Below are 48,602 nucleotides of genomic sequence, written 5' to 3'. Positions count from 1 at the left end.
TGAAAGCCCAACAAGCGCATAGCCCAGGGCAAGCGAAGCGACACCCTGGGTATTAATCGTATTTTCATTGGTGCGCCCTGGAAGGGCAAAAGCATTCATCCTTATGTGGATTTTGCTCAGTGACTGTGCCATATTTATTACGCTTTTGCTCTTTCAGAGCGTTAATGGGTATGTTGTTTGTATTCATACCCAGGGTGTCGCTTCGCTTGCCCTGGGCTATGCGCTCATTGGGCTTTCAGCCCGTTCAAACCGAATGCAATCAAGCATGCTTGAATTGCTGAGGTGAAGCCAATAATGCATAGCAAAGCCCACCCTGCCTAAATCAGAAACTCCAATTGATATAATCGTTTTACGATTAACAATTTGAACGAATTTAGCTAACGCAATTAGAAAAAATTCGAAAATTTGGGAAATTCGTTGTTCTTTCTCCGCTGGCGCTACGAAAGCGGCAGAGCCGAGCGACGCCGTCTGAGGCTAAATAAGCTATTCGTTGTGAAAGCAGTATATGGCCAAAACTCTTAGAAGTGGCACGATCCTCAAATCACTCCAAATGCCGGACGAACCTAATATTTTGCCTGAAACATTTGGGTGGACGAAAAGGAATTTGTAATTTTGCCGTTATCCTTTCGTAGGACCCCATACTTTTATGGTTTAGTGCCCAGGCCCGTCGACCGCATGTTGCGGCACGGCGCGGCATTACTAAAACGATCCATTCAATGACACAGGAAGAAGACATCCGCAACGCCGTCCGCGTGCTCCGCGAGGGCGGCATCATTCTTTACCCCACCGACACCGTGTGGGGCATCGGCTGCGACGCCACCAACCCAGAGGCCGTAGCCAAGGTGTACAAAATGAAGCAGCGCGACGACTCGAAGGCGCTCATCTGCCTCGTCGACAGCGACGCGCGCCTGCAACGCTACGTGCGACAGGTGCCGCCCGTGGCATGGGACCTGCTCGACGCCGCCGTCGACCCCATGACCATCATTCTCGACGGTGCCGTGAACCTCGCGCCCAACCTCATCGCCAACGATGGGTCGATCGCCATGCGCATCACACGCGAGCCGTTCTCGCACGAACTGTGCTACAGGTTCCAGAAGGCGCTCGTGTCGACCAGCGTGAACATCAGCGGCGAGCCCGCAGCGCAAAACTACTGCGACATTGCGCCCGAACTGCTGGAGCAGGCCGACTATGTGTGCTTCGCGCGCCGACAGGAGCACAAGCCCCACAAGCCAAGCTCGATCGTGAAGCTCGGACAGGACGGACAGGTCACCATCATCAGGAAATAACATCAACCAACCCCCAGCGCCCCCGAGGGCGCACAACATTACTCTCATCATAGGCAAGCCCATGTTGGAAAAACTGATAGCCTGGAGGCAACGCAACCTCACAGACAAGCAAACCACACAGGTGCTGGCGTTCTTCGTCGGCATCCTGGCAGCCGTGGCAGCCTTCCTGCTCCATTGGATCATCCACCTCATACAGCAGCTGCTCACGAAAGGCTTCGCAACCGACGCCGCCAACGTGCTCTTCCTGCTCTTCCCGGTGGTGGGCATCTGGCTCACGTCGCTCTTTATAAAATATGTGGTGCGCGACAACATATCGCATGGCATAACACGCGTGCTATACGCCATATCCACCAACCGCTCGCGACTGCGGCGCCACAACTGCTGGACGTCGGTCGTGGCGTCGGCCATCACCATCGGCTTCGGCGGATCGGTGGGAGCCGAGGCACCCATCGTGCTCACGGGATCGGCCATAGGCAGCAACCTCGGACAAATCTTCAAGCTCGACAAGCGACAGCTCATGCTGCTCGTGGGATGCGGAGCCGCCGCCGCCGTGGCCGGCATCTACAAGGCGCCCATCGCCGGCATGGTGTTCACGCTCGAGGTGCTCATGATCGACATGACGATGTCGTCGATCGTGCCCATCCTCATAGCAACCATCACCGCCAACGTAACGAGCTACCTGCTCGTGGGCGACAAGTCGATGTTCTCCTTCACGCTCGACTCGGCGTGGAGCGTGGAACGCATACCCGCCACCGTGATGCTCGGCGTGTTCGGAGGCTTCGTGAGCCTCTACTTCATGCGAGGCATGACCTGGTGCGAGGGACAGTTCGCACGCATGCGCCGACACCCCTACCGCAAGCTCATCGTGGGCGGACTGGTGCTCAGCACGCTCATCTTCTTCTTCCCGTCGCTCTATGGTGAGGGATGGGACAGCCTCGTCATCCTGCTCAACGGAAAGACCGAGAGCGACTGGGACCATGTGCTCGACGGGTCGCTCTTCTACGGCCACACCGACCTGCTGGTGCTCTACGTGGCCATGGTGCTGCTCACGAAGATCGTGGCCACCTCGTCGACCAACGGCGCCGGCGGATGCGGCGGAACGTTCGCACCCTCGCTCTTCGTGGGCGGCTTCGCCGGCTTCCTCTTCGCCCGCCTGTGGAACATGGAGCAGATCGGCGTTTACATCCCTGAGAAAAACTTCACCCTGCTGGGAATGGCGGCCGTCATGGCCGGCGTGATGCACGCACCGCTCACCGGCATCTTCCTCATAGCCGAGATAACGGGCGGCTACCAGCTCTTCGTGCCCCTGCTCATCGTGAGCGTGGTGAGCGTCATGGTGATCAGCATCTTCGAGCCCCACAGCATCTACGCCATGCGACTGGCGCGCGAGGGAAAGCTCGTCACCCACCACACCGACCACAGCGTGCTCACGCTGATGAGCATGGACGCCATCGTGGAGAAAGACGTGGTGAGCGTGAAGCCCGACATGCCCTTGGGGCGCGTGGTGAGCGTGCTGAGCAACAGCGACAGCGCCTTCCTGCCCGTGCTCGACCAGGGCGGACGACTGCTGGGCGAGATCGACCTGACGAAGATTCGCAACATCGTGTTCCGGCCCGAGCTCTACCAGAAGATGCGGGCCAGCCAGGTGATGACACCCCTGCCAGCCATACTCTACCGCAACGAGCCCATGACCGAGGTGATGCGCAAGTTCGACACCACCAACGCCAGCGTGCTGCCCGTGGTCGACATCAACAACGTGCTGCAGGGCTACATTACCCGAACACGCCTCTACAGAACCTATCGAAAGGTGGTGGCCGATTTCTCAACCGAATAAGGCCACCCGCCAACGCGGCTAACTATCTATTACCCAACGGAAATCTACCAACCAAAGATTTGCGCGTTCCAAGAAAAAGACGTAACTTTGCAGGCTGAATGATGCCACTACAATTACACATCGACCTCCTTGAACTCATCCTCAAGGGCATGCTCATCGGAATCATCGCCTCCGCGCCCATGGGCCCGGTAGGCATTTTATGCATACAGCGCACCTTGAAAAAGGGGCGCTGGTTTGGCTTTATCACAGGTGTGGGAGCCTCGGTGAGCGACTTTATCTACGCCCTCTTCACGGGCTTCGGCATGAGCTTCGTCATGGATCTCATCACCAACCCCACCAACAAGTTCTGGCTGCAGATATCGGGAAGCGTCATGCTCATGGTGTTTGGCGTTTACTGCTGGCGATCGAACCCCATGAAGTCCATGGGGCGCGACGGGCAGAAGAAGAGGGGATCGCTCACCCACAACGGCATAACGGCGTTCCTCGTTACGTTCTCAAACCCACTCATCATCTTCCTCTTCATGGCAACCTTCGCCCAGTTTGCGTTCGTCATCCCCAACCACCCGGTGGAGATGGCCGCCGGCTACCTCAGCATCGTGGCCGGAGCGCTGCTCTGGTGGTACGGACTGACGTGGGTGGTCTCGAAGATCGGCACACGCTTCAACGAGATGGGCATCCTCATCATCAACAAGGTCATAGGATCGCTCGTCATCATCTTCTCCATCGTGGTGCTCATCGGCACCGTCTTCAACCTCTACACTTTCCAGTATTGACCGTGGGGAATGGGGCGGGACAACACACCGAAAGCCCACATTCCGCACAAGCCACACCCAACATTTAGCTACACAGAAATGTTTATCGCACAAGAATTAAGAAAGAAATCGATCGCCGAATATCTGCTCTACATGTGGCAGATGGAAGATCTCATACGAGCATACGGCTGCTCACTGGCAAGAATCAGGCGAGAGTACATCGACCGGTTCGACTACACCGATGAGCAGAAAGACGAGGAGACCGACTGGTTCGGAAACCTCATACGCATGATGAACGAGGAGGGACGACGCCAGGAGGGACACCTGCAGATCAACAAGATCATCGTGAAAGACCTGGCCGACCTGCACAACCAACTCATGCTCTCGGGCAAGTTCCCATTCTACAACGCCGAATACTACAAGGTGCTGCCCTTCATCGTGGAACTGCGCAACAAGGGCGACAAGGACGTCAACGAGATAGAGAACTGCCTCGACGCGCTCTACGGCGTGATGCTGCTGCGCCTGCAGCAGAAACCCGTGTCGGACGAAACCGAGAGCGCCATCAAGGAGATTACCACCTTCATAGGCATGCTCAGCGATTATTACATCAAGGATCGGACCGAGGGGCTCGACTTTGGCGACGAATAAGCCGCCAAGCACCACCCCAACGACACACAAAAACACTCAATAGACATGAACATTCTTGTAACAGGAGCCAACGGGCAGCTCGGAAACGAGATGCAGCTGGTCAGCAAGCTGTCGAAAACCGACAGCTACACCTTCACCGACGTGTGTGAGGGCTACCAGAAACTCGACATCACCAACCTCGACGAGATACGCCGAGTGGTGGCCGAAGGGAACATACAGTGTATCATCAACTGTGCCGCGTGGACCAATGTCGACAAGGCGGAGACGGCCGGACCCATCGTGGAGACGCTCAACGCCACGGCGCCGGGCTACCTCGCACAGGCCATGAAAGAGGTGGGCGGACTGCTCGTCCACATCAGCACCGACTATGTGTTTGGAGGCGATCCCTACAACACGCCCTGCCGAGAGGAGCAGAAGGGCACACCGACGGGCGTCTACGGACTGACCAAGCTCCACGGCGAGCAGCTCATCGAGGCATCGGGCGCCAACCACATCATCATACGCACGGCGTGGCTCTACTCGGAGTTTGGACACAACTTCGTGAAGACCATGATGCAGCTCACAGCCACCAAGCCGCAGCTCAAGGTGGTGTTCGACCAAACCGGCACGCCCACCTACGCCGGCGACCTCGCACAGGCCATCTTCGACATCGTGGAGGGCCGCAAGTTTGAGAACCACTCGGGCGTGTACCATTTCTCCAACGAGGGCGTCACCTCATGGTACGACTTCACCAAGAAGATTGCCGAGCTGGCCGGAAACACCGCCTGCGACATACAGCCCTGCCACAGCGACGAGTTCCCCTCGCCCGTGAAGCGACCCGCCTACAGCGTGCTCGACAAAACCAAGATCAAGCAGACCTTCGGCACCAACGTGCCCTACTGGGAGGACAGCCTCAAGAAATGCGTGGCAGCCCTGCTCAAGCAACAATAAACACACACTACCATCACACACATGGCAAGCATAGCTAACGAAATCAAAAGGCGACGCACATTCGCCATCATCTCACACCCCGACGCCGGTAAGACCACACTCACCGAGAAGTTCCTGCTCTTTGGAGGACAGATACAGGTGGCCGGAGCCGTGAAGAACAACAAGATACGCAAGACCGCCACATCCGACTGGATGGACATTGAGAAGCAGCGCGGCATCTCGGTGTCGACGTCGGTCATGGAGTTCGACTACCTGCCCGAGGGACAGGAGGGCGAACCCTACAAGGTGAACATCCTCGACACACCGGGTCACCAAGACTTCGCCGAGGACACCTATCGCACGCTCACAGCCGTCGACTCGGCCATCATCGTGGTCGACTCGGCCAAGGGTGTGGAGGCGCAGACACGTAAGCTCATGGAGGTGTGCCGCATGCGCAACACACCCGTCATCATCTTCCTCAACAAGATGGACCGCGAGGGACGCGACCCCTTCGACCTGCTCGACGAGCTCGAGGAGGAGCTGCAGATCCATGTGCGCCCACTGTCGTGGCCCATCGGCCAAGGTGCCAAGTTCAAGGGTGTGTACAACATCTTCGAGCAGCAGCTCAACCTCTTCACCCCCAACAAGCAACGCGTAACCGAGAAGGTGGCGGTCGACATCAACAGCAATGAGCTCGACACACATGTGGGCGAGAAAGAGGCCGAGCGCCTGCGCGACGACCTGGAGCTGGTGGACGGCGTATACCCCGAGTTTAGCGTCGACAGCTACCGCAACGCCGAGGTGGCGCCCGTGTTCTTCGGATCGGCCCTCAACAACTTCGGTGTGCAGGAGCTGCTCAACTGCTTCGTGGAGATAGCGCCCAGCCCACGCCCCACCAAGGCCGAGGAGCACATGGTGGAGCCCACCGACCCCAAGTTCACGGGATTCATCTTCAAGATCACAGCCAACATCGATCCCAACCACCGCTCGTGCATCGCCTTCTGCAAGGTGTGCTCAGGCAAGTTTGTGCGCAACGCACCCTACAAGCACGTGCGACTCGACAAGACCGTGCGCTTCTCATCGCCCACACAGTTCATGGCGCAGCGAAAGAGCACAGTCGACGAGGCTTATCCCGGCGACATCGTGGGACTGCCCGACAACGGCATCTTCAAGATCGGCGACACGCTCACCGAGGGCGAGGACCTGCATTTCCGCGGACTGCCTTCGTTCTCGCCCGAGCTCTTCAAGTATATCGAGAACGACGACCCCATGAAGTCGAAGCAGTTCCAGAAGGGCATCGAGCAACTCATGAACGAGGGTGTGGCGCAGATGTTCGTCAACCAGTTCAACAACCGCCGCATCATCGGTACCGTCGGACAGTTGCAGTTTGAGGTCATCCAGTATCGCCTGGAGCACGAGTACAACGCCAAGTGCCGCTGGGAGCCCGTGCATCTCTACAAGGCTTGCTGGATTGAGAGCGACGACGCTGCCGAGCTCGACAACTTCAAGAAGCGCAAGTACCAATACATGGCCAAGGACATCGAGGGACGCGACGTGTTCCTCGCCGACTCGAGCTACGTGCTCTCCATGGCGCAGCAAGACTTCACCCACATCAAGTTCCACTTCACCAGCGAGTTCTAACCACACGGCATAACGAGGGTGCGCCAAACGGCAAGCCCACATCCTAAAAGACCCAAACCGCTCACACCACCGAGCCGTTTGGGTCTTTTGGCTTGTTGGGAAATGCCAACCGACCTGCTCTTTCAACCCTCAACGGTCATTAGACCGAAACAGGTGGGTTTTTAGGATCTATTGGATTCTTTTCAGTTTGTTTCAAGCAGATTGCAGCAGGCGCGGCGAAGCCATCCCACCCCACTGCGCAGGTATCGGGTGCCGAGAAGACGGGCATCGAAACTGTCAACGCCGACCGCCTGCAGGATGAGCCCAAGGCCTACTATGACCTGCAGGGCCGCCGCCTCAACAGTCCCCGTCAGGGCCTCAACATCATCCGTCTCGCCTCCGGCAAGTCGGTGGTCGTTGCGGTGAAGTAACATCTGGGCGCTATCCTCCATTTGTCGGCAACAAGGTGGGGGATAGCGCCCTGACGTTTAAGCACGGGTATCGACAAATAAACTCGATTTCAAGGCAAGAGAAGAAACTAACCGTCGAAACATTTGCCAACATGAAAACTAAACTATAAATTTGCGCTACACAAACACATGCCTCGTCGCACTGCACGGGGGGATAAGTGGATGCACATTTTTGCATGCGACAGCGAGAGGCGGTTTGTCGGCCTTCGCTCTCATCCTCGCGATGAGGCGATTGCCGTTTTTAGGTTTCAATAGAACAACAAGCAAGCGCCCCCACGGCCATCTGGTCGTGGGGGCGCAATGTTTTTGGCTCTTGGCGGAGGGCCTATTCGCACGCCCTGCACCTGTTTATTACATGGCCCCTCACCTATATTATATAGGCAAGGGGCGCAAACGTATCGGTTAGAATCTCACGGTCTTCTTCTCGCCCGTGACCAGGGTCACCACTACGGTTCGCTGATCCCTGCTCACCTTCACGGCCTTCACGGGTTGCAACTCGCGGTCGGTGAACGAAGCGCCCTTCTTCCACAGTTGCAGCGTCACGAAGATGCGGGTGCCCTCCACGTGCTGGCGCAACGTAGGTAGGGCACAGACGTTGCTCACCGGATGGAGGCCCTTGGGATAGATCACCTCGGCGGGCTGGTCCCATCCCATCAGCGGCACCATGGCCAGCGTGTAGTCGGTGCCTGTAACGGTTGTAGCCTGGTGCTTGCCCACGGTGCGCACGGCGGCAGGCAACTTGGCGTGGCCGGGTTGCGGCAGGGTGTAATGGCCCAGCGTGATGTCGGTGGGGGCGCCTACCGACACGCGGTCCACACGCAGGATGCCGTCGGGAAGGGGTATGTCGGCCAACTGGTAGCGCACGGCGGTGTCGGTCTCGAGCACCGCGTCGCGGCGGTACACGCCCTGCTCAAAGCTTTTGAACGTGTAGAGGCGCAACACCTCCCACTCGCCCTTCTTGTTTTTCGTGCCGTAGTTCATCGAGATCTCGCCGTTCTTGCCATCGGCCATCCAGGGAAACTCGGTGTTGTAGGCCAACTTGTTGTAGTTCTCCGAGCTGCGGAACTTCTGCCAGTCGCCAGCCACCGTCTCGTGGCACCACGAGCGCATCTCCGAGCCACCGCAGTTGGGGTAGTTGGTGATGAGGAGGGTCGATCCGGGCTGGAACTTGTTATACACATGGCCGGGCTTCAATGCGTTCTTCCATGGGCCTTCGCTCTCTGTGGCCGTCCAATACTTCGAGTTGGCGGGCAACAGCAGGCCGAGGAACGCCTTGCCGATCCAATAGACGCTGCCACGGCAGCTATAGATCTGCACGGCCGGGGCAAACGGGCCATAGAAGCCCATCGTGGGAATGCCGTTCTCCAGGAAGTCGGGGTTGGTGAGGAATTGCAGCAGTGAGGCGGAGGCAATGTGGCGCATCCATCCGTAGTCCACATCGTCGAAGCCCGCATACTCGAGCAGCGGCAGCGGCGTGACGGCGGCGAAGCGGTAGCAGATGCTGCGGCCCCACATGTTCATGCGACCGTCGCGGGCGAACATATAGGGATAGTTGGCCACGAGGTCGTGCTCGTTGTCGATGAAACGACGGGCGATGTCGGGATACTGGTGCTTGCCAAACAGCTCAGCCCACAGCGGACCGTAGCTCTGGTACGCCCACATGCTATAATAGTCGTAGGCGGGGGCGTCGTTGTACCAGCCCTCGCCCTTGTAGCGGTCGAGCAGTTTGTTGAGCCAGCCCACCAGTTTGCCCTCATCGACCTTATAGCCCTGGTCCTTGAAGAAACTGAGGATATAAACGTTGAAGAACATCCAGTTGCTGCCAATGGTGGGGCCCTCGCCATAGCTCAGCATGAGCGAGGCCAGCGCGTCCTTCTGCTCCTTGGTGAGCGGATCCCACAGCACGCTCTGCGCTCCCTTCATCGAGATGCAGAGCGATCCCAGCTCGAGCAACGTCTGACTGGGACCACCCGTGCGGTGGGCGATGTAGCTGCGACTGTCGGGGTTGGTGAGGTTCACCAACTGATGGCGGTAGTAATCGGCCACGCCAATGCCGTTGAGGGTCAGCGAGGGGTTGTCCTTCAGCAGCGGAGCGGCGATGAAGAGCGTGCGCGCCAAGCCCTCGAGCTTCGCCACGTGAATCTGCCCCTCGTCGCGCGGATAGGTCTTCTCCAACTCCTTGGGGAAATACATCTGGTCGTCGAGGCAGTGGATGTAACTGAAGGCGCCCTTCAACAGGTATTCGCCTGCGGCAATCCAGTGGCGGCGCGTCATGCCCGTGTAGGGACTGAGCGTCATATCGGGGTTGTCCACCTTAAACACCTCGCGGGCAGCCTTCGACGCAGGGGCGGCAGAGACTGGCGAGAAAGCCGAGGCGGCCTGAATGTCCCCACTCATAGCCACGGCTTCGCCCGTGGCACTTAGGCCAGCGGCAGGATTGCCGGCATTTGCACTACTAATCTCTTGTTGGAAACGAGCCTTCGATTGTTGCGTGTGGGCCAAGCAGCCAAGGGCGGGCGACACGCAAAGAAGAGCAAAAATAGCGGTTCTGATTGTTTGCATGATAGCGTCGTTTTGTAGTTGTTGTTTTTTCGACAACAAAAGTACAAAGAATATCCGAGTAACCACCCGTTCCCACCCATTATTTTGCAAAAGCAAGGGAAGCGATGGGCAAAACAAGCAAAAGGCAAAGCAAGGGAAGCAAAAGGCAAAGCAAGGCAAGCGATGGGCAAAAGCAAGGGAAGCAAAAGGCAAAGCAAGGCAAGCAAAAGGCAAAGCAAGGGAAGCAAAAGGCTAAAGCAAGGCAAGCAAAAGGCAGCTGCCGCCCTGCGGTTGCCCTCTTGCAGTTGCTGCAAATATATGGCAAAAATTTCTGGGGCATATTTGCCCCAGCCTCTCGCCACCCAGCCATCACCACCCAGCCATCACCACCGCATGCCCCAGCCTCTCGCCACCCAGCCATCACAGCCCCCACGTGCCCTTTGCGTTGGCAATAACCCATGCTATGCGGTTGAGCGCCAAGAACTGGTAGCGCAAGCTCTCGGGTGGTGCCTGGGGCGAGCGCCGATACACGGCGGCGCTGATATCCTTATCTGCGAAGGTGGGCTTGTTGGGCTCCAGCAGCAAGAGGCGACCGGCGGCGCATGCGTCGAAATACACACCTCCGGGCTTGTAGAACCGCTCGTGGGGCGAGTGCTCCGCAGGAAACCCGTCTTTCAGCAGGATGACCAAGGGGTGGTGGGCCTCGCGCAACCGCCGGCACACCACCTTCTCGCCTTGGCTGATGGCCGCCGACACGCTGACGGCGCCCTGACACGCCTGCTCCTCCTTGCTGGTCAGGTAATCTCTCAGTTGCGCCTCATCAAGGCTTCGCGAGCATTGTATCTCCTGCTTCAGCGGCGCATCGAGCAGAAACAGGTTACCCAAGGCACGAAACCGCCAGTCCACCATCTGTCCCTCCTCGTTGGTGAAGCGCAGCGACAACTGGTGGCGCATGCAGAAGAGGTTGGGGTGGCGCGTCTTCAACCAGAGTCGCCGAGGGTTATCGAGTGCGTAGGCCACCATGTTCTTATACTGTCCCGTGCGGTGCATGATGCGCTCATGATAGCCAGCGTGCATAAACTCCCAGATGCTCTGATGGCGCATGAAGAACGGTCGAAAGGCCGTGTCGCCCTCGGCAAACTCCCGTTTATAGAGCGACGTACACGCACTCTTGAAGCCCCGTATCACCTCCCCAACGCTCTTAGGCATCGGTTCCACCACACGCAACACCCCATGCAGGTGATCGGGCATGACACACAGGGCGAGCACCCGAATGGTGCATCCCCGCTGCGCCTGATGCATCGGGATGCCACGAAACAACCGCGCCACCCCCTCGCCAAACGCGCTGAGCACGATGTGCGCCTCCTCGGCACTGTCGCCCTCCAAGCGCCCGAACAGCGGATAGCGCCCCTCCACATTGAGCGTAAAATGGTAAAAGCCCCGTCCCTTATAGTTCCATAGGTTCTCGCGATGGTGGCGCGTGGTGTCGGTGGCGCGCCAAAGCGTACGGTCAGGGCTTTCAGATGGATGGTTCATAGCTTATTAGGGTTGATGGCAATAGCGGTTGATGGCAATAGCGGTTGCCGCAAATATGCGGCAAAACATTTCTTTGGCAAAGATAGCGCTTTTGGCCGCTTATTCCTATGGCTATCATGGGAAAAGCGAGAAAAATAAGAGAAAAAGAGAAGAAAAGCTGCGAAAAAGGAAAGAAAGCGAGGAAAAGCAATAGAAAAGGAGAAGAAAGCGAGAGAAAGGAGAAGAAAGCGAGAGAAAAAGGGAAGAAAGGCGCTCCGCCCTGTCTTCCTTGCAGAAGACAAAGCGGAGCGCCTATGGTTTGGGGCACAAGGGCTCAACCCCTTGCAGCCTGCTTACTTCGACATTTTGGCCTTGGCCTTCTCCACGTCCTCGTCCTTGGGGCGCGGCTCCTTCTTGGCCAGCATCACCACCTGGAAAACGAAGTCGGTAACCCACTTCTGCGAGAAGCCCAGGCGCTGGTTGTACTGACGGATGCCCAGCACGGTCTTCATCACGCCAGCGTCGCTGAAGTCGTTGCGGTTGAAGATATCGGAAACGGTCTTCTCGGTCATCGTGTAGATCGACTTCTTGAAGATCGACGGCACGCGGAGCTTAAACTTCATCAGGTTGCCGATGAGCATCATCAGGTCTTGCGTGAAGTTTTGGAACTGCACCAGGTACACCTGCACATCGGGAAGACGGTGACAGTTGCGACGGATGCTCTGATCCACCTCCTTGAAGAAGGAATCGTCGGTTCCGTAAATTTCTTTCATCATCTTCTTGCAGTGGCTCTTCTCGCCCACACCCAACTTATTGTTCTGTGTGGGGATATGCAGAGTCGACTTGAAGAGGCGCAGATCGGGCAGCATACCGATGTTGGTAATGCCTAATTGGGCTGCCAGCGACGCCTGAAAGTAAACGCGCACAAGCGTCATGAAATCTTCCATGCCGCCCGTCTTGGCTTCCGACTGCTTAGAGCCGAAAATCTTAGATAATAATCCCATAATATTTTTTTCAAACTATTTTGCTTGGTGGTACATGATTGGTTGGGTGCAAAAATACAACATAATGATGAGAAAACAAAACATTTATTATCTTTTTATCTGTCAAATGGGTTCACAATCCAATTAAATATTGTATCTTTGCCGAAGAAATATAGGTACCCATATTTAGCTCATTTACAAGCAATGAAAGGAATTGTATTAGCGGGGGGAAGTGGAACCCGTCTTTATCCCATTACGAAGGGCGTGAGCAAGCAGCTCATCCCCATTTTCGACAAGCCCATGATCTACTATCCGGTGTCGGCCCTGATGTTGGCAGGCATCCGCGACATTCTCATCATCTCAACGCCTTACGACCTGCCGGGCTTCCGCCGCCTGCTGGGCGACGGCCATGAGCTGGGCGTGCATTTCGAGTATGCCGAGCAGCCCAGTCCCGATGGTTTGGCCCAGGCCTTCATCATCGGCAAGGAGTTTATCGGCGACGACAGCGTGTGTCTCGTGCTGGGCGACAACATTTTCTACGGATCAGGCTTCACAGGCATGCTGCGCCAGTGCGTGGCCGAGGCTGAGCAGAACGGCAAGGCCACCGTGTTTGGCTATTGGGTGAACGACCCCGAGCGCTACGGCGTGGCCGAGTTCGACAGCGAGGGCAACTGCCTGAGCATCGAGGAGAAGCCCGAGCATCCCAAGAGCAACTACGCCGTGGTGGGACTCTACTTCTACCCCAACAGCGTGGTTGACATCGCCAGCCACATCAAGCCCAGCCCACGCGGTGAGCTTGAGATCACCACAGTCAACCAGGAATACCTGCAGCAGGGCGCCCTGAAGGTGAAGACCCTGCCGCGCGGATTCGCATGGCTCGACACCGGCACCCACGACAGCCTGTCGGAGGCCAGCACCTTCATCGAGGTCATCGAGAAGCGCCAGGGCCTGAAGGTGGCCTGCCTGGAGGAGATCGCCTTCAAGCAGGGATGGATCAGTCGCGAGGAGCTGCGCCAAACGGCGAAGCCCATGGCGAAGAACAATTACGGACAATACCTGCTGCGGTTGGCCGACGAGGGCTAACCCCACATTCCCACACCGCTCGCCGACGGCCCCACACCAGTCATTGGCGGGCGACGGGTGGTTTCTCTTAGTAAGCACAACCCTGTCGCCCCGACGACAAGCGGCGACAAGGAGGATAACAACGACAAATAATTGGATAAAACAAATAATATGGAAGAAAACAAAACCGTGGAAGTGGCACAGGTTGCCACGCCAGAGGAAGAATCATCTGCCATCAACTTTGGGTTGATCTACCGCACGCTGGTACTCAACTGGAAATGGTTCGTCCTTTCGGTCATCATCTGCCTCGGCTTGGCTTTCGTTTACCTGCGCTATGCCACACCGGTGTATCAGGCCTACGCCAAGTTGCTCATCAAGGACAACGACCAGCAGTCGGGCAGCAACCGCACGTCGGCCCTGCTCAACTCGCAGACGCTCGGTCTGATCTCCAACTCTACCGGTATCGACAACGAGATGGAGATCCTCACGTCGCACTCGCTCGCCGAGCAGGCCGTGAGAGACCTCAAGCTTTACACCACCTACTATTCGGTGGGTAAGGTGAAGGCCAACCTAATGTACAAAGACCAATACATCAGCGTCGACATGGACCCCGCTCACCTGGAGCACCTCAACGCGCCCGTGAGCCTCGAGATCCAGCGCATGGGCAACAAGTATCACGTCAAGGGCTCCTACTATGTTCCCGTCAACGAGAACTCCGCCGACGGCCCCTACGAGATCGACAAGACCATCAGCCAGCTGCCCGCCACCATCGGCACGAAGGCCGGCATACTGAGCTTCACCAACAACAGCGTGGTGCCCATGGTCGACGGCTCGAAGATGAAGGTGGTGATGCTCTCACCCAAGCAGGCCTCATATAAATATGTAGGCGCGCTCTCCGTGTCGCAGACCAGCAAGACCACAACCATCGCCCAGCTCACCCTGAAGGACGAGGACCCGCAGCGCGCCGTCGACTACCTGCAGCAGTTGGCCATCTGCTATAACCGCCAGGCCAACGAGGACAAGAACGAGATCGCCATGCGCACCGAGGAGTTTATCAACGGCCGTCTGGAGAAGATCAACGCCGAGCTCGGCAACACCGAGGGCGCCCTGGAGAACTACAAGCGCCGCAACAACATGGTGGAGCTGAAGATGAACGCCGGACAGGCCGTGACCAACGCCGACCAGTATGCCCAGCGCCTCTCCGAGGCCAACACACAGGTGGCCTTGCTCGACGAGATGCGCTCATACATCAACAACCCCTCCAACAAATACCAGCCGCTGCCCTCTAACGTAGGACTGTCCGACCAGAGCTCTACCACGCTCATCAACAGCTACAACGAACTGGTGCAGCGCCGCAACTTGTTGCTGCAGAGCGCCAGCGAGACATCGCCCTCCGTTCTGCCGCTCACACAGCAGCTCGACGACCTCGACCGCGCCATCAAGCGCGCCCTCAACCAGGCTCGCCGCAGCATGGACATCCAGCGCAACTCCGTGGCCTCACAGTACGGCAAGTACCAGGGCCAGGTGGGCGAGACGCCCGAGCAGGAGCGCATGCTGACACAGATTGGTCGCCAGCAGGAGGTGAAGTCGGGCCTGTACCTCATGTTGCTGCAGAAGCGCGAGGAGAACTCCATCTCGCTCGCCGCCACGGCCGACAAGGGTAAGCTCATCGACCAGCCCGCCTCGGGCGGCCGCGTAAGCCCCAAGAAGCCGGTCATCATGGTCATGGCGCTCGTCATAGCGCTGGCCATCCCTGCCGTCGTTCTGATGCTCATCCAGTTCTTCCGCTATAAGATCGAAGGTCACGACGATGTGGCTCGCCTCACCACCCTGCCCATCCTCGCCGATGTGGCCGTGGCATCCGAGACCGCCAAGACCAAGGCCGACATCGTGGTGCACGAGAACAAGAACAACCAGATGGAGGAGATCTTCCGCTCCATGCGCACCAACCTGCAGTTTATGATGACCGAGAACGAGAAGGTCATCATGTTCACGTCGTCAACCTCGGGTGAGGGTAAGACGTTCAACGCCGCCAACCTCGCCGTGTCGTTCGCCCTGCTGGGCAAGAAGGTGCTGCTCGTGGGTCTCGACATCCGTAAGCCGCGCTTGGCCGAACTGCTTGAGATCGACGACAAGCAGCATGGCATCACCAGCCTCCTGGTGAAGGACCATCCCACGTGGGAGGACATTGAGGCACAGACGCTCTCATCGGGCATCAACAACAACCTCAATGTGCTCATGGCCGGCGTCATTCCGCCGAACCCCGCTGAGCTCGTGGCACGCAAGAGCCTCGACGACATCTTCGTGGAGCTGCGCAAGCACTACGACTACATCATCGTCGACACCGCCCCTGTGGGTCTGGTGACCGATACGCTGCAGATTGGCCGCATCGCCGACGCCACCGTCTACGTTTGCCGCGCCGACTACACGCCGAAGGAGAGCTTCGACATGATCAACGGCCTGAGCAACGAGCGCAAGTTGCCTAAGATGAGCATCGTCATCAACGGCATCGACATGTCGAAGAAGAAGTATGGCTACTATTACGGCTACGGCAAGTATGGCCACTACGGACGCTACGGCCGCTATGGCGCTTACGGCAAGTATGGCAAGTATGGTTCTTACGGCTCGTATGGCCACTATGGCACCTACGGCAATTACGCCAACAGCCACTACGGCGACAAGAACGACACATCCGTGAAGCGCTAAGGCGCAGGTCATGAGTGGGAAACCAGAAATCAACCAAAACGACAACACATGACCATCGCCATCGACTTTGACGGAACCATTGTGGAGGACCGCTACCCCGCCATCGGGCCGGAGCGGCCCTTCGCCACCGAGACCCTGCGCATGCTCATCAAGGATCGCCACCAGCTCATCCTCTGGACGGTGCGCGAGGGCGACAAGCTGCAGGAGGCCATCGACTGGTGCCGCGAGCGCGGCGTGGAGTTTTGGGCCGTGAACCGCGACTACCCCGAGGAGGAGATCGACAAGAACAACCACTTCAGCCGTAAGATCAAAGCCGACTATTTCATCGACGACCGAGGCATAGCCGGCCTGCCCGACTGGGGACAGATTTACCAGATCCTGCACGACCACAAAACCTACACCCAGCTGCTGCGCGAAAGCATGGGGCAATCGTCCGCCGACGAGCGCCCACGCAAGCGCCACTGGTGGCAGATAGGCTAACACCAACAGGCAACCCGGCCAGCAACCCTATAAGGCACACGGCATGGGACTTTACCACATAACCGAAGGGAGGCAAACCGCATTCATCGCGATTTGCCTCCCTTTGTTGTATCGTTCATGCAAAAGATTTACTATTGCATGAACGATTATTGCAGAGTTTTTTGGTACCAACATCTATAATAGACTCGCCATAAACAGAGGAAGATACACAACTCCATCTTTAACTTCAACATCTGCAGGATGAAGTACATACGATTCGGCAAGCATCGGAGCAAACTTAGTTCTCAACTTGTTTAATGATGTTATCGTATAACTATTAGAAGATTTAACTTCTATAGGGGATATGTTATGGCGATTTGTTATAACAGGTTTAGAAACCAAGAAGTCTATCTCCATTCTATCTTCTGCACTATATTTAGAATTATTAGAATAGAAAAACAATTCATGCCCTGATGCTTTTAACATCTGCGCCACAACATTCTCTACCAACATACCTTCATTAACCTCAAGTTTACCTAAAGCTAATTTCAGATAAAGCTCATTTCCCATAATAGTCTTAAGATTAAAAGCATGACTTATCAAAAGACCTGTATCAGCCATATAGCACTTCAACGTTGTTCGTTCCTCATTCATTCTCAAACCAATATCTGGAGCTGTAGAGTTGTAACAGATATTCACCACTCTTGACTCAGCTAACCAAAAGAATGAAGATTCATATTCACGATAACGCGCCTTATCGCTAATTGATGCCAAGCGGAATTTCTTTTCATGCCTACTCAAAGCAGATGGTATCTCATCAAAAATAGCCTTTACCTTAATTTCGTTGCCGACAGCATATTTCTCAATATCAGCCTTATAGAGTGAAAGGATATTACGCTTCACCATATCGACCTTCATAAAATCATTGGTTTCTACATATTCCGCTACAGCTTGTGGCATTCCTCCAACTATCATATAATGCCTAAAATGGCTCATAGCCTTACGATGTAGAGGACCAAGCTTTTGCTTCTTTTCAAAGCACATACGCATAAATGGCATTAGCTGCTCATCTCCTACAGCCCAAAGAAATTCTTCAAAATCCATAGGAAACATATTAATACGATGTTCTTCCGACGGAATAACAATATCTTTCACATTCCTATTGATGCTTACCAGAGAACCTGTCTCTATATAATCATAACGCCCATCTTTTACCAAATATTTAATAGCTGCACGCGCCTTAGGATAAAGCTGAACCTCATCAAATACAATAAGCGTATCTCGATGATATAACGTGACATTATAATACAAAGCAAGATAGCTGAAGAATACATCTAAATTCCCCAGATACTTATTAAAGATTTCTATCAAGTTATCATCTGCATTATTGAAATCTACCAAAATATATGACTTATATTCATTCTTGGCAAATTCTTCAACAATATAGCTTTTACCTATTCGACGAGCTCCATCTATCATTAAAGCAGACTTTCCTTGAGCATTCTGCTTCCACAGAAGCATCTCGTTATAGATTTTCCTCTTCATGATTATTCCTTACATTAATAATGAACAACAATAGTTCTTATCACGTTTTCGAACACGCAAAACACTCTAATTATCACGTTTTCGAGTATGCGAAGCATCCCCATTATCACGTTTTCGAGCATGCGAAGCATCCCCATTATCACGTTTTCGAGTTCTAATACAATACAAAGGTACAAGGAAAAGGGGTATGTTGCATGATGTAAGCGCATATTTTAGGCAAGATTAACAAGTATGAATACCAAGTAAGTAGTTATAAAATCAAGTAGGAGGAAAACGAAATAGTTTTCTTCCTACTTTCGTTTTCCGACCTCTTACACCACCGTGCATGTGGCTCAGCATACGGCAGAAACGATTGGAATGAAGATGCCATGCGGCAAAACAACATATCGGCGGCAGAGCCCTCGAAAGGAGGGCATCTGCCGCCGATGGCGTTACAGTGACAAACGGCTTAAGTGTGGGCCTTGGGCTGTTTACCGTGGACCTCAGCGCCAATTAGCATGAGCGCCGGAGGCCGTTTGTCGCGTTATGTCGCTATTACTTCTTAGCAACCTTCTTGTTCTTGGCGTTCTTCTTGTCGTACTTCTTCCAAGCCTTCTCAGCGGTAGCCTTGAGCTTCACGGTAAACTCGTGGTTGGCGGCCTCCTGAGCAGCCTCCTCCTCAGGTGAGGCGAAAGCATGGCGGTAGCCCTTCTGGTCGTTCCAGTGGCCACGGGTGAAATCGGGAACCTCAACGCCAATGCAGTTGTTGTCCATAGAGATAGAACCGAGCTCGGCCAGCGAGCACCACTCAGCGAGGTCGTAAACATCCATGTCGAGGGGCAGACCGTGCTGGAGGCAGTAGATCAAGCGCGAGTCCATGATGAAGTCCATACCACCATGACCGCCGACCTTCTTGGCCATCTCGGTGTACTTGGTGACGATGGGGCTCTGATACTTGGCGTAGAGCTTCTTCATGTCGGCGTCGTTGAGGAAAGCCTCACCGTTGTAGTAGTTGGTCTTGGTGTCGATGCCCGCCTTCTTAAGGCTCTCGTTGTCGAGTGCGATGCCCTCCACGGGATACTTGTTCGACACACCGTGTGTGCCCACGAGGTGGAACATACGGCTGTAGGGCTGGGGAGTCATCACGTCGTGCACGATCTGGATGACCTTACCCTGCTCCGTGCGAATCATGGTGTTGGTGAGGTCGCCCTGGCGGAAGTTGTCCACCTTATGTCCGAGGCGCTTCTCAGCCTTCTTCACACCGGCGAAGCTCTTGGTGTCCATGGCAGTGAGGATGGTGAAACGGTCGCCACGGTGAATGTTCATGCACTGAGCCACAGGGCCGAGGCCGTGAGTGGCATAAACATCGCCACGATACTTCATGTTATAGTCGAGACGCCATCCGAGCTTGTCGTTCGCGTCGCGCTTCCAGTAAGCATCCCAGAAAGGATCGAGGTCGTGGCGATAAGCGCCCTGACCGAAGATCACCTCACCGAAGAGGCCCTTCTGAGCCAGGTTCAATGAGTTGAGCTCGAAGAAGTCGTAGCAGCAGTTCTCGAGCATCATGCAGTGCACGCGCTTCTGCTCGCTGAGGTTGATGAGCTGCCAGATCTCGTCGAGGTTCATGGCCGACGGCACCTCTATGGCCACGTGCTTGCCATGCTCCATGGCATACTTAGCCACGGGGAAGTGGTGCTCCCAGTCTACGGCGATGTAGATGAGGTCCACATCGGGGCGCTCGCAGAGAGCCTTGTAGCCGTCCTCGCCGCTATAGAGCGTTGCGGGGGGCAGACCAGCCTGGCGCAGCTGCTCGTTGGAAGCCTCGGCGCGAGCCTGCTCGTGGTCGCACAGACCCATGATCTGCACACCCTCCTGATAAACCCAACGGCGAACGGCCTCATGACCACGCATGCCCAAACCCACGAAGCCCACGCGGAGCACATTGATCTTGGGAGTGGTGAGATTGAGCGCATCTTTCTGACCAGCGGGGCGCTCAGGCACCTTCGTCACAATGACGCCATTCTTCACCTCGTAAGGCCAGTTGAACTGAGCCACTGCCGTTGCAGGCAGCAGCATGACGGCGCAGAGAGCCGCCATGAATGTTTTTTTAATATTCATATTGGTATTATAAATAGGTAATAATAAAATGCTTTTTAACTGGTTATTTCTCGGCCTGCTCGTGGTTGTGCTCACACACCCCAACGCGCTCGGCGGCCACCAGTTGGTCTACGAAGGGGCGGAGCAGCTTGGCGGCGGGCTCAGCCACACGCTTCGAGAGCTTGATGTCGTTGCCCATGCCGTTGAGCACCGAGAACTGATACTTCGGGCTCTTGTCGAGCTGTGCGGCCTGCTGGCGCGCCTGCTGGCGCTGAGCGTCGGTGGCGTCGGGACTCACGAGCGTCTTCACGATGGCGCACATGTCGCCCACCTTCTCCACGTAGGGTTGCAGCTCATGCCAGAGCAGACGGTCCGACTCGTTCTCCGACTGTCCCATCTCGGCCAGCGTCTTGGCATCGGCCTGGAGGCTCTCGAGCTCGTCGATGAGGGCCTTCACACCCTTGCGGCAGTGGGGTTTGCCCTTCCACTGGCGGATGCAGTCGGCCAGACGGGTGTTGGTGTCGTAGTGGCGGGTGAGGGGCAACAGGCGGAAAGCGGCCTTGGCGCGCTCGCCGAAGATGGCCTTGAGCGATGCCATCCATGAGGCGTCGTTGTCGAAGGCGGCACGGTGCCAAGCGTAGTCGGCAATGCTGTAGAGTGCTATCTTACTGATCTCGCCCTGCTGCATGGGGTTGCTGATGAGCGTGTTGACCCCCTTGAGGTCGGGCACGAGCGTAGCGTGGCGGTCGATGTGTGCCTCATCGTCGAAGTTGCGATAGGTGTCGAGCGGGAAGATCTTGTTCATGTCGTTGTCGTTGCAGGGGTAGTTCCACCACCATGCCACGTCGCGACCGAGCCATGAGCTCACCAGCTTGGGATCCTCCGAGTTGGGCACGGTCCACACGGCACGGCCCGTGATGTAGATGCACACCTTCTTCGGCGTGCTGCTGAGCGAGTTGAAGAAGCGCTCGCCCTGCTGGCGGTTGACCCACGAGAAGGCGTAGAGCTGGGGCACGAAGTGGAGGGGCTTCACCGTGTCGGCGGCGAGGGCCTTTCGACCGTTCCACTCCTTGTCGATCATCTGCTGCAACTGTGTGAGACGGTTGGCGTTGAGGGCCAGCACGGCTGAGTCGGAAGGCACGCCTACATCATCCACGAACACACCAAACTGGCGCACGCCGAGCTTGTGCATGAGGCGCAGCTTGCCCATGATGCGGTCGAGCACATTCTCCTGGCTCTTGTCGGTGAACGCCTGTCCCGGGTGAATGGCCCAGATGAAGTTTACCTTGGTGCGGTGTGCCACGTCGGTAAGCTGGCGCATCATGCCCTCGGTGAGCATACCCACCTCCTGCTGCTCCGGAGTGATGGTCTCGGGATAAGGCTTGTCCCAGTATTGTGAGTGGTAGGGGTCGCTCTTGGCGCCATACATGTATGTGTTCATCTTGTAGCGTGCCATGAAGCGGAAGAGGTCTGCCGTCACCTCTTTAGAATAGGGCACACCATAATAGCCCTCGATGACGCCACGATACTGCGTGTCGGCATAGTCGTAGATGTCAACGCAGCTGAGCTTTCCGCCCTGTGCCTGGTCGAGCATCTGCTCGAGCGACGCCAGTCCGCAGAACACGGCGTCGGTCGACTCGCCGAGGATCAGCACCTCAGCGGCATTGCCCTCCTGGCGCACGGTGAGCGCGTGGCGGTCATACTTAGGCTGCTTGAACACGTCGCGCTTCAGGCCCAGGCGCTGTGCCTCGCGGTCGGCGAGGTCCTTGCTGCCGTTCACGCCGAGGTAGAGCACGTTGGCGCCCTTCTTGGCCTTACGTGTCACCACAGGCGTCAGTCCGTGCTCGGTGAGCACCTCCTTGGCACGGTCGATGGTGTAGCCGTCGATGCCTGCACCTGCAACCACGTTCACATGTCCGGCAAGCGTAGCCACGCCCTGCAGACGTTCTTGCTGCTGCGGCACGGGACGGATGTCATAAACATTGTCTGCCACAGCCACAGCCGACAACAGACAGAAAACGATTCCCAGAATTGTTTTGCGGAATGTCATGTTATTTAGGTTAGATTGAAAATGTTCAGTTACGAGGTAGCCGATGGGTTGGCGACTTTGGCGCTATTGGCCTTGTTGCGCGCCGCCAAAACCTGATGCAAAGTTACGAATTATTTGCCGAACGGAATAGGGTTCTCGCTGTTTTTTTCAAAGAATTAAGAATTAAACGCCCATTCTGCCGCTTTTCGCAATAGGGCGTTTTTACACGCAACGAGCAGCAGGGCGACCGAGTTTTGGCTGGCCCTGTAGGGCAAGGAAGAGACAAGCGTGTCCTTACGGCTCGCATTTGCTATTTTTTATGACAAAAACACATCAGATTATCCTCCACAACTAATTTTCTCGGAAGACAATCTGATATTTGGCTGTCTTTAGGAAATATAAAGTGGGAATAAGCTGAATATCCCTATGTAAGATGATTATTCAAAATCTTTTCCAGTATAAATTTTATAATCAAATCCCACGTAGTTATTTTGGTCGTTTCCTGTAAGTCTTATACTAACCACTTTTATTGCTGCGAAATGATGGTAATGGTTTTCCAAGACAAACACTTGTCCAATGTTAACTGCACGTGCTCTCGAACTAAAGTCAAATTCAGGAATCTCCGGAATTGTCGGAAATCGATTATATTTGGAATTGAAGCCAAGTCGCTTTACGTGGTCTCTGTAGCAATGTATTGACCTATAATTTGCTGTAGTCCACATTGTGCCAAATGCGTATTCTCCAGCACCAATAGTAAATTTCCCGTCATTTGATGAATAGTCAAACTCAACGTGACCATTTAATGCATGATTTACATAATTTATTTTGTCAAGTTCGATGGTCATCGCTATCGAATTCGATAAAGATGTTGTATCAAACGGATTTTTACCTAAAGCTGGTTTTGCTTTTAAGTCCTCATCGTATATACGCTCCAATAATTGTCTATATTTCGCAAAGTATTCATCATCAGAGGTAAAGTCAAGGTACATTATGCCTTTTAAGAAATGTGGGACTTCTTTGTCCTTATTATTTCTAATTACAGGAATTATTAAGTCACGATTTCCTCCGTAGATCATATCGGACGAAAGAATACGCTTCTCGTATCCAGCTCCTGATATTCCTGAATTTGCTTTCTCAACGTAATTTAATGAACAAATGATAAGAACCATATTAGACTTGCTTAAGCCATTCTCCATGAAAAAAGGCAAGTCGTCCCCTAAACGCAAGTCCCACTGGTCAAAAATAACATCTACACCATGAGAGCGAAGGTGCCCAGCGAGCTTTGCTACCCAAGCGGAATGCTCTTCAGTATCATGTGAGTATGAAATAAATAGTTTCATGTCTATATTCGATTATTTTTTTAATAAATCAACAATGATGTATTCTTGCAAGCTCATCCTTGAAATCAGGAATAAGAGCAGCAGTTATCTTATTGCGATGTATCACACGATGACAGTTTGGACATACCGGCAAAAGATTGGTAAGCGCATCATCTATTGTTTGGGTAATGCTAACACCTGCATATTGGAAGATAGGCTTCATATGATGGATTTCTATGCAGGGTGTACCATAGGTTTCGCCATAATACGACTTAAACTCAAATCCACAACAATCACAAGAGATAGTTCCATTATGAGAAAAGTGCTCTATGGCCACTTGACGAAGTCTCTGAGAACGTTGTGCTGTTTTGGAGACTGATATTGTTACTTCTCCTTCAGACACTATTTCATTGTATGGTAGAATGGTGCTTTTCTTTGTCTTTACAATTCTGCCAAGAGAATACTTTACATCGTCATAATCAAATCCAGATGCCAACAAGTATTTGATGTTTTCATCGTTATCTTCCACGAATTTGGCGCCTGTATTTGTTATTGTATAACCGCTTCCATTGTATGTTGCGTAACCATATCTTTCGAATGTGTCATGGCTCTTTAAGTTTCTGACTTTCTGAGAAAAATATGTATCGTTTCTTCCATCCAATATCTCTGCGTCACGACCTTCCGGTTTCATTAGATTGGTAAGTAAATCAATTAACGAAGAAGTGTCGATACTCCCTCCATTTCTTTTCATGAGATAGAGAGCTGGCAGTATTAGTTCTGTCTCTGATATACGTTGGTTGCCCATTAGTAATTGGTTATTAGAAGATGAGTTACTTTCTTGTCATTTCTGTTCATGAAACTAACAAGATACTCCTTATCGAAAGTCCTGATATTGATACCTTCCTTGTTGTAGAGACCATAAATAAAGTCCGTATTCTTTATTATCATCATCCACTTTGCACGGCACTCATTAATCATATAGTTAGCAAGTCGTTCTTGATCAGCCTTCGTAAATGCATTTTGGGCATAGGTGCTGAACTCACTATCATATGGAGGATCCAAGAACACAAAATCTTCCTCTGTCGGATTTGTCGTTCTTAAGAACTCTTCGAAATCGAGGTTGTAAATCTTTGTATCTGCAAAATGCTTTAGCAGGGGCTTGGAACGATAATAACTCAATTTCTTCGCCATGAGTTTACTATTGTAGGCAATTCCTCCGTAGGGAACATTAAATTCACCCTTGCTGCTATATCTAAACATGCCACTATAAGCATAATTACGCATGAAGAAGAATAGGGCACAGTGCAATGTGGGGGCACTGTCAGCTATACTTTTATCATTGTATAGGTAGCGGTAGTTCATATAGACTGCGCTCTTAATCGCAGTTTCTATATTGTCATCCAAGTCTTTTTCTGGAAGTAGATGCTTCTCTATTTCCAATTCTCGCATGCGTGTCATCTTCCGGAAAAGGTTGGTTTCCATCTCCTTCATGATAATCGAAGGCAAAGAACCGATCTCTTTACCTAAAATGTCTAAAATTTCGTCTTTCTTACTTGCACAGAATTCATGGACGAACTTTTTGAGTTCCTCTTTCGTAATTCTCTCTTCTCGATATTCAAGATATTTGTCAACAAGAATATGATTATCACGGAAGAACTTGACGCAATTCTCCCATGATTTATCCATTAGTTCTGCATACCAGAAGAAATTTTCATTCGATGATGCAATGTAATTATATAAAGAAATCAATTCAGACGAGAAGTCATTAACAAAATACTCTTTAGCAGTCATCGCCATAAACACGGAACCACCACCAACAAAAGGTTCTAAGTATCTTTTGAATGCAGGGATGTTCGGAAGGATATATTTTAGCTCTTTCTCCTTTCCTCCAGGCCATTTCAATAACGGTTGAAGTCCTGTCGCTGTATTCTGACATACAATTGCCATTTTTTCTCCTGGATGGAAAAATTCATCCAGTTCAAAAAGAGTGGTTTGGTATGCGACATTCGAGTCACATACCTTCATTGAATTATCATCTTCAGGTAAATTATATGTTTGTGGCATATTAGTTTGATTATCGTTTACCGCTAACGTGTCCTCAATTCGTTTTTTTGCTGCAACGAAATAAGCTTCGTCAAGTTCAACACCGATAAAACGTCTTTCCAATTCCAACGCAGCCACACCCGTAGAGCCGACTCCCATGAATGGGTCAAAGATAATATCATCTTTGTTAGATGCTATCTCTATCATCTTCTTCAATATAGATACCGGCTTCTGAGCAGGGTGCTTTGGATCTTTTAATCGTTCTGGAGGCATGCATATTGGGCTTTGAATAAAATTGTGCATTTCTGCCTGTGAAATAAAATTCCATGCATGTTTCTTATTCCAACATGTAAATATCATTTCACAACTATTCAAAAAGCCAGCCTTAAAAATCTTTGGCGCAGGATTCGTCTTGTGCCATATCATGAAGTTTGATGTATCAAACCTATGGTCAAGGCAATTATACCACCTACCGAGTTGATTATAAGAAGTAAAAATGAAAAGGTTTCCTGTAGGCTTCAAAATACGGATGAACTCATCAGCCCATTCTTCTGGGTTGAAGTCAATCTTATCCCATTCCGCCACATCATTATTCATAGCAGACCTACCCGGCAATGGTATGTTGCCAGTTGAGTGCTGCCCCAAATTATATGGTGGGTCTGTCAGAATGAAGTCAATAGAATTATCCGGGATACGTTTGATTATATCTCGACTATCGGCTCGCAGAACACATTTACGCCAATTTGGATCTTTCATTTACTCGTTGGGAAGGTATGCATCCTTTATTTCATCAAGTGCTTCATTGATATAGTGGGCATTCTTCTTGTATTCGTCAATAACGATGTCATATCCACGTTCTGACTTACATACAAGGTTCCAAAAATCCTTACTGATGCAAAGTTCGTCATCAGAGAAGAATTGACGAACACGTCCCTGCGTCCAAGGTTTGCCCTCACCATAGCGGTTATAAGCTGTTGCAAACAGAATCTTCACCTTGTCTTCTGATCCGAGTTGATTGGTAAGAATACAATACTGTTCCAAAAGAGCCTCCTTCTCAGAACGAGCCTTCTTGTTGTCGAGGTCTCCACCAATTTTAAGCTCAATAAGATAGTGCATGCCAGTCTCTGTGTCAACAAGATAGTAGTCGCTCTCGTGACGCTTTGTATGTGCAGCACCTCTCTTTAATGAAATACCTTGATAGTCTGCAGCTTTCGGAGTATGTCTTCCTTCTTTTCTCTTATATTGTTCAAGAAGTTCAGCAATAAAATCGGTTTGCTCGTTGTACAAAGTTCCTTCCACATGTTGGCTCACTTCATAGTTCAATACAGCTATGCTTATAGCCATACTTTCAAGCATATTGCCCAAAGAGCTATCAAGCGAACGTGCCAAGGCAGAGTAATACTGAATCTCTGGTCCGAGGGCTGCAATGAAGACGTTGTGTATCTTCATGTTAATCACTCCATTTTCGTCATCTACTTCTGCAAGATGACGAGTTGAAAAACCATTTGCGTAAGATTTTACGGCACTGCTGACAATGCTACGGATGGCTCTTTCCTTGTCGATAATATCAGGCATGGGATTATATTTTGTTTTGTTTGTTATCAGATGCTGTTAGAAGTTCTCTCTTGTCTACACCAAGGAGATTAGCAATTTTCTCCAAAGTATATAAGTCTGGTTGTGTAGAATTGCTACACCATTTGCTAACTGTGCAGGTAGATTTGCCCAATTCATGAGCTAACCACTTGCCAGTCTTTTCCTGCTCAACAAGCACTACTTTGAGTCTATTTAGGTTCGCCATGATCTACAACAGATTTAATTTGGGTGCAAATTTATAAAATATAAATGAAAATCATGCATTTTAATCCGGGGAACTTCTTTATGCAGCTCAAATTTAAGTGTGGGCTTTGCAATCACCCCAAACGTAAAACATCCCATATTCCCAAAAAGAAAATGCGGCTTTTGCTTGCCCATTCGTTAGGAAAAGTGTACCTTTGGCATGTTATTCGTCAGAAAAAGTGTGTCAAGTAGGCGATTATTCGTCAGGAAAAGTGTGAGCCATGGATAGAAGCATCTACAATCAACTGTTAGCTTGGAAGAATCGCAAAGGGCGTAAGCCGCTGATCCTCAACGGTGCGCGACAGGTAGGAAAGACCTATGTTCTTCAGCAATTTGGTAAAAACGAATATCAGAAGCTGGCCTTCTTCAGTCTCGACCGCAACGCCAAGGCCGTCGAGGTGTTTGAGAAAGGCGGCAGCACCGCTGATATGCTGATGGCGCTCTCGGCCATTAGCCAGACCGACATCACCCCCAACGACACCCTCGTGGTGCTCGACGAGATTCAGGATTGCCCGAAGGCACTCGAAGCCCTGAAGTTTTTTTGTGAGGATGCGCCCCACATCCACATCATCGTGGCGGGCTCGCTGCTGGGGTTGTCACTCCACAGCGGCGTGTCGTATCCGGTGGGCAAGGTGGAGGAACTGCGCCTCTACCCGATGAATTTCATCGAGTTTCTGCAGGCCATGGACAAACCACAGTTGGTTGGTCTCCTCGAAAAGGGCAACTGGAACGTCATCCGCCTGCTCGAAACCGAACTGATCGGTTTGTTGCGACAATATTATTATGTGGGCGGAATGCCCGCCGCCGTGCTCGCCCATGTGCAACAAAAGGGCTTGCAAGAGGTGCGCACCATCCAAAAGCAGATCATCCAAGACTATCGGCGCGACTTCTCCAAGCACGCCCCTGAGCGCGAGGTGCCTCGCATCAACATGGTGTGGGACAGCATACCCGCCCAACTGGCCAAGGAGAACAAGAAGTTTGTTTATAGGGCGGTGAAGAAAAGTGGCAGGGCGGCCGAGTTTGAACAGGCCATCCAGTGGCTCATCGACGCAGGTCTGGCCTATAAGGTGCAGCGCGTCAACACCCCTCGCCTACCGTTCAAGTTTTATGAGGAACTCAACGCCTTCAAACTCTTCATGCTCGATGTGGGTCTGATGGGCGCCATGGCCGACACGTCGGCCGAGGCGATGCTTGTGGGCGACGGTGTGTTCGCGGAATACAAGGGCGCCTTCACGGAGCTCTATGTGTTTACCCAACTGAAGAGCATGGGCCAATCGCTCTATTATCATGCGACAGACAACTCCACGATCGAGATCGACTTCCTCACACAGTGGCGCAACCGCGTGGTGCCCATCGAGGTAAAGGCCGAGGTGAACGTCAAGTCAAAATCGCTACGGACGTTCATCGGCAACCATCCGGAGCTGAAGGGGCTCCGCTACTCCATGATGCCCTACGAAGCCCACGACTGGATGGTCAACGTGCCGCTCTACGCCTGTCTGGCGCCCTTCGAAACGATTGACCTATAGGCCGACGAGCCAAGGGGGGCACGGAAATATTGCGACAAAAAGGTGAAATCTATAGCAGAATCTACATTGTTTTATTTCACTGCCCCCCTACTCGCGTCCAAATACGCCATTCTCAGCGCATTTTCGCAATCGCTTCTCATTCAGCCACTTACAAACAGGAAGGCTCCTTCCACGCTCCACCGTTCAAATGCCACGCCACGAAACATGCCTTTTCGCCTCCCGATACCTAAGCTATCGAGCCTCCGAAGGTAAGCTATCGGGCCTCGACAAGCCACGTTTCGCACCTCGAAAGAGGACCTATCGCAAAGCCAACTTTGCAGGCGGGGCGCTCGGCAGGTGTGAAAGGCCACGTTTAACAACTTTTAGGGAGCCTGCGACCGCTTTTCGGGCGTCGCGCCAAACGCCATTTGCGATTTTATTTGTAAATTTGTGGATTATCATCTTATTTCACAAATTCACCTAATATTCTATGATTGCAACCCTCATCATCCTCGCCCTCTCGGCAGTGTTCTTCGCCATGGGCAAAGTGCGCTCCGACCTCGTCGCCTTGTGCGCCCTCGTCGCCCTTCTGCTCACTGGAACGCTCACCCCGCAGGAAGCCATATCGGGTTTCTCCAACCAGGTGGTCATCATGATGGTGGGACTGTTTGTGGTGGGTGGCGCCATCGTGCAGACGGGCCTGGCCAAGAAGGCGTCGGGTAAGCTCATGATGCTGGCCGGCGACAACGAGATTGGCCTCTTCCTGCTGCTCATGGTGGTGACGGCGGTTATCGGCGCCTTCGTGAGCAACACGGGCACGGTGGCCCTGATGATGCCCATCGTGGTGAGCCTGGCGCAGAAAGCCAAAATCCGCGCCAGCCGACTGCTCATGCCCCTGGCCTTCGCCAGCAGCATGGGAGGCATGCTCACGCTCATCGGTACGCCACCCAACCTTGTCATCCAGGAGGCGCTCACCGAGAGCGGGCACCAACCGCTGGGCTTCTTCAGCTTCCTGCCCGTAGGCCTGGTGTGCATCGTGGTGGGCATTGTGGTGCTGCTGCCGCTCAGCAAGCGGTTTCTCAACGGCCGACAGCGGGGCGACGACGACGGCAAGGCACGACGCAGGAAGACGCTCGACGACCTGCTGGAGGAGTATAGCCTGAAAGACGACCTCTCGGTGTTTACCGTGACCGACGCCTCACTGGTGAAGGACAAGAGCATCGTGGAGCTCGACGTGCAGCGCCGCTACGGCCTGTCGGTGCTCGAGGTGCGCCGCGTGAAGAAAACCCACGCCAAACTGATGAAGGAGGTGGAGCAGCGGCTCGCCGGCCCCGACACGCGCCTCATGGTGGGCGACATTGTGTATGTGAGCGGAAACAAGCAGCAGGCGGAGCAAATGGCCGCCGACATGCAGCTCAACAAGACGAGCCAGCCCTTGGCGTTCTACGATATTGGCATTGCCGAGGCGGTGCTCATGCACAACTCGCGCCTCTGCGGCAAGACGCTGCGCGATGGCGGATTGCGCCGACTCTACAGCGTGAACGTGCTGGGCGTGCGCCGCGGCGACGACTACATCACACGCAACCTGGCCGACCTGAAACTGCGGCAGGGCGACATCCTGCTCATCCAGGGCAAATGGAAAAACATTTCGCGCATAGCCAACCTCGCCGAGGGCATCCTCGTCATGGGACAACCGCTGGAGGAGGCCGCCCGCGTAACGCTCGACTACAAGGCGCCGCTGGCCGCAGCCATCATGGTGGCCATGATTCTCACGATGGTGTTCGACTTCATCCCTGTGGCGCCCGTCACGGCGGTCATCACCGCCGGGTTGCTCATGGTGCTCACGGGCTGCATACGCTCGGTGGAGGCCGCCTACAAAACCATCAACTGGGAGAGCATCGTGCTCATCGCCGCCATGCTGCCCATGTCGGTGGCGCTCGAGAAGACGGGCGCCTCGGCCCTCGTGGCCCGCATGTTGGCCGACGGCCTGGGACAGGCCAGCCCCTACGCGTTGCTGGCGGGTGTTTACTTCACCACGTCGCTCCTTACGTTGTTTATCAGCAATACCGCCACGGCGGTGCTCATGTCGCCCATCGCCCTCACGTCGGCCATGGCCATCGGCGTGAGTCCCTACCCCATGCTCTTCGCCGTGACGCTGGGCGCCAGCATGTGCTTCGCCTCGCCGTTCTCCACACCGCCCAACGCGCTGGTGATGCAAGCCGGCGGCTACACCTTTATGGATTACATCAAGGTGGGCCTGCCCCTGCAGATCATCATGGGCCTGGTAATGGTGTTTGTGCTGCCCCTGCTCTTCCCGTTCTAAGGGCGGCGGCTCACATCGCGCCCACTATACTTAATTGTTATGAGGCGCAGAGCTGATGTACCTCATCTTCTAATGGAGACTGTGAGAAGTACCCTTGTAATGTAGATGCAGTAACCAGTCCACGCAGTACGCGCGAACTGTTATCACTGTCCTTTCATTACAATAGAAGTTTCTCACATTTCCATTAGCAAGTCGAGCATAACGCTTCGTTTTTTATCCTATATGTCTTGTACCTCTTTCGAGAATACGGTGCTATATATGAAAAAGTTGGCATATTCGGTGTCCTTATAGCAAATTCTTGATGGAAATCTTGCATAATTTAGGAAAAAGCATTAAATTCGCACCCGAAATGAAGAGAGATTTTCGGATAAGTCAATCCGAATCAAACGATAACAGAACCCGTCGGCATCCCGTAGATCTGCCGGCGGGTCACTTTTTTTATAGACAGCAATGAGCAATCAGAAGCCACGTACGATAGAGGAACAAATCAGACTACTCCGTTCAAGAGGAATGCAGTTCAGCAACGAAGAGTATGCGAAGGAATGTCTTGCGCATATCAGCTACTTCCGTCTCAAATACTATTGGACGGATATGATTGATGAACATTGACCAGCAAATCAAAGCAGAATGCAGAATTGAGAATGGTCTCTTATTCGTAACCCGATTTTTATCCTATTTTACGAAATAAAGCCCATCAAGCCCTTGTGCCAAAGAGGCATAGCGGGCTTGATGGGCTTTATGAACGGAGCCTATTGGGGGCGGCATCCTAATACGCCATTCTCACATTATCTATCCACAGCGTGTTGCCCACCGATCCGATGTAGGCGCCGCCGTGGCTCGAGTCGAACTGCAAGATGAGGTGCGTGGGGGTGTCGTCGGCGTGGGCCCATCCCACCTCCTTCACCGGAACCATCTTGCCCTTGGAGTTCTTGGCCCACTTGGTGTCGTCGCCGCTGAGCAGTGCCATGTAGGGCTTGTAGAACGATTGGTGGCTGATGTCGCCATAGTGGATGGGGAACGAGGCGTTCTCCACCCATCCGTTGGTGGTCTTGGCAAAGCGCACCACCATGGTGCCCACACGCTTGGCGTAGAGGTTGCCCTTGGCGTCCTCCCACCGTTTCTGCAAGAGGCAGATGCAGTCGCACATGTCGATGCCGGCCACCGTCTTCACCTTGCTGAAGCCGGTCTCCTTGATGCGGTTGGGGTGGCCCGAGAGCTTCACCTTATAGTCGAACACCAGCGCCTTGGGCCTGCCCGTGAAGCGCATGCCCACATTGAGCTTGGCCATGGGGTTGGAGGTGGAGGTGATGGGCTCGAGCATCTGTCCGAGATAGATGCTTCCGGCGGCCAGCACCTTGATGTTGACGATGCCCAGCACCTTGCACGTCTCGATATGGGTTACGAGCTTGGCGCAATAGCCGTGGCCCGGGTGGGTGTCGCGGTAGACCGACTGGTTGGTCTTGGTGATGCCCGACACGCGCGCCATGACGTTCGACGTGCCCCAGGGCGACCCGCCCCAGTTCACATAGGGCGCGTTTTGTTTCCACGTCTTCGTGGGCGCTATCTCATGGAGCGTCTTCAGCTGTCCGCCGATGATGGCGCTCTCCTTCACCTGGCGGGTCACCCATTGGTTCATGTCGCCATACTTGATAAGTAGGGTCTTCGAATGTTGCGTCTCGTCGGGCGCCACTTGGCAGACGCCCTTGTCGCAGCGACTGCTGGCCTCAGCCAACACGGCCATGCCCATCATGAGGGTGGCCAAGATAATTGTTTTCCTCATATTCTGTTTTCCTTTAGCTTTCATAAAAAAATCCGATATCGGTCATTCCTTCGTCCGCATCTTCTCCATGTCGATGGGCTGTAGGCAGGCGTCGTAGGTTCGCGGCTGGTTGTGGTCGTCCACGAAGAGCCGGGGATGGTTGGCGTAGGCCCGGCTGGCCAACGAGAGCGCGTCTTTGCGGTAGCGGGTGGCCACACCGCCCAGCGTGAGCAGGGTGTGGAACACGCTGTTGCTCTCGGCCGCCCGATGGCGATTGGCCTCAAGGGTCGCCACGAGGTCGGCGTGGCGCTGGCGGTAGGCGTCGGAGGTCCACACCACGAGCGGCACATGGAGCTGCCAGTAGGATGGGAACGGCGAGGCGTGGAGGAAGAGGTGGCGGCGGTCGTCGAAGATGTCCTCGCCATGGTCGGACGTGTAGATCATGGCCGCGCTGCCCCCTTGGCCCTCGAGCGCCGCCAGCACACGGCTGAGCAAGAGGTCGGTGTGGCGAATGGTGTTGTCGTAGGCGTTGATGAGCTGCGGGCGGTAGGTGCGTTTCGCCCCTTCGTAATGGTCGGGCGCAAAGGCGCGGGCGGCCTGCGGGTAACGGTCAACGTAGCTGAAATGGGAGCCGTAGGTGTGGACCACCACAAACAGGCGCTCGCCACGGTGGGCTGCCAGGCGCTCCTGCAGGGGCGCCAGCAGGGCGGTGTCGTCGATGGGGTCGGGGTGGCGGTCGCGCAGGAAGAGGCAGTCGTCGGCCTGCTCACCGAGGTAGTCGATGAACGAGTGGTTGCGCTGTTGGTTGGAGAGGAACACGGTGTGGTAGCCGGCCTCGCGAAACGCCTGCATGATGCCCTTCGTGCGGTAGAGTATGTCGTAGTTGTCGGCCTCGGCCAGCGAGAGCAGGATGGGCACACTCTTGTGTGTGGTGTTGCTCTGACTCATGTAGTTGGTAAACACGGTGAGGCCCTTCGCCTTCGAGAGCAGTGGGTTGGTGGGGCGGCGGTAGCCGTAGAGCTGCCAGTTGTCGGCCCGGCTGGTCTCGCCAATGACGAGCACCACCGTCTCGGGCTCGCGGTCGGCGAAGGTGCAATGGGCGTCGTAGCGGAAGGCGCTCGACGCCTGCTTGTAGTTGGCGGAGGCTTGCTGTCGGCCAAGGGCCAGCACGAAGTTACACACGGCATTGAGCGGAAACAGGTCGGCCGTGGGCGCATAAGGGGTGAAGAGCGCGAGGGATGCGGTAACCATGGCCATGGCAGCAGTGGCCGCAAGGGCCGGGCGGCGTTGGCGGTGCAGGAACGTGGCGTCGGCCCACCTTCGGCGGCGCCACAGCACGGCGGCCAGCGTGAGGGTGGGAATGTAGATCACCACCACCCACACGATGGCGGGCAACAGTTGCGACAGCAGTTCGCCCACCTCGCCCGAGTTGGTGGTGACGAGGTTGAGCCACATGTCGACGGCGATGGGGCCGCGCCCATAAAGATAGATGAGCACCATCTGGAAGGCGCCCAAGAACAACAGGGGGAACAGCAGGATGACCGTTCGCCCCACCTTGCGCGAGAGGGTCAGCACGAGCCAGTAGGCGGCCAGCGGCGCCACAACGCCCACCAGGCGCCCGACCCACGACAGCGACTCGGTGAAGGCCAGCACGAGGTTGGGCAGGATGAGCACCAGGAGGAAGAACAAATAGGTTGCCTTTTTCATGACGAATGGGTTTGATGGGGAACGGTGGGCCAACGGCCTTAGAACGCCTCATTGATGTTGAAGATGAAGCCCGTGCCGTTGCGGCTGAAGCCGTAGTCGAGGCGCACGTTCACACCTTTCTTAAACTGCCAGCGATAGCCTATGCCAGCGTTGGGCAGGATGCGACGGAAGCGCAGGCTGCCATAATTGGGGAATACCTCGGCGGCGCCCAGCCACACCACCAGGCCGTTGCGGTGCCAGATGTGTTGGCGCAGCTCCACCTGAGCGTCGACAACGTTCTTGTCGCGGTAGCGTCCCTCGTAGTAGCCGCGCATGCGGTTGCTGGATCCCACATCGGAGAGCATGGGCCACGGCACGCTGCCCACCGACTGCCGCGTGTGGAGCTCGCCGGCAAGGATGGCGCCACGCCAGGCGCGGCGGTAGGTGGCCACTTGCAGTTCGCCCGACCAGTAGGTGTCGTTGTTGCCCAGGAACGTGGGGTTGGCGGTGAGGTCGGCCTGCACAAACCAGCCACGGGAGGCGTTGAGCATGAAGTCGCGTGTGTCGAACGTATAGCTCACGCCCACCGACACGTCGCTCACCGTGAGCGGGCGGCCACCCAACAGCGCGGGCGCATGGTCCTTGAGCTTGTAGGCGTGCACATATTGGTAACGGGCTATGGGTCCGAGGTAACTGTAGCGGTTGAGCGGCAGCAGGAATCGCGCCATCACCTCAAACTTGGTGCGACTGTATTTGCTCTTGTTGTCGTCGTTGTCGCTCTCGGGATAGCTGAAGCCCCAGAGGTACGACGGGAAGGTGTAGACATACAGGCGGTAGTCGAGCCGATAGTGCTTGCGCGGCAGGAACGTGTTGCCGCGAAGGCCGATCATGAGGAAGCCCTTGGTGGTGACATCGCTGTAGAGCGAGGCGTTGGAGAGCTCGAGCGTGCTGTCGGAACGGTCGGTGGAATAGAGGGCCGACGCCACCAGGCCCAGGCCCACACCGGTGTCGGAGGCGTAATGGGGACCGCCAATGATGCCAAAATCGATCTTCTTGTTGGGTTTGGGCTTGTCCGACTCGGCAAAATATTGCAACACACGGGCCACCAAGCCGCGCTTGGGCTTCAGCGCCAAGGTGTCGAAGGGGACCGGAGCGACCGATGGCGGGGCGGCCGATGGGGTGGAGACGGATGGCCCGGCCTCCTGCCCGTGGCGCGCAAGCGGTTGCTGCGCCCACAACGGTGTATGGGCGGCCAACAGTAAGCCTATGATTATCAACGCTTTCATACGAATCGGTTATATGCGTCAAGCGGTAGCGATGAGTTGTTGCTTAGGTAGGTTGATCGGCCTCATGACCAAATGGCGCATCGAGAATACAATAGCAATAGAAAACTCGGGCAAAGATAATAGTTTTTTGCGTAATACCATTGCAATATGTGGAAAATCGCTCCAAGAGGTCATTTATTTGTCGCACAAACCACGGATTATTGCAGTCTTTTTACTAAATTTGCGGAAAGTATGGCCTTGGCCGCCCACAACCGTGGCGCAAGCGCCCCACCCTGTCGATTCACCCATAACAAAATCTAATATGAGACTTAACCGTTCTTTCTTAACCCTCGGCTTGGCCGCTGCCCTGTTGCAGGCGCCAGCCCCCGCGTCGGCCCAGTCAGCGGGTCGGCAGAACCCGTTGTTGCAGAAGAGTAGCCTGCCCTTTGGAGCGCCCGACTTCAACAAGATTCAGGAGTCCGACTACCTGCCGGCCATCGAGGAGGCCATCAAGATACAACGCGCCAACATCCAGAAGATCGTGGACAACAAGAAGAAACCCACCTTCGCCAACACCATCCTCGCCTATGAGGAGAGTGGCGTGGTGCTCGACCGCGTGACGAGCGTGTTCTTCGGTCTGACCAGCGCCCACAAGACGCCCGTCATCGCCGAGACGGAGAAGAAGGTGTCGCCCATGATGACCGACCTGAGCAACGAGATTTCGTTCAACAAGAAGCTCTTCGAGCGTGTGAAATATGTGTACGACAACGAGTATGCGAAACTCAAGGGCGAGGACAAACGACTCACGGAGATCGTCTACAAGGGATTCGTGCGCTCGGGAGCACTGTTGCCCACCGATAAGATGGAGCGCATGAAGCAGATCAACTCGCGCATCTCCGACCTGCAACAGCAATGGGGCGACCTGCTGCCCGACGCCACCAACAACGCCGTGGTGTGGGTAAAAAGCAAGGAGGAACTGGCCGGACTGAGCGAAGCCGACATTGCGCAGTGTAAGAACGACGCGCAGAGCCGTGGGGCCAAGGCTCCCTACTGCATCGTGATCATCAACACCACGCAGCAGCCCATTCTCGCCAACCTGGCCAACCGCGACTTGCGACGCAGGGTGTATGAGGCCAGCATTCATCGCGCCGATGGCACCAACCCGAAATTCAACACGTTCCCCATCGTGGTGGAGATAGCGAAACTGCGCGCCGAGAAGGCGAAGATCATGGGCTACGACACCTACGCCGATTTCGCATTGGAGCGCACCACGGCGAAGAATGTGAAGAACGTGGACCATTTCCTCACACAACTCATCAGCGAGTATGCGCCCAAGGCCGACGCCGAGACGCGCGCCATTGAGCAATACGCGCAGCGCACCGAGGGCAAGGATTTCCGCCTACAGCCCTACGACCGCTTCTACTACTCGGCAAAGATGAAGAAGGAAATGCTCAACATCACCGACGATGAGGTGAAGCCTTACTTCAATGTCGACAGTGTGCAGATCAATGGCGTGTTCTACGCCGCCAACCGCGCCTACGGCCTGACATTCAAGCAGCGCAAGGACATCCCCACCTATCATCCCGACATGAAGGTGTTTGAAGTGTTCGACCGCAACGGAAAGGCCATCGCCCTGTTCTACAGCGACTTCTTCCGCAGGCCCACAAAGCGGGGCGGCGCATGGATGAGCAGCTTCGCCAAGCAGAGCCGACAGCGCCACCAGTTGCCCGTCATCTATAACGTGTGCAACAACGCCAAGGCGCCCGAGGGACAGCCGTCGCTCCTCACATGGGACGAGGTGTGCACCATGTTCCATGAGTTTGGACACGCCTTGCATGGCATACTCTCCAACTGCCAGTACGACGCGCTGTCGGGAACGGCTGTGCCACGCGACTTCGTGGAGATGCCGTCGCAGTTCAACGAGTCGTTCGCCCAGATTCCTGAGGTGTTCGACCATTTCGCGCGCCACGCCGTGACCGGACAGCCCATGCCCGCCGCACTGAAGGAGCGCATGCTGAAGAGCATCAACTTCCAAACGGCCTACGCCTTGGGCGAGAACCTCGCAGCCACCTGCCTCGACCTCGCTTGGCATAAGATCAGCGCCGAGGAGGTACCGTCGGTCTACATGGCTGGCGCCTTCGAGAAGGAGCAACTGCACAACGTGGGATTGCTCAACACGCAGATCCCGCCGCGTTACATCACATCCTATTTCAATCATGTGTGGGGTGGCGGCTACGCTGCCGGCTACTACAGCTACCTCTGGACAGAGGTGCTGGCCGTGAACATCGCCGACTACTTCGCCAAGCATGGCGCCCTCGACCCCGCCGTGGGCCAATCCTTCCGCGATAAGATCATCAGTCGTGGCAACACCAAAGACCCCATGGAGATGTTCACCGACTTCACGGGAATGAAGCAGCCCGACGCCTCCACCTTCCTGAAGGCAAGAGGCTTGTAACCGATAAGCTTGGCCTGGGCGGGGCTGGCGGCCCAGCCCCGCCCAAGCTTCGCCCCAACCCAAGCACCGCAGCTCGCCTGTCACCGGCCCTGCCCAGGCTTCGCACCAGCCCAGCACCCGCTTGCGAAAAGAATTTCGGGCGCATATTTGCGCCCGCTTCTCCCCATCATCAACCCTCAAACCCATCTTTATGATTAACCGTCTTCTTTCTTTCCTTGACGCCTCGCCCGTAAATTTCCTGGCCGTCAAGAACATTGCCGACAGCCTGGAGGCTGCTGGCTTCCGCCGCCTCGACGCCCGCCAACCGCTTGGCGAGGTGAAGGCCGGCGACTGCCTCTTCGCCACCAAGAACGCCTCATCGGTCTACGCCTTCCGCATAGGGCGGCAGCCGCTCTCCGAAGCGGGCTTCCACATGATATGCGCCCATAGCGACTCGCCCACCTTCCGCATCAAGCCCAACGCGGAGATGCTCACCGAGGGTGGTCTGGTGAAGCTCAACACCGAGGTGTATGGCGGCCCCATCATGTCAACCTGGTTCGACCGGCCGCTGACGCTCGCCGGCCGTGTCATCGTGCGCGGCGACGACGTGATGCACCCCATCACGATGCTCATGCATGTGCGCCGCCCGTTGCTGCAGATCAGCAACCTCGCCATCCATTTCAACCGCCAGGTGAACGACGGCGTGAAACTGAGCCGACAAAAAGATGTTTTGCCGCTGCTCGGACAGGTGACCAGCCAACTGGAGGAGGGCAACCTCCTGATGAACATCATCGTGGAAGAGCTCAACAAGCAAAGCCCCGTGAAGCGCGAGGACATCCTCGATTTCGACCTCTACCTGGCCGACGCGTCGCCTGCCTGCACCTTCGGCGCACACAACGAGTTCATCTCGTCGGGCCGTCTCGACGACCTCTCGATGTGCTACGCCGGCCTGGAGGCGCTGCTGGCCGCCGACACCACCGACACCACGCAGGTGCTCGCCATCTTCGACAACGAAGAGACGGGATCGCAGACCAAGCAGGGTGCGGCCAGTCCGTTCCTGGCCTACCTGTTGCAACGCATCGCCCTGGCCCAGAGCCACACCGAGGAGGCCTACTACCAGGCTGTGGAGCGCGCCTTCATGATCTCGGCCGACAACGCCCATTCCTGGCATCCCAACTACGCTGAGAAGTACGACCCGACAAACCATCCCATGCTGGGCGGCGGACCGGTCATCAAGTTCAACGCCGCACAGAAATATGCGAGCGACGCAGCCTCGGCAGCCATCTTCGCATCGCTCTGCGAGAAGGCCGGCGTGCCCTGCCAGCGCTTCGTGAACCACAGCGACGTGGCGGGCGGCAGCACCCTCGGCAACATCCTCGCCTCCTCGATTCCCCTGCAGGGCGTCGACATGGGCAACGCCATCCTCGCCATGCACAGCATACGCGAGACCGGCAGCGTCCAAGACCACCTCTACACCGTAAAGGTCTTCACCGAGTTTTATAAGCAGTAAAGGTAAGGCAGAATAAAGGCCAAGCCCGAAAAGCTTAAACCCTAAAGGCTTAGCCCCCAAGCAGAGCTTACCGACGAAGCCGACCCACGCTAAGGGGGGGCGACACAACAAGCCCAGCAAGCGCACCGTGCCCGTTTGCCCGATACGCCTTGCTGGGCTCTCTCTCTTACTTGATAATTCCACTTGATTGGGCTATCTCTCTTGGGTCAGAGATATCCACGCAGTGCCATTTCGCTTACTTCAACACCTTGCGAACCTGGTTGCCCTGGCGCTCAATGACGAGGCCCTTCTGGGCGCGGTTAGCGTCGATCTGGCGGCCCGCAGCGTCGTAGACGCATGTGGGAGCAGCCTCATTGGCGTCAGCGTTGATGTCGCGAATGTCCGTAACCGGCACAAGGTCGTACTTCACAGGTCCCTGCTCGGGGCGGTGAACCACCACCATGTCGAAGCTATAGCTGTATTGCTCATGATAGGTGCCGATGATGCAATCCATGGCATCGAGACGGAAGTAACCGTCGCCACGGCCACTGTAACCCCAGTTCACACCCACGTTGCCATTGGCGTCGTAGCCGTCGAGCACGAAGCAGTGGAAAGCAGCGGTGCCATTATACTTGGAGCCACCGGCGTACAGCACGGGGTTGCCGGCGCTGATCTCGCGATACACCACCTCACACCACTTGGCGTTGTCGTAGTTGTTGGGCTCAGGATAGTCCTTGTAGCCATAATACTGCGCATAATAGCCGAAGTTGTCAACCAGTCCGTCGGCAGCGTCGTACAGATAAGCGCCACTGACATCGATGCCGTATGTCATGTGGGCAGCCACGCCGCAATGGTACATGAGCGTAGCGATGGCACGCTTCTGCGTCACGCTGAAACCATTGGAATAGTCGGGCAGCAGGTCGTCGAAATTGTAAGTGGCCTGCGAATAATCGACCGTGTACTTCTTGTTCTCAAAGAACGTAAAGTTGGTACCCTTACCTGTGGTGGGATACTTATGGTAATAGAGAATCTGCGCCATGGCGGTGGCCACACATCCCGTTACACAGTTTCTACCACTCGAATTCTTCGGGCAAAGCGAATTGTAGGGCTTCCCCTGGTCCCACTTAGACTCCACGAGGTGGCTCACCGACGTCTTGCAACCGCTGGGCACACGCACCGCACGATGCGGCGCAGCCATGGCGCGATCGTTGAGCTTCTGCTCGGCCATCGAGAGGTACCACGACAGTGCGGGGTTGTCGGTGGCAAACAGGTTGTCGGCCGAATAGCCCACCACCGGCGTGTTGGCGTCGTCGTTGGCGATGATGGCGAAGCCGTCGTCGTAAGCCACGATCTCGGCCTCGAACTTGTTTTCGCCATCGGGCAGGTTCTTCATGGTATAGGTACCGGTGTGGCGCCAAAGAACGTTTCTAACGCGCTCGAACGTGAACTGGAAGGGCTCAGAGTCGCTATAGGTGTCGTCGTCGCTGTAAGCCACGATGGTGATGGTGCGCTGACCCAGCTCCAAGCCAATGAGCGTAACGCTATTGGTGGTGGTGGTGCCACTGACACCCGTGTCGAGGCTATACCTGTAACCAGAAGCGTGCTCCACGGCGGGCCACGTTACGGTCACACCGCCATTGCCGTTGGCCGTAGTGGCCGACGATACCGACACGAGCGGAACCTGCTGACTGGTGGTAGCCTTGAGCACAGCGATGGGCGACGTGGTCTTGTCGCTGTTGAGGGCGGTGAATGCCCACACCTTCAGCGTGTACTCGGTGTTGGCCTTCAGACCGGTGGCCACAAGCGACGTGGTCTGCGTAACGTCGGCGGTGATGACGTGGTCGAACGCGTCGACAAGCTCGTAGGCATACTGCGTGGCGTCGGCTACGGGATCCCAATGGAAGGCCAACGAGCTAACGGTCTGACCATCCTGTGAAATGGTGGGCATCTGCAACGGAGTCTTCTTGTCGTCGTCGCTGCACGAGGTGAACGACACCAAGGCGAAGAGGGCGACAGCCAGCATAGTGCCTAATCTGGAAATGATTGACTTATCGTATTTCATATACAGTATTCATAAATAGTTAAACATTGAGTGATAAAACACTGCCGCTGCCCATTAGCCAATGGGGTCCCAGTATCCATAAAGATCGGTGTAGCCCGAATCGGTTTCGTCGGTGTAATAGACAAACGGGATGAGCTTGAAGCAAGGCTCTGTGGCTGAGCCGCGCATATCAACGTTGCCCCACCACTCGTCGGAGGTGTCGTACCAGAAGTTGACGAAGTCGATACCTACGAACTCCTCACCGTCGGGATACCACTGAGCGTAAATGCCATTGTCGGCGTCTTGCATGAGGAACCAGCAAGTCTTACCGGCCGGGTCGGCTGCCCAATGGTTGTAAGGCGAAGGAATGCCATGCCATGTAGAACGGTCGTTGGGGTTGAAGTTGGCCGCGTCGTGCATCGAAGCGTCCATCGGATCGGCTGCCAGGATAGAGAACTCCCAGTTGATGCCTGAGTTGAGGAAGTTGTTGATGCGGAAGCGGTTCTTGCCCTCGAGCCAATAGATCTCAGAACGGGTGTCGGCAAACTCGCCCTGGTTCCACTTGAAGACGCCCTCGGTGAGCTTCACCCAACGGATCAGAGAAGCCTCATACTTGAACGAAGCCATACCGTCGGTGGCCACATACGGGTTGGTGTAGGCCTCATCCACGTGGATGATGAGGGTGTAGGTGTGGAGCATCTCCATGCCGGGATACTTAATCTCGAGGGTTGTTTCGTTCGCGCCGTCCTGGAAAGTGGCGGTGGTGGGAATTGTGAACACCTTGTCGGCCTTGTCGACAATGATGGGCACGGTGAGCTCGCCCTTGTTGTTGAGACGCTTCAGGGTAAGCGTGAACGACTGGCTCTGGGCATACTCCTCAGGTGTGAGCGTAGCCGTGGCCTCGTTAGACGATGCGAAATAGACGCCAGGGTTGTCGGGCGACACCTTCTTGGGCCACTCGAAATTGTCGTCGTCGGAGCATGCCGTGAAGGCGGCCGCTACGAAAACAGCGACGAACATGTATAGGATATTGGTTAATTTTCTCATTGTAGTCGGTGTTAATAGTGTGTTAAGAGTACGTTTATACCATTTTGCCATTGGCTTGGATTAAGGTGTGATGGCACCCGACGTGTTCGGACCAATGACAACGGCTGCGTTGTGGTTGCGCTCATACTCGGAGATGATGTAGTTCATCCAAGGAGCCACGTAGCCAGCGTAAGAGTTGAGCTGCATGGTTGAAGCGTAGTTGCTGCCGGCATACTTGCGGATGACGGGCAGGTTGAGGCGCTTGTAGTCGAAGAACACGAGGCCCTCGCCCCAGAGCTCTATGCGGCGCTGAACCATCAGGGCGTCGATGAAGTCGTTCATGTTGGTGGCGGTGCACTTGTATGAGCCATCCTTGTAACGGTACTGGTTGACCCACTTCTCGAGCTCCTGTGCGGCGGCTGCCACGCCCTGTGTGTGGGCGATGCACTCGAAGTAGTCGAAATACATCTCCTCCACGCGCATGATGGGCAGAGAGGCAATCAGACCCACGGTGAGGTCGGTGAGGTTGCCGCTACCTGAGCGGAACTTCAGGTTGGCGTATGCGGGCAGTGTAGACCACTTCTCGCCTGTGACCTTCGTCTTGTAGCCAGCGGGCACGGTAGTCTTTCCTGCGTCGCCAGGATTGATCCATGAGGGACGGCGCCAGTCGCCTGTGCCGATCTTGTCGTAGAGACCCTTGCTGATGCAACGGTAAGCCCTGTAGGTGGGAGTGCACATACCCCAGTCGGCCTCCGAGGCCATGTAGCCGAGGAACGTGTACCAGAAGAGCTCATTGATTTGCTCCTTCGAGTTGATGAGTGTACCCAGCATCCAAGAGTTGTTGGCGGTGTTGAAGCCTTGGTCGGGATCGCTCCACTGCTCCTCCGTGAGCGGTGTGTAGTTGCCCGCACCGATGGCCTGCTGTGCATAGTAGGCAGCCTTCTGGTAGCACTCGAGGGCTGAAGAGATGCCGAGGTTGTCGTAGCCGTCGTCGGCGTTCTCAGCCTCGATCTGCTTCTGCAGGTCGGCGGGGTTCTTCTCGAAGCGTGTTGCCATGTCGAGCCACAGACGTGTCTTCAGACCGTAGATGACGCTCTGGTCCATGAAGGCCTTGTGCTCGCGGTTGTAGCCTGCGAGGTTCTCCTCGGCGCGGTTGAGGTCGGTCATGATGAAGCGGTTCATCGTGTAGAACGGTGCGCACGGATTGTTCTTGAGCTCCACCTTCGAGGTCTTGTCGGTCACGATAGGAATGGTGATGCCCATGCATCCGATCGAGTCGGCCTGTTTGTCGAGGTAGCTCACACCCGTCTTCTTATACTCGAAGAGGCGCTCCATGTCGAGGTAAAGCATGGCGCGGTAGCCGTATCCCTGTCCGAGATACTTCTTGGCGGCCTCATTGCCACCGTCGACGGCATCCTTACCCACGCTGATAACACCATTGGCGTTCTTGATAAACACATAGTAATAATAGAATGTGTAATAGTAAGCGTAGCGCAGCGATGATCCATCCTCGATGTAGTCCCAATAGTTGAAGCTATTGTCGCTCTGCGGGAAGTCGGCGCAAAGCAGGTCGCGCATGTACATCTGGCAGGGATAACCCCAGTCCTGCGTGTAGTCGCCCGAATTGTAGGTGTTCCATGTGGTGAGGAACGAGGGCAACGAGTTGGCTAAGTATGACAACGACTTACTGTCGGTCTTGATGGTCGCGGGCGTGGCCTCGTCAGTCGGCACGGTCTCGTCAATACATGCTGATAGGCCGCATAGCGTCATGACGGCGGCGCTGGCGAGAAGCATGTTCTTTATGTATCTTTTCATGATAGTATTCTTTTAGAAAGGTTATACGTTTGTTGGTTCACCTCGTTGCGTTAGAACGTTACGGTCAGACCACCTGTGAATGTGCGCACCTGTGAGTAGGACGACTCAGATGATGATCCCCAGAAGCTTCCGCGCGGGTCGAAGCCCTTGCGCTTGCTGAGGTAGAAGAGGTTCTCGCCTGATGCGTAGACGCGCACGCCACTCAGGCCAATCTTGCTCACGATTCGCTTCGGCAGTGTGTAGCCGATGTTGACGTTCTGCAGGGTGAGCGTAGAGGCGTCGGTGAGGAAGCGGTCGGACGTGGCTGCCGAGCGCGTGTCGATGTCCTTAACAGCATACTGGAAGCGAGGAATCTGGCTGCTGGTGTTGGTCTCCGACCAAGCGTTGAACAGGTCCTTGTGCAAAGAGAAGCCGGTGTAGACGGTGCTCGGGTTGCCCATGAGCGACTGGTAACCCCAGTCCATGGCCTTGCCGCCGAGCGAGTAGCTCATCGACACTGAGAGGTCGAAGCCGTAGAGGCTCAGCTGTGTGCTCAGACCACCATAGAGCTTCGGGTCGGGAGAGCCGCAGTTGAAGTAAGAGGCCTGGTTGAAGGCTGTGGTGGCTGAGAGCTCGCCTGTCTCGGGATTCTCCACGTACCATGTTGACTCGCCATTCTCGTTGACGCCAGCGAATTTCTTCAGGCGGAAGGTGTGGTAAGGAAGGCCCTCACCCACGTAGTAGTTGCCGTCGGTGTAACCGGGATGGCCGTCGAGCATGGCGCCTCTGTTGTCGGCGCTCAGCATGGTCACCTCGTTCTTGAAGTGTGTGGCGTTGAAGTTGATCATCCAGTTGACGTCCTTCGTGCGGATGGGGTTGAAGTGGAAGTCGAACTCGACACCACGGTTCACCATGTCACCCACGTTGTCGTAAGATCCAGCGTAACCGCCCGACTGGGGCACGTACACGTAGAAGAGCATGTCGGTGGTCTTGCGGCTGAAGTACTCCACGCTACCGGTGATGCGTCGGTCTAAGAGCTCAAACTCTACACCGAGGTTGAAGTTGGAGTTGGTCTCCCATGTGATGTTGGGGTTGCCCACGGTTCCCTGCTTGAACGCCACCTCGCCGTTGAAGTTGTCGAGGTAGTAAGTGTCGGTGTATCTGAAATAGCCGATGGCGTCGTTACCCTGCTGACCCCAAGAGGTCTTCAGCTTGAGCATGTTGACCCAGTCCACATCGAACCAGTTTTCCTTCGAGATGATCCACGCGCCACCGAGCGAGTAGAAGTTACCCCAGCGATGGTCGGGGTGGAAGTTAGAGGAAGCGTCGCGACGGAACGAAGCCGATGCGAAGTAGCGACCGTCGTAGTCGTACATGGCGCGCGAGAAGAAGCCCTCGGTGTTGTAGTGTGTGCTGTTACCGCCGTTGTGCAACTCCTTCACGGCAGCGTCGAGCTCCTGTGCGCCGAAGTAAGAGAACATCTTCGTGCGTGAGGCCCAAAGGCTGTTGCCCTTGTATCTGTAGTTCTCATGACCAACCATCAACGAGGCGTTGTGCTTGCCAAATGAGCGCGTATAGTTCACGATCTGCTGGAAGTTGAGCGCGTAGCTCTGTCCGTTTGACTTCTGCACGAATCCACCGGGATACAAGTCGGCGGTGTTGCCATAGAACGGCTGCATGGTAGAGGTGCTCTTCGACTCGTTGTTGGTAACGGTACCGTTGAGCGTGATCTTGAGGCCCTCGATCGGTGTGATGTCGGCGAAGCCGGCCAGCGTCATCACGTTGATCACATCAAGATCGGTGTTGAGCTCATTGGCCTGCAGGAAGTTACGTGCGGGGTCGGTAGGACGCAGCATGCCGCCGTTGGCGCCTGCACCGTAATCGTACATCTTACCGTGCTCGTCCATCATGATGTTACCGTTGCCGTCGCGCATATAAACGGGATAGATGGGGGCGTAACGCGTGGTGACATCGAAGACCGACAGTCCACCTGATCCCACGTTGTTCTGCTTGGTATGGGTGAAGTTCATGTTGGTTCCCACCTTCAGCCACTTCTTGGCCTGGTAGTCAGATTTCAGGCGTGCGGTGTAACGGTCGAAGTCGGAATGGCGCACCACACCCTCGTTCTTCAGGTAACCGAGCGATGCGTAGTACGACATCTTCTGGGTTCCACCCGAGATATTGAGGTTGTACTCCTGGCGGAGGCTGGTGCGGAAAGCCTCATCCACCCAATCGTCTGGAGCAAGGGTGAAGAACTGCCCGTCGTAGTACACGCGGTTTCCGAGCGTGGCGTTGGGGTTGATGCGTCCGTTGGAACCGATGAGGTACTCGCCCTTAGGCACATTATAAACCACGTAGCCCAAACCACCATCCTGGCCATTCATGCCGATGGTGTTGTTGGCCGCTACGTGTGCGTCGTAAGCCGACATGCCCTTATCGCGCACGTTATAGTTGTACAGGGCCTTGTAATAGAGCTCGTAGTACTGTGCGGGATCGGTGATGCGGTCGTAATCGACCGTGGCGCGGCTGTTGGCGCCCCACTTGGCGTCGAGCGTGATGGAAGCCTTCTCGGCGGAGCCCTTCTTGGTGGTGATCATGATCACACCATTGGCACCACGGGCACCGTACAGGGCGTTAGAGGCAGCGTCCTTGAGCACGGTGATGCTTTCCACATCGTTCGGGTTGAGGTTGTTCCAGCCACCGTCGTAGGGAGCACCGTCGACGATGATGAGCGGCTGCGAGTTGGCGTTGATTGAACCAAAGCCGCGGATGGCGAACGAGGGTGTTGAAGTAGGCGAGCCACTGGTGTTGGTCATCTGCACGCCGGCGACCTCACCCTTCAAACCGCTGAGTACGTTTGTGAGCTGCTTCTTGTTGAGCACGTCGGCCTTCACCACACCAGCCGAACCGGTGAATGATGATTTCTTCTGCTGACCGAAAGCCACCACGAGGAACTCATCGAGCTGTTCCTGCGAAGGAACCAGTTCCACACGCATGCTCGACATGGCCCGAACGCTCTGCGGCTGCATACCTACGTAGGTAACGATCACCTCAGTGCCACGTTTCACTCCCTTGGGGAGCGTGAACTTGCCCTGGGCATCTGTCACAGTGCCTTGGCGTTCGCCTTTGACCTTCACTTGGGCTCCGACCAACGGTTCTCCGTTCTCGTCGCAAACGGTACCGCCGAAAGTACCCGTCGACTGCGCGATGGCCTGGGTTGATAGGGCCAGTAACGCGCTTGCTAACAAAACTCGTACTCTCATAAAATTGTTTTTCATTAATATCCGCGGCATGATTTCATGCCATACAATAGGTTTCGGTTTGCAAATTATAAAATATGTATGAAACTTGCAAGTGTTTCGTTAAATATTTCTTAAAAATATTACGATATATAGGAATTTAACGGTTTTTCATTAACAAACGTATGTAATCGAGGTATTTTACTCACAATGTGAAATTGTGTTCGTAAACATCTATTATTATGCAACCTGTGTTCGCTTACACGTTACACCCGCGCCTTGCCTCTTGCAAGAAAGTAGCAAAAAGAAAGCCACGTAAGGCCAAACACGCCCATTTTGGGCGTGTTTTAAGAGGGGAGTCAAAAGTCAATTATACGGGCTGAAAGCCCAATAAGCTCATAGCCCAGG

General features: G+C 54.9%; 33 protein-coding genes. 14 read left to right on the top strand and 19 right to left on the bottom strand.

Going from position 1 to position 48,602, the window contains the following annotated elements:
* Positions 1 to 716 precede the first annotated feature (716 nt).
* The 6 genes from KM934_RS06615 to KM934_RS06590 all read left to right on the top strand — a co-directional run bounded on the left by KM934_RS06615 (position 717) and on the right by KM934_RS06590 (position 7,070).
* Positions 717 to 1,286 (top strand): L-threonylcarbamoyladenylate synthase, encoded by a 570-nt coding sequence (locus KM934_RS06615; protein ID WP_215759837.1) that lies wholly within the window; start codon positions 717 to 719, stop codon positions 1,284 to 1,286.
* A gap of 61 nt (positions 1,287 to 1,347) precedes the next feature.
* On the top strand, positions 1,348 to 3,120 hold the full coding sequence (locus tag KM934_RS06610) for a chloride channel protein (protein ID WP_215759836.1): 1,773 nt from the start codon (positions 1,348 to 1,350) through the stop codon (positions 3,118 to 3,120).
* Positions 3,121 to 3,221: 101 nt separating this feature from the next.
* On the top strand, positions 3,222 to 3,893 hold the full coding sequence (locus KM934_RS06605) for a LysE family translocator (protein ID WP_215759839.1): 672 nt from the start codon (positions 3,222 to 3,224) through the stop codon (positions 3,891 to 3,893).
* A 78-nt stretch (positions 3,894 to 3,971) separates the two neighbouring features.
* The gene (locus tag KM934_RS06600) at positions 3,972 to 4,520 is read left to right on the top strand and encodes a DUF4924 family protein (RefSeq protein ID WP_215759835.1); all 549 of its coding nucleotides are present in this window, start codon (positions 3,972 to 3,974) and stop codon (positions 4,518 to 4,520) included.
* A 45-nt stretch (positions 4,521 to 4,565) separates the two neighbouring features.
* The gene (gene rfbD, locus KM934_RS06595; protein WP_215759834.1) at positions 4,566 to 5,450 is read left to right on the top strand and encodes a dTDP-4-dehydrorhamnose reductase; all 885 of its coding nucleotides are present in this window, start codon (positions 4,566 to 4,568) and stop codon (positions 5,448 to 5,450) included.
* Between the two features lie 21 nt (positions 5,451 to 5,471).
* Positions 5,472 to 7,070, top strand: a complete 1,599-nt coding sequence (locus KM934_RS06590; RefSeq protein ID WP_215759833.1) for a peptide chain release factor 3 — start codon at positions 5,472 to 5,474, stop codon at positions 7,068 to 7,070.
* 182 nt (positions 7,071 to 7,252) lie between these two features.
* Here KM934_RS06590 and KM934_RS06585 read toward each other — a convergent pair whose 3' ends face one another.
* Both KM934_RS06585 and KM934_RS06580 read right to left on the bottom strand, forming a co-directional pair.
* On the bottom strand, positions 7,253 to 7,501 hold the full coding sequence (locus tag KM934_RS06585; protein ID WP_215759832.1) for a hypothetical protein: 249 nt from the start codon (positions 7,499 to 7,501) through the stop codon (positions 7,253 to 7,255).
* Between the two features lie 420 nt (positions 7,502 to 7,921).
* Positions 7,922 to 9,916, bottom strand: a complete 1,995-nt coding sequence (locus KM934_RS06580; RefSeq protein WP_215759838.1) for a DUF2264 domain-containing protein — start codon at positions 9,914 to 9,916, stop codon at positions 7,922 to 7,924.
* Positions 9,917 to 10,079: 163 nt separating this feature from the next.
* On the opposite strand from KM934_RS06580, the gene KM934_RS06575 reads away from it, so the two are divergent.
* Entirely contained in the window at positions 10,080 to 10,316 is a 237-nt protein-coding gene (locus KM934_RS06575; protein WP_215759831.1) for a hypothetical protein, read from the top strand.
* A gap of 164 nt (positions 10,317 to 10,480) precedes the next feature.
* On the opposite strand, the gene KM934_RS06570 is transcribed toward KM934_RS06575, so the two are convergent.
* Both KM934_RS06570 and KM934_RS06565 read right to left on the bottom strand, forming a co-directional pair.
* Positions 10,481 to 11,596 (bottom strand): transposase, encoded by a 1,116-nt coding sequence (locus KM934_RS06570; RefSeq protein ID WP_215759830.1) that lies wholly within the window; start codon positions 11,594 to 11,596, stop codon positions 10,481 to 10,483.
* A gap of 332 nt (positions 11,597 to 11,928) precedes the next feature.
* Positions 11,929 to 12,579 (bottom strand): hypothetical protein, encoded by a 651-nt coding sequence (locus tag KM934_RS06565; RefSeq protein WP_215759829.1) that lies wholly within the window; start codon positions 12,577 to 12,579, stop codon positions 11,929 to 11,931.
* Between the two features lie 183 nt (positions 12,580 to 12,762).
* On the opposite strand from KM934_RS06565, the gene rfbA reads away from it, so the two are divergent.
* From rfbA to KM934_RS06550, 3 genes are all read left to right on the top strand, one after another.
* Positions 12,763 to 13,641, top strand: coding sequence for a glucose-1-phosphate thymidylyltransferase RfbA (gene rfbA / locus KM934_RS06560; protein ID WP_215759828.1), 879 nt, complete (start codon positions 12,763 to 12,765; stop codon positions 13,639 to 13,641).
* A gap of 150 nt (positions 13,642 to 13,791) precedes the next feature.
* Positions 13,792 to 16,326, top strand: coding sequence for a GumC family protein (locus KM934_RS06555; protein ID WP_215759827.1), 2,535 nt, complete (start codon positions 13,792 to 13,794; stop codon positions 16,324 to 16,326).
* Between the two features lie 48 nt (positions 16,327 to 16,374).
* Complete coding sequence (locus KM934_RS06550; protein WP_215759826.1) at positions 16,375 to 16,806, top strand: BT0820 family HAD-type phosphatase; 432 nt, start codon at positions 16,375 to 16,377, stop codon at positions 16,804 to 16,806.
* A gap of 174 nt (positions 16,807 to 16,980) precedes the next feature.
* On the opposite strand, the gene KM934_RS06545 is transcribed toward KM934_RS06550, so the two are convergent.
* The 8 genes from KM934_RS06545 to KM934_RS06510 all read right to left on the bottom strand — a co-directional run bounded on the left by KM934_RS06545 (position 16,981) and on the right by KM934_RS06510 (position 27,595).
* The gene (locus tag KM934_RS06545; protein ID WP_215759825.1) at positions 16,981 to 18,330 is read right to left on the bottom strand and encodes an ATP-binding protein; all 1,350 of its coding nucleotides are present in this window, start codon (positions 18,328 to 18,330) and stop codon (positions 16,981 to 16,983) included.
* Between the two features lie 534 nt (positions 18,331 to 18,864).
* The gene (locus tag KM934_RS06540; RefSeq protein ID WP_215759824.1) at positions 18,865 to 20,427 is read right to left on the bottom strand and encodes a Gfo/Idh/MocA family protein; all 1,563 of its coding nucleotides are present in this window, start codon (positions 20,425 to 20,427) and stop codon (positions 18,865 to 18,867) included.
* Positions 20,428 to 20,470: 43 nt separating this feature from the next.
* A complete protein-coding gene (locus KM934_RS06535; RefSeq protein ID WP_215759823.1) occupies positions 20,471 to 22,456 on the bottom strand; it encodes a beta-N-acetylhexosaminidase family protein in 1,986 nt (661 codons plus the stop codon).
* Positions 22,457 to 22,872: 416 nt separating this feature from the next.
* Complete coding sequence (locus KM934_RS06530) at positions 22,873 to 23,775, bottom strand: toll/interleukin-1 receptor domain-containing protein (RefSeq protein WP_215759822.1); 903 nt, start codon at positions 23,773 to 23,775, stop codon at positions 22,873 to 22,875.
* Positions 23,776 to 23,803: 28 nt separating this feature from the next.
* The gene (locus KM934_RS06525) at positions 23,804 to 24,559 is read right to left on the bottom strand and encodes an HNH endonuclease (RefSeq protein ID WP_215759821.1); all 756 of its coding nucleotides are present in this window, start codon (positions 24,557 to 24,559) and stop codon (positions 23,804 to 23,806) included.
* Positions 24,559 to 26,553, bottom strand: coding sequence for a DNA adenine methylase (locus KM934_RS06520; protein ID WP_215759820.1), 1,995 nt, complete (start codon positions 26,551 to 26,553; stop codon positions 24,559 to 24,561). The genes KM934_RS06525 and KM934_RS06520 overlap by 1 nt, the downstream gene beginning before the upstream one ends.
* The gene (locus tag KM934_RS06515; RefSeq protein WP_215759819.1) at positions 26,554 to 27,372 is read right to left on the bottom strand and encodes a TdeIII family type II restriction endonuclease; all 819 of its coding nucleotides are present in this window, start codon (positions 27,370 to 27,372) and stop codon (positions 26,554 to 26,556) included.
* A gap of 4 nt (positions 27,373 to 27,376) precedes the next feature.
* On the bottom strand, positions 27,377 to 27,595 hold the full coding sequence (locus KM934_RS06510; protein ID WP_215759818.1) for a helix-turn-helix domain-containing protein: 219 nt from the start codon (positions 27,593 to 27,595) through the stop codon (positions 27,377 to 27,379).
* 259 nt (positions 27,596 to 27,854) lie between these two features.
* Between KM934_RS06510 and KM934_RS06505 the strand changes: the two genes are divergently transcribed.
* The gene (locus KM934_RS06505) at positions 27,855 to 29,159 is read left to right on the top strand and encodes an ATP-binding protein (RefSeq protein ID WP_215759817.1); all 1,305 of its coding nucleotides are present in this window, start codon (positions 27,855 to 27,857) and stop codon (positions 29,157 to 29,159) included.
* A 469-nt stretch (positions 29,160 to 29,628) separates the two neighbouring features.
* On the top strand, positions 29,629 to 31,461 hold the full coding sequence (locus KM934_RS06500) for an SLC13 family permease (RefSeq protein WP_215759816.1): 1,833 nt from the start codon (positions 29,629 to 29,631) through the stop codon (positions 31,459 to 31,461).
* Positions 31,462 to 32,227: 766 nt separating this feature from the next.
* On the opposite strand, the gene KM934_RS06495 is transcribed toward KM934_RS06500, so the two are convergent.
* The 3 genes from KM934_RS06495 to KM934_RS06485 are packed head-to-tail and all read right to left on the bottom strand — an operon-like array spanning position 32,228 to position 36,192.
* A complete protein-coding gene (locus KM934_RS06495) occupies positions 32,228 to 33,241 on the bottom strand; it encodes a PCMD domain-containing protein (protein ID WP_215759815.1) in 1,014 nt (337 codons plus the stop codon).
* A gap of 42 nt (positions 33,242 to 33,283) precedes the next feature.
* Positions 33,284 to 34,927 (bottom strand): phosphoethanolamine transferase, encoded by a 1,644-nt coding sequence (locus KM934_RS06490; RefSeq protein ID WP_215759814.1) that lies wholly within the window; start codon positions 34,925 to 34,927, stop codon positions 33,284 to 33,286.
* A 38-nt stretch (positions 34,928 to 34,965) separates the two neighbouring features.
* Positions 34,966 to 36,192: a BamA/TamA family outer membrane protein gene (locus tag KM934_RS06485; RefSeq protein WP_215759813.1), complete on the bottom strand. Its 1,227-nt coding sequence runs from the start codon at positions 36,190 to 36,192 to the stop codon at positions 34,966 to 34,968.
* A 301-nt stretch (positions 36,193 to 36,493) separates the two neighbouring features.
* Here KM934_RS06485 and KM934_RS06480 point away from each other — a divergent pair, with 301 nt between their 5' ends.
* Together KM934_RS06480 and KM934_RS06475 are read left to right on the top strand one after the other, a co-directional pair.
* Positions 36,494 to 38,626 (top strand): M3 family metallopeptidase, encoded by a 2,133-nt coding sequence (locus KM934_RS06480; RefSeq protein WP_215759812.1) that lies wholly within the window; start codon positions 36,494 to 36,496, stop codon positions 38,624 to 38,626.
* Between the two features lie 190 nt (positions 38,627 to 38,816).
* Complete coding sequence (locus KM934_RS06475) at positions 38,817 to 40,115, top strand: M18 family aminopeptidase (RefSeq protein WP_215759811.1); 1,299 nt, start codon at positions 38,817 to 38,819, stop codon at positions 40,113 to 40,115.
* A gap of 235 nt (positions 40,116 to 40,350) precedes the next feature.
* On the opposite strand, the gene KM934_RS06470 is transcribed toward KM934_RS06475, so the two are convergent.
* The 4 genes from KM934_RS06470 to KM934_RS06455 are packed head-to-tail and all read right to left on the bottom strand — an operon-like array spanning position 40,351 to position 48,218.
* Positions 40,351 to 42,156, bottom strand: coding sequence for a C10 family peptidase (locus KM934_RS06470; protein WP_215759810.1), 1,806 nt, complete (start codon positions 42,154 to 42,156; stop codon positions 40,351 to 40,353).
* Between the two features lie 54 nt (positions 42,157 to 42,210).
* Positions 42,211 to 43,182: a hypothetical protein gene (locus tag KM934_RS06465; protein WP_215759809.1), complete on the bottom strand. Its 972-nt coding sequence runs from the start codon at positions 43,180 to 43,182 to the stop codon at positions 42,211 to 42,213.
* A 60-nt stretch (positions 43,183 to 43,242) separates the two neighbouring features.
* Positions 43,243 to 44,976: a RagB/SusD family nutrient uptake outer membrane protein gene (locus KM934_RS06460; protein ID WP_215759808.1), complete on the bottom strand. Its 1,734-nt coding sequence runs from the start codon at positions 44,974 to 44,976 to the stop codon at positions 43,243 to 43,245.
* A 50-nt stretch (positions 44,977 to 45,026) separates the two neighbouring features.
* Entirely contained in the window at positions 45,027 to 48,218 is a 3,192-nt protein-coding gene (locus tag KM934_RS06455) for a SusC/RagA family TonB-linked outer membrane protein (protein WP_215759807.1), read from the bottom strand.
* Positions 48,219 to 48,602 lie beyond the last annotated feature (384 nt).

This window comes from Hallella faecis, assembly GCF_018789675.1.
Taxonomy (GTDB): Bacteria; Bacteroidota; Bacteroidia; order Bacteroidales; family Bacteroidaceae; genus Prevotella; species Prevotella faecis.
This window is presented reverse-complemented; position numbering and strand designations above follow the sequence as displayed.

What these genes read in the sequence shown, in the direction of transcription:
- KM934_RS06495 (WP_215759815.1), bottom strand. Translation starts at nt 33,241, where the DNA reads ATGAGGAAAACAATTATCTTGGCCACCCTCATGATGGGCATGGCCGTG.
- KM934_RS06455 (WP_215759807.1), bottom strand. Translation starts at nt 48,218, where the DNA reads ATGAGAGTACGAGTTTTGTTAGCAAGCGCGTTACTGGCCCTATCAACC.
- KM934_RS06470 (WP_215759810.1), bottom strand. Translation starts at nt 42,156, where the DNA reads ATGAAATACGATAAGTCAATCATTTCCAGATTAGGCACTATGCTGGCT.
- KM934_RS06555 (WP_215759827.1), top strand. Translation starts at nt 13,792, where the DNA reads ATGGAAGAAAACAAAACCGTGGAAGTGGCACAGGTTGCCACGCCAGAG.
- KM934_RS06570 (WP_215759830.1), bottom strand. Translation starts at nt 11,596, where the DNA reads ATGAACCATCCATCTGAAAGCCCTGACCGTACGCTTTGGCGCGCCACC.
- KM934_RS06460 (WP_215759808.1), bottom strand. Translation starts at nt 44,976, where the DNA reads ATGAAAAGATACATAAAGAACATGCTTCTCGCCAGCGCCGCCGTCATG.
- KM934_RS06610 (WP_215759836.1), top strand. Translation starts at nt 1,348, where the DNA reads ATGTTGGAAAAACTGATAGCCTGGAGGCAACGCAACCTCACAGACAAG.
- KM934_RS06475 (WP_215759811.1), top strand. Translation starts at nt 38,817, where the DNA reads ATGATTAACCGTCTTCTTTCTTTCCTTGACGCCTCGCCCGTAAATTTC.
- KM934_RS06525 (WP_215759821.1), bottom strand. Translation starts at nt 24,559, where the DNA reads ATGGGCAACCAACGTATATCAGAGACAGAACTAATACTGCCAGCTCTC.
- KM934_RS06580 (WP_215759838.1), bottom strand. Translation starts at nt 9,916, where the DNA reads ATGAGTGGGGACATTCAGGCCGCCTCGGCTTTCTCGCCAGTCTCTGCC.
- KM934_RS06615 (WP_215759837.1), top strand. Translation starts at nt 717, where the DNA reads ATGACACAGGAAGAAGACATCCGCAACGCCGTCCGCGTGCTCCGCGAG.
- KM934_RS06575 (WP_215759831.1), top strand. Translation starts at nt 10,080, where the DNA reads ATGATAGCGTCGTTTTGTAGTTGTTGTTTTTTCGACAACAAAAGTACA.
- KM934_RS06590 (WP_215759833.1), top strand. Translation starts at nt 5,472, where the DNA reads ATGGCAAGCATAGCTAACGAAATCAAAAGGCGACGCACATTCGCCATC.
- KM934_RS06465 (WP_215759809.1), bottom strand. Translation starts at nt 43,182, where the DNA reads ATGAGAAAATTAACCAATATCCTATACATGTTCGTCGCTGTTTTCGTA.
- KM934_RS06485 (WP_215759813.1), bottom strand. Translation starts at nt 36,192, where the DNA reads ATGAAAGCGTTGATAATCATAGGCTTACTGTTGGCCGCCCATACACCG.
- rfbA (WP_215759828.1), top strand. Translation starts at nt 12,763, where the DNA reads ATGAAAGGAATTGTATTAGCGGGGGGAAGTGGAACCCGTCTTTATCCC.
- KM934_RS06490 (WP_215759814.1), bottom strand. Translation starts at nt 34,927, where the DNA reads ATGAAAAAGGCAACCTATTTGTTCTTCCTCCTGGTGCTCATCCTGCCC.
- KM934_RS06600 (WP_215759835.1), top strand. Translation starts at nt 3,972, where the DNA reads ATGTTTATCGCACAAGAATTAAGAAAGAAATCGATCGCCGAATATCTG.
- KM934_RS06505 (WP_215759817.1), top strand. Translation starts at nt 27,855, where the DNA reads ATGGATAGAAGCATCTACAATCAACTGTTAGCTTGGAAGAATCGCAAA.
- KM934_RS06605 (WP_215759839.1), top strand. Translation starts at nt 3,222, where the DNA reads ATGCCACTACAATTACACATCGACCTCCTTGAACTCATCCTCAAGGGC.
- KM934_RS06540 (WP_215759824.1), bottom strand. Translation starts at nt 20,427, where the DNA reads ATGAATATTAAAAAAACATTCATGGCGGCTCTCTGCGCCGTCATGCTG.
- KM934_RS06530 (WP_215759822.1), bottom strand. Translation starts at nt 23,775, where the DNA reads ATGAAACTATTTATTTCATACTCACATGATACTGAAGAGCATTCCGCT.
- KM934_RS06585 (WP_215759832.1), bottom strand. Translation starts at nt 7,501, where the DNA reads ATGGAGGATAGCGCCCAGATGTTACTTCACCGCAACGACCACCGACTT.
- KM934_RS06550 (WP_215759826.1), top strand. Translation starts at nt 16,375, where the DNA reads ATGACCATCGCCATCGACTTTGACGGAACCATTGTGGAGGACCGCTAC.
- KM934_RS06565 (WP_215759829.1), bottom strand. Translation starts at nt 12,579, where the DNA reads ATGGGATTATTATCTAAGATTTTCGGCTCTAAGCAGTCGGAAGCCAAG.
- rfbD (WP_215759834.1), top strand. Translation starts at nt 4,566, where the DNA reads ATGAACATTCTTGTAACAGGAGCCAACGGGCAGCTCGGAAACGAGATG.
- KM934_RS06535 (WP_215759823.1), bottom strand. Translation starts at nt 22,456, where the DNA reads ATGACATTCCGCAAAACAATTCTGGGAATCGTTTTCTGTCTGTTGTCG.
- KM934_RS06500 (WP_215759816.1), top strand. Translation starts at nt 29,629, where the DNA reads ATGATTGCAACCCTCATCATCCTCGCCCTCTCGGCAGTGTTCTTCGCC.
- KM934_RS06480 (WP_215759812.1), top strand. Translation starts at nt 36,494, where the DNA reads ATGAGACTTAACCGTTCTTTCTTAACCCTCGGCTTGGCCGCTGCCCTG.
- KM934_RS06545 (WP_215759825.1), bottom strand. Translation starts at nt 18,330, where the DNA reads ATGAAGAGGAAAATCTATAACGAGATGCTTCTGTGGAAGCAGAATGCT.
- KM934_RS06510 (WP_215759818.1), bottom strand. Translation starts at nt 27,595, where the DNA reads ATGGCGAACCTAAATAGACTCAAAGTAGTGCTTGTTGAGCAGGAAAAG.
- KM934_RS06520 (WP_215759820.1), bottom strand. Translation starts at nt 26,553, where the DNA reads ATGAAAGATCCAAATTGGCGTAAATGTGTTCTGCGAGCCGATAGTCGA.
- KM934_RS06515 (WP_215759819.1), bottom strand. Translation starts at nt 27,372, where the DNA reads ATGCCTGATATTATCGACAAGGAAAGAGCCATCCGTAGCATTGTCAGC.